This is a genomic window from Streptomyces sp. NPDC025806, from assembly GCF_055558275.1.
The window spans coordinates 1-52,517 of the sequence record NZ_JBVHMU010000031.1 but is presented as its reverse complement, the minus strand read 5'-3'; the positions used below and the strand labels follow the sequence as shown (position 1 = coordinate 52,517).

The following is a 52,517-nucleotide window of genomic DNA, read 5'->3' as shown; positions in this document are numbered from 1 at the left end:
ACGCTCCGGCGCCTTGCGATCGCACGCACCGGACACCGCGGGGCCCGCCCTTCGGGCGGACGACGGGACTTTCGACACACGCCCTAGCCCCGGCCCTTGAGCAGCGCGCAGACGAAGTTCTCCTGCACGGCCCGCAGCCGCTTCAGCAACTGCGGCTTCGAGCGCTGGTTGATCTGCGTGTTCACGGAGAAGGTCAGCGACCTGCGCCCGTCCGGCGTGGCCGCGATCAGCTGGGTGTAGCCCGCGGTGTTGCCGGTGTGCCCGAGCACGACCCCGCACCGGGTCGTGTACCGGAAGAGAGCGAGCCCGGCGTCGTTGCGCCCAGGCCCCGCGGGCTCGGACGCTCCACCGGGCACCCAGCGCCGCTGCTCCCGCACGACGTCACGTTCGGGGCCGTACAGCCGGCCCCCGGCGTACGCGCCGATGAACCGGCTCATGTCGGCGGGCGTGGAGACGATGCCGCCGGACGCCCACACCCCGGACATCCCGATCAGCTCGCTCACGTCCTCCGTCGGCTCGGGCGGGCTGACGTCGTACCCGTGCAGATACGGCTCCGGCATCCGGAACCCCTGCGGCAGGCTCGTCCGGTGCAGGCCGAGCGGCCCGTACACGATCTCGGCGAGCAGCCGCTCGTACGGGACGTGAGTGACCGCCTCCGCCATCAGCGCGACGGCGATGTTGTCCGAGTTGGAGTACTGGTAGCGGGAGCCGGGGCGGAAGCGCAGCGGCAGGTCGGCGGCGTAGTCCAGCAGCCGGCGGGAGTCGAAGCGGTGATGGGGGTCGGCCCGCAGGGTGTCCGCGAACGCCTGGGTCTGCGAGTAGTCGGGCAGGCCGCTGGTGTGGTTCAGCAACTGCCGCAACGTCACCTTCCCCCAGGCCCGGGGCAGCGCGGGCAGCCGCTCGCGCAGGGTGTCGTCGAGCTTCAGCAGGCGGTGCTCGACGAGATACAGGGCGACGGCCCCGCTGAACGCCTTCGCGGTGCTGGCGATCCGCATGGCGTCGTGGGCCCGTGGCGCGCGCCCGGTGTCCAGGTCCGCGACCCCGGCCCGTACGACCCGGCGCCGAGGCCCGTCGCCGAGCACGGCGATGATCCCGGGCGGCCCGCCCGGCGCCCGCACCAGCTCCTCCAGCTGCCGCCGCAGCGGATCGTGCGGATGCCCCTCACCCCGCCCGACGGCCTCGGCGGCCCCCGGAGCGAGCAGGGCGAGACAGGCGGCGACGACGGTGACGGCTCTGAGGGACCTGCGGGGGCGAGGGTGAGGGGGCATCGGCTCTCCTGGAAACGGCGTGCACGAGATGTGCCTCCCAGCGTCCCGGCCACCACCCCGAGAGGCAGCCCGCACTACTGCACCCGGCGCATCGGCATCCGCCCCGTCAGGGGCGCGGGGCCGTACCGTTCAGCGGCTTCGCCGCGGGGCGAGACCAGCTGCGGGCAGGATCAGCCCGATCAGGGGCGCGGGGAACTGCGCGACCAGCCACGAGCCGGCCCGCAGGTCCCCACCGCGATCAACCCCTACGGCGCCTAGGCCAGCCCAGCCTTCCGCAGGGCGTCGGCCATCGCCGAGTTCGACGGCGCCGGGGCGCCACCCTGACGGCCCTTGCCGCCGCCACCGGACCCACCGGACCCACGGCCACCCTGCCCCTGTCGGGACGACTGCCGAGGCGGTCGACGGTCCCCGCCGCGCTCACCGCGCCCCGAGCCACCGTTCCCACCCCCGCCGGAGGGATTCTCGTCGTCGAGCCGCAGGGTCAACGAGATCCGCTTGCGCGGCACGTCGATCTCGAGCACCTTGACCTTCACGATGTCCCCGGGCTTCACGACATCGCGCGGGTCCTTCACGAACGTCCGCGAGAGCGCCGACACGTGCGCGAGCCCGTCCTGGTGCACACCGATGTCGATGAACGCGCCGAACGCCGCGACGTTCGTCACGACACCCTCCAGGATCATCCCCGGCTCCAAGTCGGAGATCTTCTCGACGCCCTCCTTGAAGGTGGCCGTCTTGAAGGCGGGCCGCGGGTCGCGCCCGGGCTTCTCCAGCTCCTTCAGGATGTCCGTCACGGTCGGCAGACCGAACGTGTCGTCCACGAAGTCCGCCGCCCGCAGCGAGCGCAGCGTCCCCGTGTCGCCGATCAGCGAACCGACCGCGCCTCCGGTCGACTTGGCCATCCGCCGCACCACCGGGTACGCCTCGGGGTGCACGGACGACGCGTCCAGCGGGTCGTCCCCGCCCCGGATCCGCAGGAAGCCCGCACACTGCTCGTACGCCTTCGGGCCGAGGCGGGCGACGTCCTTGAGGCCCTTGCGGCTCGTGAACGGCCCGTTCGCGTCGCGGTGCGACACGATGTTCTCCGAGAGGCCGGCGCTGATGCCGGACACGCGCGCGAGGAGCGGGGCCGACGCCGTGTTCACGTCCACGCCCACACCGTTCACACAGTCCTCGACCACGGCGTCCAGCGAGCGCGAGAGCTTCACCTCGCTGAGGTCGTGCTGGTACTGGCCGACGCCGATCGACTTCGGGTCGATCTTCACGAGTTCGGCCAGCGGGTCCTGGAGCCGGCGCGCGATCGAGACCGCGCCGCGCAGCGACACGTCCATGTCCGGCAGCTCCTGCGAGGCGAACGCAGAAGCGGAGTACACCGAGGCGCCCGCCTCGCTCACCATCACCTTGGTGAGCTTCAACTCGGGGTGCTTGGTGATGAGTTCACCGGCGAGCTTGTCGGTCTCGCGGGACGCCGTCCCGTTGCCGATCGCGATCAGGTCGACCGCGTGCTCCTTCGACAGCTTCGCCAGCTTGGCGATCGCCTCGTCCCACCGGTTCGCCGGGACGTGCGGGTGGATGACGTCCGTCGCGACGACCTTGCCGGTCGCGTCGACGACGGCCACCTTGACGCCCGTACGGAAACCGGGGTCGAGGCCCAGCGTCGCGCGCGTGCCCGCCGGGGCGGCGAGCAGCAGGTCCCGCAGGTTCGCCGCGAAGACCTTGACGGCCTCGTCCTCGGCGGCCGTGCGCAGGCGCAGCCGCAGGTCGATCCCGAGGTGCACCAGGATGCGCGTGCGCCAGGCCCAACGGACCGTGTCCGCCAGCCACTTGTCGCCGGGCCGCCCCTGATTCCGGATCCCGAACCGGTCGGCGACGATCGGCTCGTACGAGGAGGGCGCCCCGTCGGCGGCCGGCTCCTCCGGCTCCAGGACGAGCTCGAGCACGTCCTCCTTCTCGCCGCGCAGCATCGCCAGGACGCGGTGCGAGGGAAGCTCCTTGAAGGGCTCCGCGAAGTCGAAGTAGTCGGCGAACTTGGCGCCCGCCTCCTCCTTGCCCGCCTTCACCTTGGCCGCGAGCCGGCCCCGCGTCCACATGCGCTCGCGCAGCTCGCCGATCAGGTCGGCGTCCTCGGAGAAGCGCTCGGTGAGGATCGCGCGGGCGCCGTCCAGCGCGGCCTGCGGATCGGCGACGCCCTTGTCCGCGTCGACGAACGCGGCCGCGGCGGCGAGCGGATCCACCGACGGGTCGCCCAGCAGGCCCTCCGCCAGCGGCTCCAGGCCGGCCTCGCGGGCGATCTGCGCCTTCGTGCGGCGCTTCGGCTTGAACGGGAGGTAGATGTCCTCCAGGCGCGCCTTGGTGTCGGCGGCACAGATCCGCGCCTCCAACTCCTCGGTCAGCTTGCCCTGCTCGCGCACGGAGTCGAGCACGGCGGTGCGGCGCTCCTCCAGCTCGCGCAGATACCGCAGCCGCTCCTCCAGGGTGCGCAGCTGGGCGTCGTCGAGGGACTCCGTCGCCTCCTTGCGGTAGCGGGCGATGAAGGGCACCGTCGAACCGCCGTCAAGGAGGTCGACGGCAGCCTTCACCTGCCGCTCCCGTACGCCGAGTTCCTCGGCAATCCTGCCTTCGATGGACCCAACAGTGGGTGTCGCCACGATCCCGTACCGCCTATGTCGACTGACGTTGCGCCGCAATTGTGGCAGGTGGCACCGTCAACGGAGGATCAGGGCGCGGCCCGGCCGGGTCGCACCGGGTGTCAGGCGGCCTTGCCGATGAGGTCGGCGGGGAACGCGCCGTTGCCCAGCGCCGTCCCGGTGAAGCCGGACGCCAGCGCGGTGAGGCGGGCGACGCCCTCGGCGCCGAGGTGCTCGTAGGGCGCGCGGTCGAGCTGGTCGGTGCGGGCCTCCAGGTCGGCGCGCAGGGCGGTGCCGGCCTCGGTGAGCGTGAGCTCCGGGTCGTCGGTCAGCAGGCCCCGCGCGCGCAGTCGGCCGGCCGCCGCGTCGAAGTCGTCGCGGCTCCACCCGCGCGTGAGGAGCAGCCACTTGGGGGCCATGCCCTTGCCGGTGGCGACGTGGCTCACGAGCGCCTCCAGCGGGTCGAGGCCGGCGCCGAGCAGAGCCGCCAGATGTCCGTCGCCGCGGTGCTCGCGCAGCAGCGTCGTCGCGTGCCAGTACGCCAGGTGCGGCGTGTCCGGCACCGGCAGGTCGGCGTGGGCCGCGTACAGGGGTCGGGCGTGCCGCGTGCAGGCCTCGGTGGCGCGCAGGGCCAGCTCGGCGGCCTCGGCCATCTCCGGGGAGGCGAGCGCGTCCGCGCCGAGCAGCCGGCGCAGGGTCGAGTCGACGGCCCGCTCGCGCGCGGCGAGGACGGTCTCGGGGGAGGCGACGCTCCAGACGGCGGGCAGGTGCCGGGCCACGAGCTCGTGGTTGAAGTTGTAGAAGGCGGCGGTCACGGCGCCGGGGCCGACGGCTCCCATGGCGGCGGAGCGTGCCGCGAAGTAGGTGGCCCCGCGGTCGGTGACGCCCACCGCGGCGAGCTCCTCGGCGAGGTCGGGCGAGAAGTAGTGCGTCGAGTGGAAGGGGTTCAGCACGTTGTGACAGCGGCGGGCGGCCCGCAGAGTCTCTTCGGAAGTCATGCCCGTACGTTACTGACCGGTCGGTACGTGAGGCCAGTGCGGGGCACGGAACGATGGCTGGAAAGGTGGGCTGCTCGTCATTGCGGCCGTGCCGGCCGCCCCCGAAGAATGACACGCATGCCGCCACGCCCACCGGCCTCGCCGACGCGCACCGTCCTGGTCACGCTCTACGACCAGGTCCAGAGCCTCGACGTCACCGGCCCCGTCGAAGTCTTCGCCGGGGCGGGGGCCGCGTACCGCGTGCGCACCGCGTCCCTCGACGGGGCGCCCGTGCGCACCTCCAGCGGTCTGACCCTCGTGCCCGACCGCGCGCTCGACGGCGCGCCCGTCCCGCACACCCTGCTCGTCCCCGGCGGCCACGGCACCCGGCACCCCGACCCGCGGCTCGTCGGCTGGCTGCGCGAGCACGCCCCGCGCGCCGAGCGGATCGTCTCGGTCTGCACCGGCGCCCTCCTGCTCGCCGAGGCGGGCCTGCTCGACGGCCGCCGCGCCACCACGCACTGGGCGTACTGCGCCCGGCTCGCCCGCGAGCACCCCCAGGTCGAGGTCGACCCGGACCCCATCTACGTACGCGACGGCAAGGTGGCGACCTCCGCCGGAGTCACCGCCGGCATCGACCTCGCGCTCGCCCTCGTCGAGGAGGACCACGGCCGGGACACGGCGCTCGCGATCGCCCGGGCGCTCGTCGTCTTCCTGCGCCGCCCCGGCAACCAGGCCCAGTTCAGCGCCCAGCTCGCCGCCCAGACGGCCCGCCGCGAACCGCTGCGCGAGGTGCAGCAGTGGGTGACCGAGCACCCGGAAGAGGACCTGTCCGTGGACGCCCTGGCCGCCCGCGCCCGCCTCTCCCCGCGCCACTTCGCGCGCGCCTTCCGCGCCGAGACCGGCCTGACCCCGGGCCGCTACGTGGACCGCGTCCGCGTCGAGCACGCCCGGCGCCTGCTGGAGGACACCGCGGCCGGTGTCGAGGAGGTCTCCCGGGCCAGCGGCTACGGCACGCCCGAGGCCATGCGCCGCGCCTTCCTCAAAGCCCTCGGCACCCCGCCCGCGGAGTACCGCCTGCGGTTCCGCGCGCACCCCTGAACCGAACTGTCCCACCGTCGAAAGGAAACCGATGCAGATCGCCATCGCCCTCTACGAGCGCTTCACCGCCCTGGACGCCGTCGGCCCGTACCAGACCCTCGGCGGCCTGCCCGGCGCCGACGTCGTGTTCGTCGCCGAGCGGACCGGGCCGGTCCGCGACGACTCGGGACGGCTCGCGCTCGTCGCCGACCAGACCTTCGGCGAGGTGCCGACCCCGGACATCGTCGTCGTGCCCGGCGGCCCGGTCGCGAGCGACCAGACGGAGAACGAGGCCCTGCTCGGCTGGCTGCGCGCCGCCGACGCGCACACCACCTGGACCACGTCCGTGTGCACCGGCTCCCTCGCGCTCGCCGCCGCCGGACTGATCGAGGGCCGCGAGGCCACCTCGCACTGGCTCGCCCTGGAGGAACTCGACAAGCTCGGCGCCCGCTCCACCGGCCGCCGGGTCGTCTTCGACGGCAAGTACGTCACCGCCGCGGGCGTCTCCTCCGGCATCGACATGGGCCTCGCCCTCGTGGGCCGGATCGCCGGCGACGAGGCCGCGCAGGCCGTCCAGCTCATGACCGAGTACGACCCGCAGCCGCCCTACGACGCGGGATCCCCGGAGAAGGCCCCGGCCCACCTCGTCGAGCGGTTCCGCAGCACGCGGGGCTGACCTCGCTTCTAGGGCGTGTGTCGAAAGTCCCGCCTGCCCCGCGGCGCCCGGCACGCACGCCCTAGGAGTTCACGGTCCACTCGAAGCGGGCCGGACGCCGCTCCAGGAACGCGGCGACGCCCTCGGCGGCGTCGCCGCTGCCCCGCGCCTGCTCCGCCCAGTACGGCTCCCGGTCGGCGCGGCCCGCCGCGAACTCCTTCGCCGCGGCCTGCGTCAGCTGGGAGCGCGAGGCCAGCACGCGCGTGAACTCGGCGACCCGCTTGTCGAGTTCCTCCTGCGGCCACACCTCGTCGACGAGCCCGGTCCGCAGCGCCCGCTCGGTGCCGATCAACTCGCCGGAGAACAGCAGGTACTTGGCGCCCGCCGGGCCCACCAGATCCGCGAGCCGCCGCGTGGAGGACGCCGGATAGACGATCCCCAGCTTGGCCGGCGTCACCCCGAACAGCGCGCCCTCGGCCGCGAACCGCAGATCGCAGGCCGCCGCCAACTGGCAGCCCCCGCCCACGCAGTACCCCCGCACCACGGCGAGCGTCGGCTTGGGGAACGCCGCGAGCGCGTCCTCCGCCGCCACCGCGAGCCCGGGCGCCGCGCCCTGACCCAGCGTGGAGATGTCGGCGCCCGCGCAGAACGTGTCACCGGCGCCGGTGAGCACCAGCGCGCGCACCGCCGGGTCGGCGGCCAGTTCCGCGAGCAGCGGGGGCAGCGCCGCCCACATCGCGTCGGTCATGGCGTTGCGCTTGGCCGGGTGATCGATGACGACGGTCGCGACACCGTCCGTGACCTCGTGCGTGAGCCGCTGTGCGGTCGGGGGAACCATGGCCGGATGCTATCCGCAGGCCGCGAACGTACGATCGAGGAGGGGTGCCGGGAGGAGGCGCCGATGGCCCGCAGCGACCATCACGACCGCGACCGTCACGACCGTCCGCACGCCGCGGACCCACCCGCCCGGGAGGCGGCGGGCGAACGCAAGAAGCTGCGCCGCGGCCTCGGCGCCATCGCCGTCCTGGGCGGCCTGCTCGTCCTCGCGGGCGTCGTCGGCCTCGCCTACACGGCCTTCGCCACGCTCACCTCGATGCTGCTCTTCGGCTGGCTGCTGCTCATCGGCGGCCTCGTCGGCCTGCTGCACGCGGTCCAGGCCCGTGGCACGAACTACTTCTGGCTCGGCTGTGTCGTCGCCGCTCTCGACCTGGCGGCCGGCGTCGTCGTGATCCGGCATCCGGAGGGCACGGCCGAGGCGCTCACCATGTTCGCCGCGCTGCTGTTCCTCACCGGTGGCGTCTTCCGCCTCGTCGGTGGTCTCGTCGTGCGCGGGCCGCAGTTCGGCTGGACCCTCGTGCAGGGCGCCTTCGGCATCCTGCTCGGCGTGCTGGTCCTCGGTAACTGGCCGGAGTCCAGCCGCTACGTCCTGGGCTGCTTCTTCTCGCTCGCCCTGCTCTTCGACGGGCTCGGCCTGCTGGCGACGGGTCTGGGCGGCCGGCGCATCGTCAGCCTCGTACAACAAGCTGAAGAGCCTCCGAAGGGCGAACAACCGGTGCAGGACCGGTCGCAGACCTGACCGGGGCACTCGCCGATGGTCAAATTCCGTCGATAGTCGCCGACTTGTGGTCAGTCGAGGGGTACGGACCAGGGGATTCCCACACTCGAAGGGTGGTGACAATCGAGCGCAAGGGCGGCGACCGGACGATGAGCGACCAGGGGCGGGACTCCCGTCCAGGGCCTCAGGGCGGCGGGGCGGCGCCGCCCGGCCCGGCCCTGGAGGCCCCGCTGCCCTACGAGGGGATCTGGAGGTTCACCGCGCAGGCGGTCGACGCCTCGGTGCCGCAGGCCCGCCGCGCGGTCCGTGAACTCCTCGCCCGGCAGGGCGTGCCCGCCTCCGACGACCTGGTCCACGGACTCCTCGTGATCGTCTCGGAGCTCGTCACGAACGCGGTGCGGCACGCCGCTCTGCTCTCGCCGATGCTCGCCGTGGAGGTCGCGGTCGGCGCCGAGTGGGTGCGGGTCTCCGTCGAGGACGACCACCCGTACCGGCCCACCGCCCTGGAGGCCACCAGCGGCCAGACCGGCGGCAGGGGGCTGCTCCTCGTGCGCGAGATCACCGCCGAGGCGGGCGGCGTCTGCGACGTCGAGCACACCGCGAGCGGGGGCAAGGTCATCTGGGCCGCCCTGCCCCTCCAGCCGCCCGCGGCGTACTGAGCCGGGCTACCAGCCCGCCGACGGGCCCGTCAGCTCGCGCACCGCGGGCCGGGCCGCGTCGAGCACGGTCATGAACCACGCCGAGAACGGGTCGCGGGCGTGCCGCTCGGCCAGCTCGGCGGCGGTCACGAACGCGGTCGCCCCGACCTCCTCCGGATCCGGAGCGAGCGGCGCCTGCACGAGGCCGACGAACAGGTGGTTGAACTCCTGCTCCACCAGGCCCGACTCCGGGTCCGGGTGGTTGTAGCGCACCGTGCCGGCCTCCGCCATCAGCGACGGCGAGACGCCCAGCTCCTCGAAGGTGCGCCGGGCCGCCGCCGCGAACGGCGCCTCGCCCGGGTACGGGTGCCCGCAGCACGTGTTCGACCACACGCCGGGGGAGTGGTACTTGCCCAGCGCGCGCTGCTGCAGCAGCAGCCGGCCCTGCTCGTCGAAGAGGAACACGGAGAACGCGCGGTGCAGCTGACCCGGCGGCTGATGGGCCGCGAGCTTCTCCGCGGTGCCGATCGTCCTGCCGTCCTCGTCCACGAGTTCCAGCAAGATCGCTTCTCCGGTGCCGTTCGACGAACTGTGCGCCGCGGTGGCAGGTGTGATCGGCATACCCATCCTTCGCTTCGGTCCTCGAACCCCAAGTCTGCCGTACGGGACGAATAGTGCCCGCACACACAGACCCCCGCATGTCCCGCCCGGCCGTGACGGCCGGGCAGGACACCGCGTTCGGCGCGGATCAGACGCCGAACGCGGCCGGGTAGGTGATCGTGCCCCGCGGAATCGGAGCGGAATCGTCGCCACCGCCGGGGACGAGCGCCATCAGGGCCTCGTCCGGCACCTCGAAGGACACCCGGACACCGAACCCCGAAGCGGGGGTGAACCCGAAGCGCGGGTAGTAGTCCGGATGCCCGAGCACCACCACGAGCCGCTCACCGCGCGCCCGGGCCGCGTCGAGCACCGCCCGGACCACGGCCGCGCCGGCCCCGGAGCGCTGGTGCTCCGGCCGGACGGCCACCGGCGCCAGCGCGGCGGCCGGCGCCCCGCCCACCGTGCAGCGGGTGATCAGCGCGTACGCGGCGACAGACCCGTCCGGCGCCTCGGCGACGTACGAGAGCCCGTCCAGCCAGGCCGACGCGTCGGCGCGCAGCGCGTCCACGAGATCGGCCTCGGCCGGGGTGGGGAAGGCCGCCGCGTTGACGCCGTGCACGGCCTCCCGGTCCTCCGGAGTCTCCGGCCGGGTCGGCCACGCGTCGACGGGACGCAGCGTGTAGCCCGTGTACCCGTACTCGGCGCCGTGCTCGCGCCGCATCGCCAGTTCCGCCTGCGTGCCCGCGAGCGCCTCGGCCATCCCGGGGCGGGACGGATCGGCGGCGCCGGCCCGCGCGGCGAGCGGCTCGTAGTACGCGTCCCAGTCGGACTCGGGCTGGTGGCGCACGCCGAGCACCGCGTACCCGGCGGCCGTGCACGCCCGCAGGTTCTCCTCGGTCGTCCGCAGCTTGTAGTGCTCCTCCCAGAAGGCGCGTGCCTCGGGGGAGGGGGCGTCGGTGGTCCACTCGCACTCGGTGAGGGCGAGCGTGCCGCCCGGCGCGAGCAGGGGCCGCCACCGCGCGAGGGCGGTGTCGAAGCCGATGCTGTACGCCGAGCTCTCGGCCCAGATGAGATCGAACGAGCCCGCCGGGTACGGCAGGTCGCCCATGTCCGCGGCCACCGCGTGCACCCGGTCGGCGAGCCCGCGCGCGCGGGCGGCCACGCGCAGCTCGTCGAGGAACGGCTCGTGCAGGTCCACGGCGGTTACCTCGCCCCCAGTCGCCTCCGCGAGCAGGAGCGCGGAGCGGCCCGGACCGCAGCCCAGGTCGAGGATGCGCGGCCGTGCGGGCAGCGGGCCCGCGAAGGAGAGCAGCCGCAGGGTGGTGGCGTCGGAGCCGGGGCCCTGCCGGGGCAGCCCGTGGTGCAGGGCGAAGAAGGAGTCACGAACGGCGTTCGCGGTCTGTTCGTCGGTCGACATCGGTTCGGTCGACTTCTGGTCGTCGGTCAAGACGGAAACCTTTGTGAAGGGGCCCGGCCGACGGCGCGCGAGAGCGTAGAAATGGTCAGCCGGTGGCCCGGAGAGTGGGGATGTACCTGTCGCTGCGCACGGCAGCGGTCACCGCGACGACAGTCATCAACCCACCTCCTTCGAGAACGGCCGCCAAGCTACCACGCCCCCGAGGGGTCAGTGGCAGAGTTTCGCCTCGTGCTCGGCGTGCCCGGTGGGCTCCAGCTGGAACGTGCAGTGCTCCACGTCGAAGTGGTCGCCGAGGCAGCCCTGGAGCTCGTGCAGCATCTTCTCGTTCCCGATCGTGCTCAGCACGTCCTGGCTGACCACGACGTGCGCGGAGAGCACCGGCATGCCCGAGGTGATGGTCCAGGCGTGCAGGTCGTGCACGTCCTCGACGCCCGGCAGCGCGAGGACGTGGGCCCGCACCTCCGCCATGTCGACGCCCTTGGGCGCCGACTCCAGCAGCACGTTCAGCGTCTCGCGCAGCAGCTTCACCGTGCGCGGGACGATCATGAGGCCGATGACCAGCGAGGCGATCGGGTCCGCGGCCTGCCAGCCGGTCGTCAGGATGATCGCGGCCGAGATCAGCACCGCGAGCGAGCCCAGTGCGTCGGCGGCGACCTCCAGGAAGGCGCCCCGCACGTTCAGGCTCTCCTGCTGCCCCTTGACCAGCAGCGACAGCGAGATCATGTTCGCCACCAGACCGATGAGGCCGAACACGATGGTCAGGCCGCCCTCGGTGTCGGCCGGCTCGACGAACCGCTGGACCGCCTCGACCAGGACGTAGCCGCCGACGCCGAGCAGCAGCAGGCAGTTGGCGAGCGCGGCCAGGATCTCCGCGCGGGCGTACCCGAACGTGCGCTGCTCCGTCGCCGGGCGGTTCGCGAAGTGGATGGCCAGCAGGGCCATCGCGAGGCCCAGCGCGTCCGTGGCCATATGGGCCGCGTCCGCGACCAGGGCCAGCGAGTCGGCCACGATCCCGCCGACGATCTCGACCACCATCACGGTCAGCGTGATCCCGAGGGCGATCCGCAGCCGCCCCCGGTGCGCGGCCGCGGCCGTCCCCGTCGTCGGTCCGTGCCCGTGGTCGTGGCTGTGCCCGGCACCCATCGAAACCGCCCTCCGCTCGGCTCGCCGCGCCGCCCCGGAACGGGCCGGCGACCCCAGTCAACTACGGGGAGGGGGTATCCGCAAACATGGCGGTGAACACCGTTGTCATGTGCCCTGACCTGCGAAAATACTGAAGGGCATGTGTGCAGGTCAGGGCGTCGCGGCGATCACCGCAGGCAGGGCGCGACGGCCTCGGGGTGCCTGAGGCGCCAGCCGGCCCAGGCCGACTCGATCATGTCGCGGACCGAGCGCGAGGCCGTCCAGCCGAGCTCCTTCGCCGCCAGCTCGGTGGCGCCGACCGCGCGCGGCGCGTCCCCGGGGCGGCGCGGCTCGACGATCGCGGGCGCGGCGATACCGGTGACCTCCCCGATGATGTCGATCAGCTCACGCACCGAGGCGCCGTGCCCCGTACCGATGTTCACCGTGAGATCGCCGCTCACGTCCGGCCGGGCCAGCCGGCGCGCCGCCGCCAGGTGCGCCTCGGCGAGGTCCGCCACGTGCACGTAGTCCCGGATGCAGGTGCCGTCCGGCGTCGGGTAGTCGTCGCCGAAGATCCGCGGGGCCTCGCCCCGCGTGAGCCGGTCGAACACCATCGGGATCACGTTGAAGACCCCGGTGTCCGCGAGCGCAGGCTCGGCCGCGCCCGCCACGTTGAAATAGCGCAGGCACGTCGTCGCCATGCCGTGCGCGTGCCCGGACGCCCGCACCAGCCACTCGCCCGCGAGCTTCGTCTCGCCGTACGGGTTCACGGGCGCGCACGGCGTCGACTCGGGGATGACGCCCGTGTCCGGGTTGCCGTACACGGCGGCCGACGAGGAGAACACGAAGCGGCGCACGCCCGCGTCCGCGACCGTCTCCAGGAGCGTCGCGAGGCCGCCCAGGTTGTCCCGGTAGTACAGCTCGGGCCGCTCCACCGACTCACCGACCTGCTTGTGCGCGGCCAGGTGCACGACTCCGGTCACCGCGCGCTCGGCGCACACCCGGCGCACCAGCTCCGCGTCCAGGGCCGAGCCCCGGACCAGCGCGACGTCCGCCGGCAGTCGCTCGGGCACCCCCGACGTGACGTTGTCCACGACGACCACGCGCTCGCCGGCACCTGTCATCGCCCGCGCCACGTGTGCCCCGATGTATCCGGCTCCGCCGGTGATCAGCCATGTCATGACGCACCACCCTAAGCGGGACGCCGTAGGCCCAGGGTTTGTGGCCCGGGGCCTTGATCGACAATGATGACCGCGCGGCCCGGGGCCCGTCGTGCGACGGCGGCGCCCGCCCGGACCGCAGGGGACAGAGGCTTGTCGGGCCGTAAACGGGCGGTGAACGTCCGCTTCCCGTCATCCGATAGCCTCTGCCGACATGCCGCCCGGCCGACCCTGCTGTGCAGGGGTCCCAGGGCGCCCCCCTGATCGTGCGCGAGACCGGTGCGCCCGTGCGCCGGCACCGAGGAGTGAGTTCGTCTGTCGACCGCCATCGTCACCGGTCAGCCGGTGCCCGGCTCGTCCCTGGAGGGCGATCTGCGGGCCCTCGGCTTCGACGTACGGCTCGCCCCGGACCCCGCGGACGCCGCAGCGGCGCTCGCCGGCGTCCCGGGCGACCAGCGCGTCGCGGTCGTCGACGCGGGATTCGTGGGCCATGTCCACGCCCTGCGCCTCGGCCTCACCGACCCGCGCTTTCCCGCCTCCGCGATCCCCGGCGCCGTCACCGCGCAGGCCGCGGCCCGCCCGGCGCTCGAACGGGCCGCGAAGGAGACGGGCATCACGCCCGACGCCCTGGCGCACGGCATCGAGGCCGACGGCACCGACGTGCACCGGCCCGAGCTCGGCGAGCTCGTCGCCGCCGTGCCCGCCGATCCGCAGGCCCGCAACGAGGTCCGCCAGGCCGTCGCCGCCGTCGACGACGAGGCGATCCGGCTGCGCACCGCGGTCAAGGCCCGGGACGGCTTCTTCACCACGTACTGCATCAGCCCGTACTCCCGCTACATCGCGCGCTGGTGCGCCCGCCGCGGTCTGACCCCGAACCAGGTCACCACCGCGTCGCTGCTCACCGCCCTGATCGCGGCGGGCTGCGCGGCCACCGGCACCCGGCCCGGCTTCGTCGCCGCGGGCGTGCTCCTCCTCTTCTCCTTCGTCCTGGACTGCACCGACGGGCAGCTCGCCCGCTACTCCCTGCAGTACTCGACGATGGGAGCCTGGCTCGACGCCACGTTCGACCGGGCCAAGGAGTACGCCTACTACGCGGGCCTCGCCCTCGGCGCGGCCAACGCGTCCGGCGACGACGTGTGGGCCCTCGCGCTCGGTGCCATGGTCCTGCAGACCTGCCGGCACGTCGTCGACTTCTCCTTCAACGAGGCGAACCACGACGCCACCGCCAACACCAGCCCCACCGCCGCTCTCTCCGACAAGCTCGACAGCGTCGGCTGGACGGTCTGGGTGCGCCGGATGATCGTGCTGCCGATCGGCGAGCGCTGGGCGCTCATCGCCCTGTTCACCGCGCTCACCACCCCGCGCATCACCTTCTACATGCTGCTGATCGGCTGCGCGCTCGCCGCCTGCTACACCACCGCCGGCCGCGTCCTGCGCTCGCTGACCCGCCGGGCCCACCGCACCGACCGGGCCGCCGAGGCCCTCGCCGACCTCGCCGACTCCGGCCCGCTCGCCGAGTCCGTCGCCCGGATCGGGCGGAGCGCCGCCGCGCCCGTCGTCGCCGCGATCGGCGGCGTGGCGGTCGTCACGGTGAGCGCGCTCACGGACTTCGGCAGCGTCTGGCCCGTGGTCGCCGCGGCCGTGTACTGCGTCACGTCGGGCCTCGCCGTCGCCCGCCCCCTCAAGGGCGCCCTCGACTGGCTCGTCCCCCCGATTTTCCGGGCCTCCGAGTACCTCACGATCCTGGTCCTCGCGGCCCGCGCGGACGTGAACGGTGCCTTGCCCGCTGCTTTCGGACTGGTGGCGGCGGTCGCCTACCATCACTACGACACGGTGTACCGCATCCGCGGCGGCACCGGCGCGCCGCCCCGGTGGCTGGTCCGAACGATCGGCGGGCACGAAGGCCGGACCCTGGTGGTCGCCGTGCTGGCCGCGCTGCTCACCGCCACAGATTTCACCGTCGCGCTCACGGCCTGCGCCGTGCTCGTGGCACTCGTGGTGCTCGCCGAGAGCATCCGCTTCTGGGTCGCCTCCGCCCGCCGCGGGGCACCCGCCGTTCACGATGAAGGAGAACCCGCATGATCGGCCTCGTCCTGGCCGCCGGCGCCGGCAGCCGGCTCCGCCCCTACACCGAGACGCTCCCCAAGGCGCTGGTGCCCGTCGTGGGCGAGGGGACCGAGAACGAGCTCTCCGTCCTCGACCTCACGCTCAAGAACTTCGCCGAGATCGGCCTCACGGAGGTCGGCATCATCGTCGGCTACCGCAAGGAGGTCGTCTACGAGCGCCAGGCGGCGCTGGAGGCGAAGTACGGCCTGAAGCTGACGCTCATCGAGAACGACGTCGCCGAGAAGTGGAACAACGCCTACTCCCTGTGGTGCGGCCGTGACGCCATCAAGCACTCGGTGATCCTCGCCAACGGCGACACCGTGCACCCGGTCTCCGTCGAGAAGACCCTGCTCGCCGCCCGCGGCGACGGCAAGAAGATCATCCTCGCGCTCGACACGGTCAAGAACCTGGGCGACGAGGAGATGAAGGTCGTCGTGGACCCCGCCAAGGGCGTCCAGAAGATCACGAAGCTCATGGAGCCGGCCGAGGCCACGGGCGAGTACATCGGTGTGACCCTCATCGAGGGCGAGGCGGCCGACGAGCTCGCCGACGCCCTCAAGGCCACGTACGAGCGTGACCCGCAGCTGTACTACGAGGACGGCTACCAGGAGCTCGTGAACCGCGGCTTCAAGGTCGACGTCGCTCCGATCGGCGACGTCCCGTGGGTCGAGATCGACAACCACGAGGACCTCGCCAAGGCCCGGGAGATCGCGTGCCAGTACTGACGAGGCTCATTCCCTCGCCGGTCGTCGTCGACATCCGGCCGGGGGCGCTCAACGACCTCGCCGGTGTCCTCGCCGACCAGAGGATCTCGTCGTCCACGGGGCGCCTGGCCATCGCGATCAGCGGTGGCTCGGGCGCGGCCCTGCGCACCCGGCTGGCCCCGTCGCTGCCCAACGCCGACTGGTTCGAGGTCGACGGCGGCACGCTCGACGACGCCATCCAGCTCGCCGACGACGTGAAGAGGGCCGGCCGCTACGACGCGATCGTCGGGCTCGGCGGCGGCAAGATCATCGACTGCGGCAAGTTCGCCGCGGCCCGGGTCGGTCTGCCGCTGGTCGCCGTCGCGACGAACCTGTCGCACGACGGCCTGTGCTCGCCCGTGGCGACCCTCGACAACGACGCGGGCCGCGGCAGCTACGGCGTGCCCAACCCGATCGCCGTCGTGATCGACCTCGACATCATCCGCGAGGCCCCGGTCCGCTTCGTGCGCTCCGGCATCGGCGACGCCCTGTCCAACATCTCCGCGGTCGCGGACTGGGAGCTGGCCGCCCGCGAGCGCGGCGAGGACATAGACGGCCTCGCGGCCGCCATGGCCCGCCAGGCAGGCGAAGCCGTCCTGCGCCACCCCGGTGGCGTCGGCGACGACGGCTTCCTGCAGGTGCTCGCCGAGGGTCTGGTCCTGACCGGTATCGCCATGTCGATCTCCGGCGACTCGCGGCCGGCGTCCGGCGCCTGCCACGAGATCAACCACGCCTTCGACCTCCTCTTCCCCAAGCGCGCCGCCAGCCACGGCGAGCAGTGCGGCCTCGGCGCGGCCTTCGCGATGCACCTGCGCGGTGCCCGCGAGGAGTCCGCGTACATGGCCGAGGTGCTGCGCCGCCACGGCCTGCCCGTGCTGCCGGAGGAGATCGGGTTCACCGTGGACGAGTTCGTCAAGGTCGTGGAGTTCGCTCCGCAGACCCGGCCGGGCCGCTACACGATCCTCGAACACCTCGACCTGTCCACCGACCAGATCAGGGACGCCTACGCCGACTATGCAAAAACCATCGGTAGCTGAACTGCGCCCGGTCGTCCACCCGGCCGGGGTGAAGGACCGACGCAGCGGTGAGCACTGGATGGGCCGGCTCTACATGCGCGAGGTCTCGCTGCGTGTGGACCGCCACCTGGTGAACACCAAGGTCACGCCCAACCAGCTGACCTACCTGATGACGGTGTGCGGTGTCCTCGCCGCCCCGGCGCTGCTCGTCCCGGGCGTCTGGGGCGCCGTGCTCGGCGTCGTCGCGGTCCAGCTGTACCTGCTCCTTGACTGCGTCGACGGCGAGATCGCCCGCTGGCGCAAGCAGTATTCGCTCGCGGGCGTCTGGATGGACCGCGTCGGCGCGTACCTGACCGACGCGGCCGTCCTGGTCGGCTTCGGCCTGCGCGCCGCGGACCTGTGGGGGAGCGGCCGGATCGACTGGCTGTGGGCCTTCCTCGGCACGCTCGCCGCGCTCGGCGCCATCATGATCAAGGCCGAGACGGACCTCGTCGGCCTCGCCCGTGCGGCGAGCGGCAAGGAGCAGGTCAAGGAGTCCGCCTCCGAGATGCGCTCCTCCGGCATGGCGCTGGCCCGCAAGGCCGCCGCCGCGCTGAAGTTCCACCGCCTGATCCTGGGCATCGAGGCCACGCTGCTCATCCTGGTCCTCGCGATCGTGGACCAGATCCGGGGCGACCTGTTCTTCACCCGCCTCGGCGTGGCCGTCCTCGCGGGCATCGCCGTGCTGCAGACGCTGCTGCACCTCGTGTCCATCCTCGCTTCGAGCAGGCTCAAGTGAGCGCCGTACCGGCGCCGCTCAAGGTCGGCGCGGTCGTCATCACCATGGGCAACCGCCCGGCCGAGCTGCGCGCGCTGCTCGACTCGGTCGCCAAGCAGGAGGGCGACCCGGTCCAGGTCGTCGTCGTCGGCAACGGCTCCCCGGTCCCGGACGTCCCCGAGGGCGTACGGACCGTCGAGCTGCCCGAGAACCTGGGCATCCCCGGCGGCCGCAACGTCGGCATCGAGGCCTTCGGCCCGTCCGGCTCCGACGTCGACGTGCTGCTGTTCCTCGACGACGACGGCCTGCTGCCGCTGACCGACACCGCCCAGCTGTGCCGGGAGGCGTTCGCGGCCGACCCGGAGCTCGGCATCATCAGCTTCCGCATCGCGGACCCGGAGACCGGCGAGACCCAGCGCCGGCACGTGCCGCGGCTGCGGGCCGCCGACCCGATGCGCTCCTCGCGCGTGACGACCTTCCTCGGCGGGGCCAACGCCCTGCGGACCCGGGTCGTCGCCGAGGTCGGCGGACTGCCGGACGAGTTCTTCTACGCCCACGAGGAGACCGACCTCGCCTGGCGTGCCCTCGACGCGGGGTGGCTGATCGACTACCGCGCCGACATGGTGCTGCACCACCCGACCACGGCCCCGTCCCGGCACGCTGTCTACCACCGCATGGTGGCCCGCAACCGGGTCTGGCTCGCCCGCCGCAACCTGCCCGCGCCCCTGGTCCCCGTGTACCTCGGCGTGTGGCTGCTGCTCACGCTGGCCCGGCGTCCCTCCGGGCCCGCGCTGAAGGCCTGGCTCGGCGGCTTCAAGGAGGGCTGGACGACGCCCTGCGGCGCCCGGCGCCCCATGAAGTGGCGTACGGTGTGGCGCCTGACCCGACTGGGACGACCTCCTGTCATCTGACAAGCTCGAGTCTGAGAGCATCGGGCCGAACCCGGTCCCTGGCTCCCGCCCATGCCCCACCAGGCTGCGCTTTTGAAGACGAAAGTTTCCCCTTGTGAGTGAGACAACGCATGACGGCGGTGTCGCGGTGAGCGCGGCCCCGTCGCCCGACGACGGGCTCTCCCCTGCCGAGCTCGCCGCCAAGTACGGCTTGTCCGTGAGCGGGGCCCGCCCCGGTCTGAACGAGTACGTACGGCAGCTGTGGGGCCGGCGGCACTTCATCCTCGCCTTCTCGCAGGCGAAGCTGACCGCCCAGTACAGCCAGGCCAAGCTCGGCCAGGTCTGGCAGGTGGCGACCCCGCTGCTGAACGCCGCGGTCTACTTCTTCATCTTCGGACTGCTGCTCGGTGCCCGTAAGGGCATCCCGCACGACATCTACGTGCCCTTCCTGGTCACCGGTGTCTTCGTCTTCACCTTCACGCAGAGCTCGGTGATGGCGGGCGTGCGGGCGATCTCCGGCAACCTGGGCCTGGTGCGGGCGCTGCACTTCCCGCGGGCCTCGCTGCCGATCTCGTTCGCGCTGCAGCAGCTCCAGCAGCTGCTGTTCTCCATGATCGTGCTCGTGCTGATCATGCTGGGCTTCGGGATCCTCCCCGGCTGGTCCTGGCTCCTGGTGGTACCGGCGCTGGTCCTCCAGTTCGGCTTCAACACCGGCCTCGCGCTGATCTTCGCGCGGGCGGGCTCCAAGACGCCGGACCTGGCGCAGCTGATGCCGTTCGTGATGCGTACGTGGATGTACGCGTCGGGCGTCATGTTCAGCATCCCGGCGATGCTCGAGGGCAAGAAGGGCGTTCCGTCCTGGGTCGGCGACGTCCTCCAGTGGAACCCGGCCTCCATCTACATGGACCTGATCCGCTACGCGTTCATGCGGTCGGACGGCTACGGGTCCGCGTACCTGCCCCCGCACGTGTGGGCGTTCGCGGCGGGCTGGGCGGTCCTCTTCGGCGTCGTCGGCTTCGTCTACTTCTGGAAGGCAGAGGAGCGGTACGGCCGTGGCTGATCTCGAGAAGGAACAGGGCGCCCGCGTCCCCACGGTGATCGCGGACGAGCTGCACATCGTCTACCGCGTCAACGGCGCGAAGACCGGCAAGGGCAGCGCCACCGCGGCGCTGAGCCGCATCGTGAAGCGGGGCGAGGAGCGGGGCGTGCGCAAGGTGCACGCCGTGCGCGGTGTCTCCTTCACCGCCTACCGCGGCGAGGCGATCGGTCTGATCGGCTCCAACGGCTCGGGCAAGTCGACCCTGCTGCGCGCCATCGCGGGCCTCCTGCCGGCCGAGAAGGGCAAGGTCTACACCGACGGCCAGCCCTCGCTGCTCGGCGTGAACGCGGCGCTGATGAACGACCTCACCGGCGAGCGGAACGTGATCCTCGGCGGTCTCGCGATGGGCATGTCCCGCGAGCAGATCAAGGCCCGCTACCAGGAGATCGTCGACTTCTCGGGCATCAACGAGAAGGGCGACTTCATCACCCTGCCGATGCGGACCTACTCGTCCGGCATGGCGGCGCGCCTGCGCTTCTCCATCGCGGCGGCCAAGGACCACGACGTCCTCATGATCGACGAGGCCCTGGCCACGGGTGACCGCAAGTTCCAGAAGCGCTCCGAGGCCCGCATCCGCGAGCTGCGCAAGGAGGCCGGAACGGTCTTCCTGGTGAGCCACAACAACAAGTCCATCCGCGACACCTGCGACCGCGTCCTGTGGCTGGAGCGCGGCGAGCTGCGGATGGACGGACCGACGGACGAGGTCCTCAAGGAGTACGAGAAGTTCACCGGTAAGTGAAGCTTCTCAACCCTGTCGCCGTCGCACGCGTCATCACAGGCCCCACCGGTGTTCACCCGGTGGGGCCTGCGATATGTCTGTAGTCGCCAACTATGTGACGATCAAGGTCAAGGTCGGGTCAACTTCCCTGCCCCGGAGGAATCTTGACTCCGATCGGTGTGTTGTTGTGATGCGCGGAATGCCCCGTCGTGGCACGTCGCGTTGTACAACGTAAGCTGTACCGGTGCCGATTCGCGGCAAGTGGGGCGATAATACGCGGCACCCCGGACCGGAGGGGGAGAGCTCGCCGTGCGGGAGGCCGGGCGGCGTGTCCGAAATAGGATGTATTGGGTCCGCAGTGTAGAACGGGAGATGTGACGGCAATGGCTATGGAAACTGTCCAGCTCCACGAGGCTCTCGCCGTCCTCGCGGAAGCGGGCCGCGCCCGGTGACCGCATCCCCTCGCGTGCGCCCGGAAGCCGTGCAGGCCCCGCAGGACGCCACGCTCGCCAAGGCCGCCGACGAGAACTTTCCGGTGGCCCCCTTCTTCCTGCCCCGCGCCTGGCGCGACGACCTGATGGCCGTCTACGGCTTCGCGCGCCTGGTCGACGACATCGGCGACGGCGACCTCGACCCCGGTGGCGCCGACGCCCGGTACCTCGGCGTACCACCCGAAAAGGCGCACGACCCGCTGCCGCTGCTCGACGCCTTCGAGGCCGACCTCGCGCGCGTCTTCGACGGGACTCCGCGCCACCCCCTGCTGCGCGCCCTGCAGCCCACGGTCCGGCGCCGCTCCCTCACCCCCGAGCCCTTCCTCGGCCTCGTGCGGGCCAACCGCCAGGACCAGCTCGTCACCCGCTACGAGACCTGGGACGACCTGCTCGCCTACTGCGAGCTGTCCGCGAACCCGGTGGGCCGGCTCGTGCTCGCCATCACCGGCACCGCGACCCCCGAGCGCATCCGCAGGTCCGACGCCGTCTGCACCGGGCTGCAGATCGTCGAGCACCTCCAGGACATCGCCGAGGACCTCGGCCGCGACCGGATCTACCTGCCGGCCGAGGACATGCGACGGTTCCACGTCCAGGAAGCGGATCTCGCGGCGCCGAGCGCCGGCGCATCGGTGCGCGCCCTGGTCGCGTACGAGGCGGAACGCGCCCGCGAGCTGCTGAATGAAGGCACCCCCCTGGTGGGTAGCGTCCCCGGCAGGCTGAAGCTGCTGCTGGCCGGGTTCGTGGCCGGGGGGAAGGCGGCGGTGCACGCGATCACCGACGCCTCGTACGACGTCCTGCCCGGACCGCCCAGGCCCAATCGACTCCGCCTGCTGCGCGAGGCGGGAGCGACTCTGCGAGGAGAGGGGTGAGCAAGGCCGTGGAGTCTGACCAGCAGATGTCGGCACCGGTGCTCGCCGCATACAGCTACTGCGAGACCGTCACGGGCCGGCAGGCCCGCAACTTCGCCTACGGCATCCGACTGCTGCCGTCCGCGAAGCGCCGTGCCATGTCCGCCGTGTACGCGTTCTCGCGCCGCGTCGACGACATCGGCGACGGCACGCTGGCGCCCGACGTGAAGGCCCAGCGGCTCGACGAGACCCGGGCCCTGCTCGCCCGGGTCCGCGACGGCGAGGTCGCCGAGGACGACACCGACCCGGTGGCCGTCGCGCTCGCGCACGCCGCGCACCGCTTCCCGATCCCGCTCGGCGGGCTCGACGAGCTCATCGACGGCGTCGTCATGGACCTGAACGGACAGACGTACGAGACCTGGGACGACCTCAAGGTCTACTGCCGGTGCGTCGCCGGGGCCATCGGCCGGGTCTCGCTCGGCGTGTTCGGCACCGAACCCGGGGCGCGCGGAGCCGAGCGGGCGCCGGAGTACGCCGACACGCTCGGTCTCGCGCTCCAGCTCACCAACATCCTCCGGGACGTGCGCGAGGACGCCGCCGACGGGCGCACCTACCTGCCCGCCGACGACCTCGCCAAGTTCGGCTGCTCCGCCGGGTTCGACGGGCCCACCCCGCCGCCCGGCTCGGACTTCGCGGGCCTCGTCCACTTCGAGGTGCGGCGCGCCCGCGCCCTGTTCGCCGAGGGCTACCGGCTGCTGCCCATGCTCGACCGGCGTTCCGGCGCCTGCGTCGCCGCGATGGCGGGCATCTACCGCCGCCTGCTCGACCGCATCGAGCGCGATCCCGAGGGCGTGCTGCGCGGTCGCGTCTCCCTGCCCGGCCGGGAGAAGGCGTACGTCGCCGTGCGCGGTCTGTCCGGACTCGACGCGAGAACCGTCTCGCGCGCCGCACTGCGGGGGCGCGCCTGATGACCCAGCGACCCGGCACCCGTCCGGCCCCCGGCGCCGCCCGCAAGCGGCGCGCAACCCTCCACCGCGGCCCGGCGTCCCAGCAGACGACGGCCCGCCGCGAGGGCACCGCACCCGCCGCGACCGCCGAGGGGGAGGGCGCATGAGCGAGACGCAGAGGCGGAGCGCGGTCGTCGTCGGAGGCGGCCTCGCCGGAGTCACCGCCGCGCTGGCCCTCGCCGACGGCGGCATGGACGTCACGCTCCTCGAAGGGCGCCCCCGGCTCGGCGGGCTCGCCTTCTCCTTCAAGCGCGGCGACCTCACCGTCGACAACGGACAGCACGTGTACCTGCGCTGCTGCACCGCCTACCGCTGGTTCCTGGACCGCATCGACGCCACGGCGCTCGCACCGCTCCAGGACCGGCTCGACGTCCCCGTGCTCGACGCCGACCGGGGCCGGCTCGGCCGGCTGCGCCGCTCCGGGCTGCCCGTGCCGCTGCACCTGGCGAAGAGCCTGGCCACGTACCCGCACCTGTCCCTGGCCGAGCGGGCCAAGGTCGGCCGCGCCGCGCTCGCCCTCAAGGCCCTCGACCCGCTGGACCCGGCGCTCGACACCCAGGACTTCGGCTCCTGGCTCGCCGCGCACGGCCAGTCGCCGCGGGCCGTCGAGGCGCTCTGGGACCTCGTCGGCGTCGCGACCCTGAACGCGGTGGCGGGCCAGTCCTCGCTGGGGCTCGCCGCGATGGTCTTCAAGACCGGACTGCTGTCCGAGAACGGCGCCGCCGACATCGGCTGGGCGCGCGTCCCCCTCGGCGAACTCCACGACACCCTGGCCCGCAAGGCGCTCGACGCCGCCGGCGTGCGCATCGCCCTGCGCACCCGCGTCAGCTCCGTCTCCCGCACGCACGACGGACGTTGGGCGGTCGAGGTCCCCGAAGGTCCGGACGCCTCGGGCGAGGTCCTCACCGCCGACACCGTCGTGCTCGCCGTACCCCAGCGCGAGGCCCACGACCTGCTGCCGGGCGGCGCGCTCGACGCCCCGGAGCGACTGCTCGACATCGGCACCTCGCCGATCCTCAACCTGCACGTCGTCTACGGCCGCAAGGTGCTCAAGCAGCCCTTCTTCACCGCGCTCGGCTCGCCCGTGCAGTGGGTCTTCGACCGCACCGAGGCCTCCGGGCTGACCGAGGGCCAGTACCTGGCGATCTCGCAGTCCGCCGCCCAGGACGAGATCGACGAACCCGTCGCCGTGCTGCGCGAGCGCTACCTGCCCGAGCTGGAGCGGCTGCTGCCCGCCGCGCGCGGCGCCAAGATCCACGACTTCTTCGTGACCCGGGAGCGGACCGCCACGTTCGCGCCGACCCCCGGCGTCGGCGCGCTGCGGCCGTCGGCCCGCACCAAGGCCCCCGGCCTGTATCTGGCCGGCGCGTGGACCGCCACCGGGTGGCCCGCGACCATGGAAGGCGCGGTGCGCAGCGGTGTCAGTGCCGCCGACGCGGCCCTCGCCGCCCTCGACCGCCCCCGCGGCCATCTGTTCCGGGAGGCGGCGTGAGCATCGAACTTCCCACGGCGCAAGCGCCGACACCCGTACAACAAGGAGAGACTGTGCCACCTGTGCCCTCGGCCGAAGCGGCTGCCGACGCGGTGGACGTGACCGCGCTTCTGGAGCGCGGCCGAACGCTGGCCACGCCGGTGCTCAAGGCGGCCGTCGAGCGCCTCGCCCCGCCCATGGACACCGTCGCCGCCTACCACTTCGGGTGGATCGACGCCGCGGGCAACCCGTCCGACGGGGACGGCGGCAAGGCCGTGCGCCCCGCGCTCGCCGTGCTCTCCGCACAGGCCGCCGGAGCCGCCCCCGAGATCGGTGTCCCCGGCGCCGTCGCCGTGGAACTGGTCCACAACTTCTCGCTGCTGCACGACGACCTGATGGACGGCGACGAGCAGCGCCGCCACCGCGACACCGTGTGGAAGGTGCACGGCCCGGCCCAGGCGATCCTCGTCGGCGACGCCCTGTTCGCGCTGGCCAACGAGGTGCTCCTCGAGCTGGAGACCGTCGACGCGGGCCGCGCCACGCGCCGCCTCACCACCGCGAGCCGCGCCCTGATCGACGGCCAGGCGCAGGACATCAGCTACGAGCACCGCGAGCGCGTCACCGTCGAGGAGTGCCTGGAGATGGAGGGCAACAAGACGGGCGCCCTGCTCGCCTGCGCCTCCTCCATCGGCGCCGTCCTCGGCGGCGCCGACGACGCCACCGCCGACGCCCTGGAGAAGTACGGCTACCACCTGGGCCTCGCCTTCCAGGCCGTCGACGACCTGCTCGGCATCTGGGGCGACCCCGAGTCGACCGGCAAGCAGACCTGGAGCGACCTGCGTCAGCGCAAGAAGTCGCTGCCCGTCGTCGCCGCGCTCGGCGCCGGCGGTCCCGCCTCCGAGCGGCTCGGCGAGATCCTCGCCGCCGACGCCAAGAACGTCGACTTCGACACCTTCACCGAGGAGGACTTCGCCGCCCGCGCCGCCCTCATCGAGGAGGCCGGCGGACGCGAGTGGACCGCCGAGGAGGCCCGGCGCCAGCACGCCGTCGCCCTCGAAGCCCTGGACACGGTCCAGATGCCCGCCTCGGTGCGCGCGCAGTTCGCCGCGCTCGCCGACTTCGTCGTCGTACGGAAGAGATGATCGCCATCGGCTCCATATAGCTCGCAGTCGCCGGCCGGTGTTCCACCGGGGCATCGGCCGACGGTTACCCAGCATTCAGCTCCACTGCGTGAAGGGATAGCCATGACAGCGACGACCGACGGAAGCACCGGAGCACCCGCTCCCGAGGCGACCGCGGCCACCACCGCCCCCACGGGGGCGACGCCCGACGCGGCCGGGGCACGAGCCGCCGCCGGACGAGCCATACAGCGTGCCACCGAGTTCCTGCTCGCCCGGCAGGACGCGCGGGGCTGGTGGAAGGGCGACCTCGACACCAACGTGACGATGGACGCCGAGGACCTGCTGCTGCGCCAGTTCCTGGGCATTCGCGACCGGGCGACCACCGACGCGGCTGCCCTCTTCATCCGCGGCGAGCAGCGCGAGGACGGCGCCTGGGCCACCTTCTACGGCGGCCCCGGCGACCTGTCGGCCACCGTCGAGGCGTACGTGGCCCTGCGCCTCGCGGGCGACGAGCCGGACGCCCCGCACATGGCCCGAGCGTCCGCGTGGGTCCGCGAGCGCGGCGGCATCGCGGCCAGCCGCGTCTTCACCCGCATCTGGCTGGCCCTGTTCGGCTGGTGGAAGTGGGACGACCTGCCCGAACTCCCGCCCGAGCTCATCTACTTCCCGAAGTGGATGCCGCTCAACATCTACGACTTCGGCTGCTGGGCCCGGCAGACCATCGTGCCGCTCACCGTCGTGTCCGCCAAGCGTCCCGTGCGGCCCGCGCCCTTCCCGCTCGACGAACTGCACACCGACCCCCGGGATCCGAACCCGCGCAGACCCCTGGCGCCCGTGGCCAGTTGGGACGGCGCGTTCCAGCGGCTCGACCAGCTCATGCACGGCTACCGGAAGGTGGCCCTCAAGCCGCTGCGCAAGGCCGCGATGAACACGGCGGCCCGCTGGATCATCGAGCGCCAGGAGAACGACGGCTGCTGGGGCGGCATCCAGCCCCCGGCCGTCTACTCGGTCATCGCCCTGCACCTGCTCGGCTACGACCTCGACCACCCGGTGCTCAAGGCCGGCCTGGAGTCCCTGGACCGGTTCGCGGTGTGGCGCGAGGACGGGGCCCGGATGATCGAGGCCTGCCAGTCGCCGGTGTGGGACACGTGCCTGGCGACCATCGCGCTCGCCGACGCCGGACTGCCCGCCGACCATCCGGCGCTCGTCAAGGCCGCCGACTGGATGCTCGACGAGCAGATCGACCGGCCCGGCGACTGGTCCGTCCGCAGACCTCAACTGGAGCCCGGCGGCTGGGCGTTCGAGTTCCACAACGACAACTACCCCGACATCGACGACACCGCCGAGGTCGTCCTCGCCCTGCGCCGGGTGAACCATCCCGACCGGCCGCGCATGGAGCGGGCGATCGAGCGCGGCGTGCGCTGGAACCTGGGCATGCAGTCGAAGAACGGCGCGTGGGGCGCCTTCGACGTCGACAACACCAGCCCGTTCCCCAACCGGCTGCCGTTCTGCGACTTCGGCGAGGTCATCGACCCGCCGTCCGCCGACGTCACCGCGCACGTCGTCGAGATGCTCGCCGTCGAGGGCCGCGCCCAGGACCCGCGCACCCGCCGCGGCATCCAGTGGCTCCTGGCCGAACAGGAGGCGAACGGCGCCTGGTTCGGCCGCTGGGGCGTCAACTACGTCTACGGCACCGGGTCCGTGGTGCCCGCCCTCGTCGCCGCGGGACTGCCCACGGCGCATCCCGCGATCCGCCGCGCGGTCGCCTGGCTGGAATCCGTGCAGAACGACGACGGCGGCTGGGGCGAGGACCTGCGCTCGTACCGCTACGAGGACTGGAAGGGGCGCGGCGTCTCCACCGCCTCGCAGACCGGCTGGGCGCTCCTCGCGCTGCTCGCGGCCGGGGAGCGGGACTCCAGGGCCGTCGAGCGCGGTGTCGCCTTCCTCGCCGGCACCCAGACCGAGGACGGCACCTGGGACGAGCCGTACTTCACCGGCACCGGCTTCCCCTGGGACTTCTCCATCAACTACCACCTGTACCGGCACGTCTTCCCGCTGACCGCGCTGGGCCGGTACGTCCACGGCGAACCGTTCACCGACCGCACCGCGGCCCCGGCCGAGGGGAGCTGATGACCGAGCACCCGGCGGCCGGACGCCCGCCGGACACCGCGCCGCTGCTCATCGCCTGCGCGCTGGGCATCGAGCACCTCGCCCTGCGCACCGGCGGCGCCCGGATCCCGGCCACGGTCCTGCGCACCGGCATGGGCCCCCGGGCCGCCGAGCGCGCCACGAGCCGGGCCCTCGCGGACCCGGCCCTGCACGAGGCCGCCGTGCTCGCCACCGGCTTCTGCGCGGGCCTCGCCCCCGGGATGCACCCCGGTGACCTCGTCGTCGCCGAGCAGACCCGGGACCCGTACGGCAGTACGCCCTGTGTGGGCACCGAGCTGCTGGTGAAAGAGCTGGTCAGGGCCGTGCCCGGGCGGACCGTGCACACGGGGCCGCTGATCGGGTCCGACCATGTGGTGCGCGGCCCCGAGCGCGGAGATCTGCTGGCCACCGGCGCGATCGCCGTCGACATGGAGTCCGCGGCCACGCTGCGCACGGCCGCCGCGACCGGGCCCGCGGAGGGCCGCCCGGTTGCGGCCGTCCGGGTGGTCGTGGACTCTCCAGAACATGAACTCGTCCGGATCGGCACGCTTCGCGGTGGACTATCGGCTTTCCGTGTCCTTCGTGCCGTCCTTCCCGCTTTTTTCGAATGGCACCGTTCTTTGCTGCTCCCCCGGAGGTGAGCCAGATGGCCATGCCGCTTCGTCAGTCCATCAAGGTTGCGACGTATCTCGCTGAACAGAAGATCCGCAAGCGGGACAAGTTCCCGCTCATCGTCGAGCTGGAACCCCTCTTCGCGTGCAACCTCAAGTGCGAGGGCTGCGGCAAGATCCAGCACCCGGCCGGTGTGCTCAAGCAGCGCATGCCGGTCGCGCAGGCAGTCGGCGCGGTCCTGGAGTCGGGTGCGCCGATGGTCTCCATCGCCGGCGGCGAACCTCTGATGCACCCTCAGATCGACGAGATCGTGCGCCAGTTGGTGGCCAAGAAGAAGTACGTCTTCCTGTGCACCAATGCGATGCTGCTGCGCAAGAAGATGGACAAGTTCACGCCGTCGCCCTACTTCGCGTTCGCCGTGCACATCGACGGGCTCCGGGAGCGCCACGACGAGTCCGTGGCCAAGGAGGGGGTCTTCGACGAGGCCGTCGAGGCGATCAAGGAGGCCAAGCGGCGCGGCTTCCGGGTCACCACGAACTCGACCTTCTTCAACACGGACACCCCGCAGACCATCATCGAGGTGCTCAACTTCCTCAACGACGACCTCAAGGTCGACGAGATGATGATCTCGCCCGCCTACGCCTACGAGAAGGCTCCCGACCAGGAGCACTTCCTCGGCGTCGCACAGACCCGCGAACTGTTCAAGAAGGCCTTCGCGGGCGGCAACCGGCGCCGCTGGCGGCTCAACCACTCGCCCCTGTTCCTCGACTTCCTCGAGGGCAAGGTCGACTTCCCGTGCACCGCGTGGGCGATCCCGAACTACTCCCTGTTCGGCTGGCAGAAGCCCTGCTACCTGATGAGCGACGGCTACGTGCCCACGTACCGCGAGCTCATCGAGAAGACCGACTGGGACGCGTACGGGCGCGGCAAGGACCCGCGCTGCGCCAACTGCATGGCGCACTGCGGCTACGAGCCGACCGCGGTCCTCGCGACCATGGGCTCCCTGAAGGAGTCCCTGCGCGCGATGACCGAGACCGTCGCCGGGAACCGTGGGTGACGGCGCCGTGAGCACCGGAGAGCCCGTCTCACTGGGCCTCCCCGAGGTACCGGCCCGACCGGTCGCCGAGCGGCGCGCGAGCCGCCGGATCCAGGTCGGGGCGGTGGCCGTGGGAGGCGGCGCACCCGTGTCCGTGCAGTCGATGACGACGACCCGGACCTCGGACGTCGGGGCCACGCTGCAGCAGATCGCCGAACTGACCGCCGCCGGCTGTCAGATCGTGCGCGTGGCGTGCCCCACCCAGGACGACGCCGACGCGCTCGCGACCATCGCGCGCAAGTCGCAGATCCCCGTGATCGCGGACATCCACTTCCAGCCGAAGTACGTGTTCGCGGCGATCGACGCGGGATGTGCGGCGGTCCGCGTCAACCCCGGCAACATCAAGAAGTTCGACGACCAGGTCAAGCAGATCGCCCGCGCCGCCTCGGAGGCCGGCACGCCGATCCGTATCGGGGTGAACGCGGGGTCCCTGGACCGGCGGCTGCTCCAGAAGTACGGGAAGGCGACCCCGGAGGCGCTCGTCGAGTCGGCGCTGTGGGAGGCGTCCCTCTTCGAGGAGCACGGCTTCCGCGACATCAAGATCTCGGTGAAGCACAACGACCCGGTCGTCATGGTCAACGCCTACCGGCAGCTGGCAGCCGCCTGCGACTACCCGCTCCACCTCGGCGTCACCGAGGCGGGACCGGCGTTCCAGGGCACGATCAAGTCCGCCGTCGCCTTCGGCGCGCTGCTGAGCGAGGGCATCGGCGACACCATCCGGGTCTCGCTGAGCGCGCCGCCGGTCGAGGAGATCAAGGTCGGCAGCCAGATCCTGGAGTCGCTCGGGCTGCGCCCGCGCCGCCTGGAGATCGTCTCCTGCCCCTCCTGCGGACGCGCGCAGGTCGACGTGTACAAGCTCGCCGACGAGGTGACCGCCGGCCTCGACGGCATGGAGGTCCCCCTGCGGGTGGCCGTCATGGGCTGCGTCGTGAACGGACCGGGCGAGGCGCGCGAGGCGGACCTGGGTGTCGCGTCCGGCAACGGCAAGGGGCAGATCTTCGTCAAGGGCGAGGTCGTCCGGACGGTCCCCGAGTCGAAGATCGTCGAGACGCTCATCGACGAGGCGATGAAGATCGCCGAACAGATGGAGAAGGACGGCGTCGCGTCGGGCCCGCCCGACGTCACCGTGAGCTGAGGTCTTGAGTACGGACGGGAAGGGGGCTCGAGCGTGACGATTCTGGAGAACATCAGGGGACCGCGCGACCTGAAGGCGCTGAGCGAGGAGGAACTCGGCGAACTGGCCGCGGAGATCAGGGAGTTCCTGATCCACGCGGTCGCGAGAACCGGCGGCCATCTGGGACCCAATCTGGGCGTGGTGGAGCTGACCGTCGCCCTGCACCGGGTCTTCGAGTCGCCCGTCGACAAGCTCGTGTGGGACACCGGGCACCAGAGCTACGTCCACAAGATCCTGACGGGTCGCCAGGACTTCTCGAAGCTGCGCGGCAAGGGCGGCCTGTCCGGCTACCCGTCCCGCGAGGAGTCCGAGCACGACATCGTCGAGAACTCGCACGCCTCGACCGCGCTCGGCTGGGCCGACGGCCTCGCCAAGGCGCGGCAGGTGCAGGGCGAGCACGGGCATGTCGTCGCCGTGATCGGCGACGGCGCGCTGACCGGCGGCATGGCCTGGGAGGCGCTGAACAACATCGCCGCCGCCAAGGACCGCCCGCTGATCATCGTCGTCAACGACAACGAGCGCTCCTACGCGCCCACCATCGGCGGCCTCGCCAACCACCTCGCGACCCTGCGCACCACCGACTCGTACGAGAAGGTCCTCGCCTGGGGCAAGGACGTGCTGCTGCGCACGCCCGTCGTCGGGCACACCGTGTACGAGTCGCTGCACGGCGCGAAGAAGGGCTTCAAGGACGCGTTCGCGCCGCAGGGCATGTTCGAGGACCTGGGTCTGAAGTACGTGGGGCCGATCGACGGGCACGACGTGGGCGCCGTCGAGTCCGCGCTGCGCCGCGCGAAGCGCTTCCACGGCCCCGTCCTCGTGCACTGCCTCACCGAGAAGGGCCGCGGCTACGAGCCGGCGCTCGCCGACGAGGCCGACCGCTTCCACACCGTCGGCGTCATGGACCCGCTGACCTGCGAGCCGCTCACCCCGTCGGGCGGCCCGTCCTGGACCTCGGTGTTCGGCGACGAGATCGCCCGGATCGGCAAGGAGCGCGAGGACGTCGTCGCGATCACCGCGGCGATGCTGCACCCCGTCGGCCTGACCAAGTTCGCCGAGCAGTTCCCCGACCGGGTGTGGGACGTGGGCATCGCCGAGCAGCATGCCGCCGTGTCGGCCGCCGGGCTCGCCACGGGCGGGCTGCACCCCGTCGTCGCCGTCTACGCGACCTTCCTGAACCGGGCCTTCGACCAGGTCCTCATGGACGTGGCCCTGCACAAGTGCGGGGTGACGTTCGTGCTCGACCGGGCCGGCGTCACCGGCGTGGACGGTCCCTCGCACAACGGCATGTGGGACATGTCGATGCTCCAGGTCGTGCCCGGCCTGAGGATCGCCGCGCCGCGCGACGCCGACCAGTTGCGCGCCCAGCTGCGCGAGGCCGTAGCCGTGGACGACGCGCCGACCGTGCTGCGCTTCCCGAAGGAGTCCGTGGGCCCGTCGGTGCCCGCAGTCGACCGGATCGGCGGAATCGACGTCCTGAGCCGGGACACGCACGCGCGCGTGCTGCTCGTCTCCGTCGGCGTCATGGCGCCCGTCTGCCTCCAGACGGCGGACCTGCTCCGGGCCCGCGGCGTCGGCTGCACCGTCGTGGACCCGCGCTGGGTCAAGCCCGTCGACCCCGACCTCGCCCCGCTGGCCGCGGAGCACGACCTGGTCGCCGTCGTCGAGGACAACAGCCGCAGCGCGGGCGTCGGCGCGGCCGTCACGCTCGCGCTCGCCGACGCGGAGGTCGACGTGCCGGTGCGGCGCTTCGGCATCCCCGAGCAGTTCCTCGCCCACGCCAAACGTGCCGAGGTACTGGCCGACATCGGTCTGACCCCCGTCGAGATCGCGGGCCGGATCGGTACGAGTCTCGGCCTCACGGCCGGCAAGGAGAACGACGCATGAACAAGGAGTTCGACCTCGGCACGCTGCTCGCCGAGCGCGGCGCCGAACGGTACGAGCTGCACGCCAGGTACCTCAACCACCAGCTGCCGAAGATGCTCCACACCATCGGCTTCGACAAGGTCTACGAGCGGGCCGAGGGCGCGCACTTCTGGGACGCCGAGGGCCACGACTACCTGGACATGCTCGCCGGGTTCGGCGTCATGGGCCTCGGCCGGCACCACCCCGTGGTGCGCAAGGCGCTGCACGACGTGCTCGACGCCTCGCTCGCCGACCTCACCCGGTTCGACTGCCAGCCGCTGCCGGGTCTGCTCGCCGAGAAGCTGATCGCGCACAGCCCGCACCTGGACCGGGTGTTCTTCGGCAACAGCGGCACCGAGGCCGTGGAGACCGCCCTCAAGTTCGCCCGGTACGCGACCGGCAAGCCGCGCGTCCTGTACTGCGCGCACGCCTTCCACGGTCTGACGACGGGTTCCCTCTCGGTCAACGGGGAGGACGGCTTCCGCGACGGCTTCGCCCCGCTGCTGCCCGACACCGCCGTGCCGCTGGGCGATCTCGACGCCCTGGCCCGGGAGTTGAAGCGCGGGGACGTCGCCGCCCTCATCGTCGAGCCGATCCAGGGCAAGGGCGTGCACGAGGCGCCGCCCGGCTATCTGCGCGCCGCCCAGGAACTGCTGCACCAGCACAAGGCGCTGCTCATCGCCGACGAGGTGCAGACCGGCCTCGGCCGCACCGGCGACTTCTACGCGTACCAGCACGAGGACGGGGTCGAGCCGGACCTCGTGTGTGTCGCGAAGGCGCTGTCGGGCGGCTATGTGCCGGTCGGCGCGACGCTCGGCAAGGACTGGATCTTCAAGAAGGTCTACTCGTCCATGGACCGGGTGCTCGTCCACTCGGCGAGCTTCGGCTCCAACGCGCAGGCCATGGCCGCCGGGCTCGCCGTCCTGTCGGTCATGGAAAACGACCAGATCGTCGCGAACGCCCGCGCCATGGGCGACCTGCTCGCCTCCCGGCTCGGCGCGCTGACCGACCGCTACGAGCTGCTGAGCGACGTGCGCGGGCGCGGCCTGATGATCGGCATCGAGTTCGGCCGGCCCAAGTCCCTGAAGCTGCGCAGCCGCTGGACCATGCTGCAGGCCGCCCGCAAGGGCCTGTTCGCGCAGATGGTGGTGGTGCCGCTGCTCCAGAAGCACCGCATCCTCACCCAGGTCTCCGGCGACCATCTGGAGGTCATCAAGCTGATCCCGCCGCTGGTGATCGACGAGGCGGACGTCGAGCGCTTCGTCGAGGCGTTCACCGCCGTCATGGACGACGCGCACAGCGGGGGCGGGCTGATGTGGGACTTCAGCAAGACGCTCATCAAGCAGGCGGTCGCGAACCGGTGACCGCCGCAAGCGGCTGACCGGAAACCGCGGAGATTCTTGCCTCTGAGGCAAGTAATTTGCCGGGGAGGCAGGCTTCTGGCTGAATCGTCAGCATGAGCCCTGCCTCCCCGGAGGGTACTCCGGAACCGCCGGAGCTGCCCGCCGTCGCACCCCAGTTGCGCGCCCTGCGCCGCCGCGCCTCCCTCACCCTGGAGGCCGCCGCCCGCTCCGCCGGTCTGTCCCCGGCCCATCTGTCCCGTCTGGAGACCGGGCAGCGCCAGCCCTCGCTGCCGATGCTGCTCGGGCTCGCCCGGATCTACGGCACCACGGTCTCCGAACTGCTCGGCGAGACCCCGGCCGACCGCGACGCCGTCGTCCGGTCCGCCGCCATGGAGCCCACCGAGGCCGGCGGCTGGACCTACTTCCAGGCCGGTTCGCCCGGCCGCGCCATGCAGTCGCTGCGCGTCCACGTCCCGTACGGCACCCAGGGCGACATCGTGCGGGTGCACCCGGGGGAGGAGTGGCTGTACGTCCTGGAGGGGCGGCTCACCCTGCGCCTGGGCGACACCTCGTACCGGCTGGAGCCGGGCGACAGCGCCCACTTCGACTCGCTCACCCCGCACCGGATCGCCGCGGCGGACCGGTCCGGGGCCGAGCTGCTCTTCGTCCACACCCTGCTGCAGAGTCCGACCGCCGCCCTGTGCCTCGGCCCGGCGTCGGCTCCGATCCGAGAGGTCTGAGAGGCCCGACATGAGTGACGCGACCGAGCCCACCGACGCCCCGAAGCCCGCCGCCCGCAACATCGAGGACAAGATGCCGCGCGGCATCCTGGTGCGCGTTCTCCTCTACGTCTTCGCGGGACACGCCTTCGCCGCGTTCATCTACCTGCTCTTCACCCTGGGCGCGAACCGGTAGGCGCACCCGCGGCCGTCAGTCGAGCAGGCGCTCCCGCAGCCGGTCGCGGTCGGCCGCGGTGAGGCCGAGACCCTCCGCGAAGTAGCGCTCCGTGCCGCCCCAGTGCTGCTCGATGGTCTCGAAGGCCGCGCGCAGGTACTCGGCGCGGGCGTCGAACAGCGGGCTGAGCAGCTCCATGACCTCGGGGGAGTAGGCGTCCGGGGAGGTGGAGCTGCGGTGCACCTTGTAGCGGCGGTGCTTCGCGTTCGACTCCAGGTAGTCCGCCTCGATGGCCTCGCGCTCGACGCCGACCGCGAGCAGCGTCACGGCGATCGACAGTCCGGCGCGGTCCTTGCCCGCCGCGCAGTGCATCAGCGCGGGCACGCTGTCCTCGGCTACGGCGCGCAGCACGCGGCCGTGCTCGGCGGTGCGGTCGGTGATGATCGACCGGTACGAATTGATCATGCGGTCCGCGGCGCGGCCCCCGGAGAGCAGCGCGCGCAGCTGGTCCATGTCGCCGTCGCGGACCATCTTCCAGAACTCGGAGCCGTCCGCCGGGTCCGACAGTGGCAGGTTCACATTGCGCACGCCGGGCAGCGCGACGTCGGCGCCCTCCAGCTTCTGGTCCGCCGCGTTGCGGAAGTCGAAGATCGTGTGCAGGCCGAGCCCGGAGAGGAACGCCGCGTCCTCGGCCGTGGCGTGGGCGAGGTGACCGGAGCGGAAGAGCACGCCGGGGCGCACGCGCCGGCCGTCCACGGTGGGGAGGCCGCCCACGTCGCGGAAGTTGCGCACTCCGGTCAGCTCGGGCTCGGTGGACGGGGCGTGCTGCGTCACGGGTGCTCCTCCCGGTCGGGTCACCGGCGCTGCTCGCCGGCGGGCGCGCTCCCGACGATACGACATGGATTCAGAGGGCAACCATGTGTCCGTTTTGGCCTATTCATCATTAACTGTCCATAGATTTACGGACGTTGTCACCCGTCGCGTGAGCAGCGTCATATCCGTGACGGTCCGTGGTGGATCTTCCGGACGGCTTTCCCGGGAATTCCTTACGGTAAGGCGCCGGTAAAGCGGGCGAGGTAGACGCAGGGTGACACAGTAAAGGCGTGAACGATCAAGAAAAGGCAGGCCAGGGGGAATTCGGAACTTGTCGCTTCGTTTCTTGCTGCCCTACGGTCACGCTCATTCCGGTCGGAACGCCTAGTCCTGCCGCCGGCCGGATTCCTCACTACGACCCGTGACGGCAGGAGCGGGGGACCCACAGGCAAGAACGCCGCCCGGGAATTCCCCACAGCGGCTCGGGGTGAAGTCGTGTCCCTGTCAGGAATGGCGAGGGCGCGGCCGGACATCTCCCGTCCGAACCCGACAGCTCACCTCGCAGGCGACGGAGAGGAAATCCGCCATGCCCGCACAGGGTAAGCACCGCCGCCAGAAGTCCCACCGCCTCGGCCGCGCCGCCGCCGTCGTCACCGTCGGTGGCGCCGCGCTCGCGCTGCCGCTGATCGGCGCCACCGGTGCGCAGGCCGCCACCGCCCAGACCTACACGGTCAAGGCCGGCGACACGCTCTCCAAGATCGCCAAGGCGGAGAACGTCGAGGGCGGCTGGAAGAAGCTCTACGCGGACAACAAGTCCGTGATCGGCTCCGACGCCGGCCTGATCAAGCCCGGCGAGAAGCTCACCCTCGGCGGCGCCGCGAAGACCACGGCCACCCAGGCGAGCACCTCCACCGCCGCCTACGTGAAGCCGGTCGACGCGCCCGAGGGCACGCCGTACCACCAGAACGGCAGCATGTGGTCCAGCGGCTACCACACCGGCACCGACTTCGTCGTGCCCACCGGTACCCCGATCAAGGCCATCGCTGCGGGCACCGTCGTCTCCGCCGGCAACGGCGGCGCGTACGGCAACCAGGTCGTCATCCAGCACGCCGACGGCCACTACTCGCAGTACGCCCACCTGTCCCAGCTCGGCGTCTCGGCCGGCCAGGCCGTCTCCGCCGGCACGCAGATCGGCCTCTCCGGCGCGACCGGCAACGTGACCGGCCCGCACCTGCACTTCGAGATCCGCACCACCCCGGACTACGGCTCGGACGTCGACCCGGTCGCGTACCTGCGCGCGCACGGCGTCTCCATCTGACCCCACGCGTGATCCACACTCGGCGCCCGGATATTCCCCGGGCGCCGAGTGCTGTATCTCACCACTCGTCAACCCCTGGCTACGGTCGCGTAGGTCACAGGTCAGGGTGAAGGATGTGTGGTCGTGGCAAACGAATCGAGATCACTCAGCGGCGGCACGATTCGGTCCTATGTGGCGGTGGGGGACAGCTTCACCGAAGGCGTCGGGGACCCCGGACCCGACGGCAGCTTCGTGGGCTGGGCCGACCGGCTCGCCGTCCTCCTCGACGACCGGGTCCCCGAGGACACGTTCCAGTACGCGAACCTGGCCGTACGCGGCAAGCTCATCGACCAGATCGTCGAGCACCAGGTGCCGAAGGCCCTGGAGCTCGCCCCCGACCTGGTGAGCCTGGTCGCCGGCGGCAACGACATCATCCGCCCCGGCACCGACCCGGACGACGTGGCCGAGCGCTTCGAGAAGGCCGTGGCCCGGCTCTCCGAGGCCGCCGGGACCGTCCTCGTCGCCACGGGCTTCGACACCCGCGACGTCACGGTCCTCAAGCATCTGCGCGGCAAGATCGCCACGTACAACATGCACGTGCGCGCCATCGCCGACCGGTACGGCTGCCCGGTGCTCGACCTGTGGTCCCTGCGCTCCGTCCAGGACCGCCGGGCCTGGGACGACGACCGGCTGCACCTCTCGCCCGAGGGGCACACCCGGGTCGCCCTGCGCGCCGGACAGGTCCTCGGCGTGGACGTGCCCGCCGACCCGGAGCAGGCGTGGCCCCCACTGCCGCCGCGCGGCACCTTCGAGGTGCGGCGCGACGACATCCACTGGGCCCGCGAGTTCCTCGTGCCCTGGATCGGCCGCCGCCTGCGCGGCGAGTCCTCCGGCGACCGCGTGGAGGCCAAGGGCATCCTCGACCCGCACACCATCAAGGCCCACCTGGAGTCCGCCTCCTGAGTGACGATCCCGGCACCCGCGCCCGCGGGTGCCGGGATCCGCCTCTCAGGCTCAGGCGCGGGTCAACTCGGCCCGGTCGAGCCCCAGTTCACGGGCCAGCGCCTCGTCCGCCCACTCCTGCGTCCGGGCCCGGGACACCGCCGTGTCGTACGCCGTCATCTGCACGGCCAGACCGTCGAGCAGCGCCGTCACGCGCAGAGCCGACGCCATCGGGTCGGCGCACGTGAACTCGCCCGCCGCGACCCCCTCCGAGATCACCTCGGCCAGCGCGGCCTTCCAGCGGCGGTCCAGATCCCGGGTGACCTCCCGCAGCGCGTCCTCGCGCAGAGCCGCCGCCCAGCCCTCGATCCACAGCCGCCAGCCCTTGGCCTGCCCCGTCGGCCCGTACCAGCGCACCGCCGCCCGCAGCCGCTTGAGGGCGCTCGTGCGGCGGCCCAGCAGCTTGCGCAGATGCGCGAGGTCGCCCTCGGCGGCGTAGGTGAACGCCGCCGCGACGAGCTTCTCCTTCGTCGAGAAGTGGTACAGCACCAGCGCGTTGCTCACGCCGAGCGCCGAGGCCACGTCGGCGATGCGCACGGCGGCGACCCCGCGCGCCTCGATCTGCTCGATGGCGGCCCGCAGCAGCTCTTCGCGCCGCTCGGCCACGCTCAACCGGACTCTGGTCACCCGGTCACCCTAGTTGCCGTCGCGGCGAAGCGGCATCCGGGATCGCGTCGGGCCGGTGCGCGGGGCGGGGTCCGGCGCCACGTGCGCGGTCGCGTTCCCAACCGCTTCGTGCACGGCTCTTGACACCTTCTCGTGGCGCGCGCCACAGTCCACCTACCCGCTCTCTACTGACTGGCCATTCAGTCAATAGCCGGTCCCCGAGAAGCACCCGCGGTCTCCCCGGCCGCCCGCACCGCCGTCCCCGACCGAGCAGTCCTGTCGTCGCCAGGAGCCCTCAGTGACCCAAGCGCCGCCCGTTCCCACGCCCCCGCCCGCCCCGGACACCCCCGACCTCTCCGAGGGCTGGGGCGAGCAGCGTTCCCGGCTGCGCAAGGATCTGCGCCGCCTGGACGTGCTGTTCTTCCTCATCTGCACCCTCGTCGGACTCGACACGATCGGCTCCGTCGCCGCCCAGGGCCCGCAGGGCATCACCTGGATGGCGATCCTCGCCCTCGTGTTCTTCCTGCCCTACGGCCTGCTCGTCGCCGAACTCGGCTCGGCGTTCCCCGTGCAGGGCGGCCCCTACGTCTGGACCCGGCTGGCCTTCGGCCGGCTCGTCGCCGGCGTCAACCAGCTCCTGTACTGGATCTCCAACCCGGTCTGGGTGGGCGGCAGCCTGTGCATCATCGCCCTCACCACCTGGGAGGAGTTCTTCACCCCGCTGCCCGGCTTCTGGAAGTACGCGGCGGGCCTGATCTTCATCTGGGGCGGCGCCCTCGCCGTCGTGCAGTCCGTCCGCATCGGCAAGTGGGTGCCCATCGCGGGCGCCGTCGCCCGCATCGTGCTCCTCGGCTTCTTCCTCGTCTCCGTGGTGATCTTCGCCCTGGAGCACGGGGTGCACGCGCTGCCCGCGGGCGAGTTCGTCCCCACGTACGCCGGGTTCGTCGCGCTGGTCCCCGTCCTCATCTTCAACTACGTCGGCTTCGAACTGCCCAGCTCCGCCGCCGAGGAGATGAAGAACCCCCGCCGCGACATCCCGCTGTCGATCCTGCGCTCCGGCCTCGCCGCCGTGCTCCTCTACGGCGGCCCGATCCTCGGCATCCTGTTCGTCCTGCCCGGCAAGGAGATCGGCAGCCTCGGCGGCTTCATCGACGCCTGCAAGGCCGTCTTCACCGTCTACGGCGGCTCCATCGCGGCCGACGGCACCGTCACCCTCACCGGTCTCGGCTCCCTGTTCGGCGCGGTCGCCGCGGCCGGCCTCATCATCGGCCTGCTCACCTCCGGTGTCACCTGGGCCATGGGCGCCCACCGCGCCCAGGCCGTGGCCTGCGCGGACGGCGCCGGCCCCGCCTGGATCGGCCACATCTCCGAGAAGCACGGCACACCGGTACGGGTCAACATCCTGTCCGCCGTGCTCGCCTCGATCCTGTTCGTCGTCGCCCTGAACCTGACCGACGGGAACGGGGAGAAGTACTTCGCGGCCGGCCTGGGCCTGACGATCTGCACGACCTTCATCTCGTACGTCGTCATCTTCCCCAGCCTCGTCGTGCTGCGCCGCAAGTACCCGAACCAGCCCCGGCCCTACGCCGTACCGGGTGGCCGCCTGGGCACCTGGATCGTCGCCGCACTGGCCACCGGCCTGGTCGCCTTCACCGTGGTCGTGCTGATCTGGCCCGGCTTCGGCGTCGGCTGGTTCGGCACGGACGGCAACGCGGCCGACTCGCTGCCCGCGTCCTTCGCGGGCCAGCGCGCGGAGTACACCCTGAGCCAGGTCCTCCCGCTGCTCCTGTTCGTCGGCATCGGCCTCCTCTTCTACGCGTCGGGCCGCAAGGCGCGGGCGGCGCAGCGGGCCCGTGGGGTGTCGGACCGCGAGGACGTCCTGACCGGCGAGTGACGAGACGCGCCGCCCGCGTACAGAGGATCCCGCCCGGCTCCGGCCGTGCGGGATCCCTCGTGCGTCACGGGGCGTCTCGCCGGGTGGGGGCTGTGTCGGTGTGCGGCTTTGCCGCGGGGGGATGCTGCCGGTCGGGCGGTCGGCCGCCGCTCTCGTCGTGGCCGGCCGCGCTCCGCGGCTGAGCCGCTCACGACACAGCCCTACGCCCCTGGAATGCGGACCCTTCGGGTCGCATTCCCCGCGATGAAGGCCGAGCAGCGTCTGCTGCTCGGCCTGTTCGCCTCGTGTGGTGCGCCATCCGCCGCCGGGCGTGGCAGGCCGGGCTAGGGAGTGCCCCCATAAGGGGCGCGGGGCTGTGTCGATGTGAGGCTCCGGCGCGCGGGCGCGACCAGCTCCCACGGCGGACCACCCGGGGAGGACGCTCGGCGTCCACGGCGTCTACGGCGTCTACGGCGGTTCGCCGGCCGGGCCGGGGCACAGGGGAAAGGCCCCGCCGGGCCATGGCCGGGCGGGACCTTCATGCGCTGCGGTTCATCTCATCGCACCGGAGTGCTCCCCACGTCCAGGACGGCGTGCGCGTCCAGGGCCAGGGCGCCGCCCGGGTGCACCAGGAGCGGGTTGACCTCCAGTTCGGCCAGCTCCGGGTGGTCGGCCGCCGCCTGGGCAACGGCGCACACCGCCGCCGCTGCCGCCTCCAGGTGGACGCCGGGCGCGCCCCGCCACCCGGTCAGCAGCGGGGCCCGCCGCAGCCCGAGCAGCAGCTCACGCGCGCGTGCGGGCGTGAGCGGGGCCAGGGCCGAGGCCGTGTCGGCGTCGAGTTCGGCGGTGACACCGCCGGCGCCGACCACGACGACCGGGCCGAACGCCGCGTCCCGCCGCACCCCGACGATCAGCTCGTGCGCGTACGGCGGAGTGGCCATCGCCTCGACCGCGTACCGCGCCGCCCCCGTCGCCTCCCGCATCCGCGCGAACGCGCCCCGCAGCGCGGCCTCGTCGGCGAGGCCCAGGGCCACACCGCCCGCCTCCGTCTTGTGCGCGAGCCCCATCGCCTTGAGCACCAAGGGGTACCCCGTGCGCTCCGCGGCGCGCACGGCCGCGTCGGCGTCCTCCACGAAGGAGGCGACCGGGAACGACACCCCGTAGGAGGCGAGTAGTTCCCGCACGTGCTCGTAGCCGCCGTCGTCGAGCGGGTACGCGGCGGAGGCCGTGGGTGTGTCCTTCGGCGCGTCGGGGCCGCGCGCGGCCAGCAGGGCCGCGCCGGAAAGGGCGGTCACGGCCTGTTCGACGCGCTCGTAGACGGGCACGCCGCGCTCGCGCAGCACGGCGAGGGCCGCCGTGTCCCGGGCCATCGTGTGGACGATCAGGTCCCGGCCCGCCGAGGCCGCCGCGTCGGCCAGGGCGTGGGCGACCTCGCACTCGCGGGCGGCCTGCGCCGGGTTGGCCGACGCGTAGTCGCCGAAGTAGCCGGTCAGGACGACCGCATCGGCGTCACCACCACGCAGCAGGGCGTCCGCCACGCGCGCGTAGTTGCCCAGGTCGGCCTCGCCGGCACCGGCCAGGTCGACGGGATTGTCGCGGCCCGCGCCCGGCGGGAGCGCGTCGTCCAGGGCCGCGATCGTCTCCGCGGACAGGCCCGGCACTTCCAGGCCGGCGGCGGCGAACGCGTCGGCGGCCAGCGCGCCTTGGCCACCGCTGTCGCCGACGACCGCGACCCGGCGCGGCGGAACCGGACGCCCCGTAGCCGCCCCGCCCGTGCGGAGGGCACGCGCCATCAGATACACGGCTGTGTCGACGAGTTCGCCCGCCGACGACAGCAACAGGGCGCCCGCGTCCCGGCATATGGAGGCGACGGTCGCGTACGGGCTGACGAGGGCGCCGGTGTGCGAGGCCGCCGCACGTCCGGAGGCCGCACTGCGCCCCACGGTCAGGAGTAGCACCGGCTTTCCGGCCTCGTGCGCGGCGGAGAGCACGCGCGCGAGCCGCCGGCCGTCCCGGAAGTCCTCCACGTACGCGGCGATCGCGCGCGTGGGCGCGTGCCCGATCAGGGATTCCAGGGCGTCGGCCGCGTCGATGTCCCGCTGGTTGCCCAGCGACACGAAGCGGGAGAACCCCTGCCCCGCGCGCGCGAGCTGCCGGCCGATCTCCAGGGCGAGGTTCCCGCTCTGCGACACCAGGCCGAGCCCGCCCGAAGGGAAGTCGCCCCAGCTCAGCCGCAGCCGACTGGTCGTGTCGACGACGCCCATGCAGTTGGGGCCGAGCAGCCGGGCGCCGTGCGAGGTGATCAGCTCCGCGAGCGCCCGCTCCTCGGCGGCGCCCGCACCGCCCGACGTGATGACGGTGAAGCACCGGGCCCCGGCCGCGAGCCCCTCGGAGACGACGGACCGCACGTGCGGCGGCGGCACCGCCACGACCACGTGCTCCGGCGGCGCCGGCAGCGCCGCCAGATCGGGCAGGAACCGAGCGCCGTCCAACTGGCCGCCCCTGCGGTTGACCAGATGGACGGCGCGCCGGTCACGGCCGCTCAGCGCCCCGGAGGCCAGCCAGTAGCCCCACTTCTCCGGGTTGTCGGACGCGCCGACGACCGCGACCGAGGCCGGGTCGTACAGCGCGTCCAGATTCGCCGGCGCCGGGCCGGTCACCTGTACCACCCGAACCGCTCCGCGATGACGGGCAGCCGGTCGGCCACGATGGCGTGCGCGGCGGCGCGCGGCGTCGTGCCGTCGGCCTCCGCGCGGGCCAGCATCTGGTCGATGAGCGCCCGCATGGAGCGGCGGATGTACGCGAAGGCCTCGTCGGCGTCCGCGCCGATGTCACCGAACAGCGTCCACCACCACCAGGCGTTCGTCCCCGAGTTGACCACCACGTCCGGCAGCACGGTGATGCCGCGCCGCGCGAGCAGCTCCTCCGCGTCGGCCAGCACCGGCATGTTGGCCGCCTCGACGATCCAACGCGCGGTCACCCGCTCCTGGTTCCCGGCGTCGACCGCGTACGACACGGCGGCCGGCACCAGCACGTCCGCGTCGGCCGACAGCCAGGCGTCGCCGGGCAGTTCACGGTCCTCGGGGCGCAGCGCCGCGCGGTCCACGGTGCCGTACGCGTCCCGCGCGGCGAGCAGCGCCTCGACGTCGAGCCCCGCCTCGTTGACGATCGTGCCCTTGAGGTCCGCGACAGCCACGATCAGCAGCCCCGCGCGGGCCAGGAAGCGGGCCGTGGCGCCGCCCATCGTGCCGAAGCCCTGGAGCGAGACCCGGGTGCCCGCGTACGGCACCCCGGCCCGGTCGAGAGCCACCAGCACGGACTCGGCGACACCGCAGCCGCCCACCAGCTCGTCCAGGCCGATCCCGTCGACCTCGACGGCGAACGCGTCCGCGAGGCGCGCGCGGGCGCTCGCCTCGTCGTCGAGCAGCGGATACACGGCCTGGATCGACGAGACGAGCCCCGCCTCCTCCGCCGCCCGGTCCACCAGGTCCTGCGTCAGGCCGAGGTCCTCGCCGGTCGTCCAGAACGACTCGACGTACGGGCGCATCGCCCGCAGGTAGCGCACCAGAACGCCGTACGCCTCGGGGTCGCGCGGGTCGCAGTCGATACCGCCCTTGGCGCCGCCGAGCGGGATGTAGCGGCCCTGCGGGTTGTAGTGCAGCGCCTCCTTCATCGTCATGCCGCGCGCGAGGCCCGCGACCTCCTCCAGGGTGCAGCCCGCGCGCATGCGCAGGCCGCCGCTGGAGACACCGCGGACGAGACGGTCCACGACCAGGTGGCCGGTGCGGCCCGTGACGTGGTCGGTCCAGGTCAACTGGATCAGCGGGGGCGTGGGCGTGGTCATGCGGTCTCCTCGGGAACGGTGATGAGGGTGGGGCCCGGCACGGTCAGGGCGTGGTCCAGGAGGCGGGCCAGCTCTTCGGGGGAGCGGGCCGTGGCGCCGTGGCCTCCGTAGGCGCGGGCGAGCGCGGGCAGGTCCACGCGCGCGTGGTCGACGGCGAGCGCAGTGTCGCCGCGGGCGTTCATCTCGTCGCGGATCTCGCCGTAGCCCGCGTTGTCGAACACGACGACGGGCAGCGGCTGCCCCGACTGGGCCGCCGTGGCCAGCTCCTGGACGCTGAACTGCAGGCCGCCGTCGCCGCTGAGGGCCACGACCTGGCGCTCAGGGCGCGCGGTCTTGGCGCCGATCGCGGCGGGCAGGGCGTAGCCGAGGGTGCCGAACCCGGTCGGGTGGAGATAGCGGGCCCGCGCGCCGAGGCGCAGATGCGGCAGCGCCCCGTAGTAGCAGCACTGGGCGCTGTCGGAGGTCACGATCGCGTCCGGGGCGAGGACGGTGCCGATCGCGTCCAGGTAGGGGCGCCACAGGGCGTCACGCGCGCGGGTCTCGTCGTCGCGGGCCGTGCGCAGGGCGGCCGGGGTGTCGGCCGACTGCGCTTCGGCGGGGGTGCGCCGTGCGGGGCCTTCGAGCGCGTCCAACAGGCCGCTCAGGGCCACTTCCGCGTCGCCCACCAGGGGGACGTCCGCCGGATGGTCGCCGTACATCTGCGCCGGATCGACGTCGACCCGGATCAACGCGCCCTGCAGCGGCGGCAGTTCTGTCCACAGGTCGGCCTCGGCCAGCTCCGTGCCGACGGCCAGGACCACGTCGCGCGACGCCAGCCACTTCTGCACGGCGGGGCTGTGCAGCGAGACGCCGAGCGACAGCGGATGCCGTTCGTCGACGATCGCCTTGCCGTTCGCCGTCGTCGCCACCGGCGCGCCGAGCCGCTCCGCGAGGGCCAGGCACAGGTCGGCGGCTCCGCGCGCGCCGCCGCCCAGCACCAGCGCCGGACGCTCGGCCGACGCCAGGAGCGAGGCGGCCGACGCGAGCGCGGACGCGTCCGGGGCGGGCGGCGCCGCCGGGGGCGCCAGGAGCCGCGGCCCGGCGGGCTCCAGCGCGCCCAGCAGGTCCAGGGGCACCTCGATGTGCACGGGGCGCGGCCGGCCCGTGCGGAAGAGTGTGAACGCCCGCGCCACGGCCGCCCCGATCTCGGCCACCGACGTCACCCGGTGGCTGAACGCGGCGACCCCGCGCAGCGCGTCGGTCTGACTGCGCATCTCGTGCAGCAGGCCGGTGGCGCGGCTCGGATGGCGCAGCGGCATCCCCGGCGACACGACGAGCAGCGGCACGCTGTCCGAGTAGGCCTGGCCCACGGCCGCCGCGATGTTGAGCAGCGCGGGTCCCGTCGTGGTGATCGCGACGCCCGGGGTGCCCGTCACGCGCGCGTAGGCGTCCGCCGCGTAGCCCGCGCCCTGTTCGTGACGCGGGGCGACATGGGCGATCCCGTGGGCGGTCAGATGCCGGTAGATCTCCAGGTTGTGGGTGCCCGGGATGCCGAAGGCGTGCGTGACCCCGTGCGCGGCGAGGGCGCGGACGACCGCCTCGCCGCCGGTGAGGTGCTCTGGCCCGGCCGTCACAGCGACCTCGAGATGACCAGGCGCATGATGTCCGAGGTGCCTTCCTCGATCTCCTCCAGCTTGGCGTCGCGCATCCACTGCTCGACGGGGTACTCGCGCGAGTAGCCCCAGCCGCCCAGCGTCTGCACGGCCGCCCACGTGCAGTACGCGGCCGTCTCCGACGCGGTGAGCTTCGCCATGGCGGCCTCCGCCGTGGCGTCCAGACCGGCGTCGATCCGGCGGGCCGCGCGCCAGGTCATCAGACGCGACTGCTCGATGCGGGTGCGCATGTCGGCGAGGCGGAACGCGACCGCCTGGTGCTCGACGATCGGCTTGCCGAACTGCACGCGCGTGCGCGCATAGTCGCGCGCGTACTCATAGGCGGCCCGGGCCACACCGGTGGCCGCCGCGCCCAGCACGGTGCGCGAGATGTCGAAGGTACGCATCAGGCCGACGAAGCCCTCGCCCTCCGCGCCGAGCCGCTGCTCCTCGGGGACGAAGACGTCGGTCAGGAAGACCTCGCGGCACACGATCGCGCGCTGGCCCATCTTGCGCATCGGCTCGCCGAAGCCGATCCCGGGGGTGTCCTTGCGCAGCAGGAAGGCGCTCACCCCGCGCGAGCGCAGCGTGGGGTCGGTCTTCGCGAACACCACGTAGAAGTCGGCCTCGCCGGCGTTCGAGATCCACGCCTTCTGGCCGTTCAGCACATAGCCGCCCTCGGTGCGGGCGGCCGTCGTCGTGATGGACGCGGCGTCGGAGCCCGAGCCCGGCTCGGTCGTCGCCAGGGAGGTCATGGGGGTGTCCGGACCTGCCAGCGGCGTCAGCCAGGCCCGCTTCTGCTCCTCGGTGCCCAGCTCCAGGACCGGGTCGGCGAAGAAGCCGTTGGAGCAGAGCAGATTGCCGATGCCGAGGTCGCCGACGCACAGCTCCTCCTGGACGAGGCACTGCGTGAAGACGTCGGTGAAGCCGCCGCCCCCGTACTCCTCGGGAAGCATGAACCCGGTGATGCCGACCTTGGCGGCCTTGTGCCACAGGTCCCAGGGCGTCTCCACGTCCGCCTCGTCCACGGCCCGCGCGCGCGGGCGGATCTCCTCGGTCGCGAAGGTCCGGGCGAGATCGACCACGGCGAGTTGTTCGGGGCTGAGCGGGACCAGTTCGGTGGGGAGCTCCGACACGATGCCTCCAAGGGGACTGCCAAGCGGCTCTACTGAATCGTGAGTCAGTATCTGGAGCCTCGGAGAGCGCTGTCAATGGACCGGATACTGAATGATGGATCAGTTCGTGAGGGCGGGGCCGGAGCGGGTGCGGGGGTGGGGTCGGCAGGAACGCACGGGTGGGGCCGGAGCGGGCGCCGGGCCTACGGACGCAAGGGCCCCGGCGCGTTGTCGGCGGGGCCGCACATAATGGGAGCCTGATCGATCGTCGGGAGGCGCCGTGTCACGTTCGCTGAGTTCCGGACTGCGCTCGCTGCAGCCCGCATCCTTCGGTGCCGAGCCCGCCGGGGCCCGCCTGGACCGCATCCGCAGGTCGCCGAACTTCTCGGACGGCTCGTTCCGCAATCCGGAGGGCGCCCGGACCCGCCCCGAAGGCTCCATGGTCGAGTTCGCGAAGGTCTACTTCCGCAAGGAGGAGCGCCTGCGCCGCGCCCCCTCCGGCACCGTCCCGGTGCACGCCACGACCCTCGCCGACCTGTCCAAGCCGCCCACCACCGGGCTGCGGATCACCTGGATGGGGCACTCCAGCGCGCTCGCCGAGATCGACGGCGCGCGCGTGCTGTTCGACCCCGTCTGGGGCGAGCGCTGCTCCCCGTTCCCCTTCGCCGGGCCCAAGCGGCTGCACCCCGTGCCGCTGCCGCTTGCCGCGCTCGGCCCGGTCGACGTGGTAGTGATCTCGCACGACCACTACGACCACCTGGACATGCCGACCATCAAGGCGCTGGCCGACACCGACACCGTGTTCGCCGTGCCGCTCGGCGTCGGCGCGCACCTGGAGCACTGGGGTGTGCCCGCCGACCGGCTGCGCGAGCTGGACTGGCACGAGTCGACCGAGGTCGCGGGGGTGACCCTCACCGCGACGCCCGCCCGCCACTTCTGCGGTCGCGGCCTGCGCAACGCGCAGCACACCCTGTGGGCCTCCTGGGTCGCCGCGGGCCCCGACCACCGCGTCTACCACAGCGGGGACACCGGGTACTTCCGAGGCTTCCAGGACATCGGCGCCGAGCACGGCCCGTTCGACGTGACGATGATCCAGATCGGCGCATATTCCACGTGGTGGCCGGACATCCACATGACCCCCGAGGAGGGCCTGCGAGCCCACCTCGACCTCCAGGGCGGGCCGGTCTCCGGGCCCATGCTGCCGATCCACTGGGCGACGTTCAACCTGGCCCCGCACGCCTGGACCGAGCCCGGCGAGGGCACGGTCACGGCGGCCCGCCGCGCCGCGGCCCGCATCGCGCTCCCGCGCCCCGGCGAGCCCTTCGAGCCCGCGGCGCGGGCCCTGCCGACGGAGCAGTGGTGGCGCCCGGTGGCGACGATCCCGCAGGGCGGCTGGCCGGTCCCGCCGGCGGGACCGAAGACGGGCACGGACGATACGGAGGTGGCGGTGGCGGGGTACTGAGGCGAGGCCCGTCGCGAGCGGAATGCCCGCCGGGGGAGCAGGACGCGAGCGGATCGCGTCGCGGACGAGGGGCGCGCATGACGGACGACCACGTGACGATCAAGCTCACGGCTGACGAGGCACTGGTGCTGTCGCACTGGCTGGAGAAGCTCCAGATGACCGATCTCAGCCGGGTGGTCGACGACCCGGCGGTCTGGGCACCCATCCACCGGATCGCCGGCACGCTGGACAAGACCCTCCCCGCACTGTTCGCACCCGACTACGCCCAGCGACTCGAAGCCGCCCGCGCCCGACTCCGCCCGGAGGACTGACCGGACGGCTCCGTCTCCGGGCCGTTCCGTCGTCGCCCCGAGCGATCGGCCGAGTCGGCGCCACCTACGCCTCTCGGCGCTTTGCTGCAGCCCCTGAAGGGGGGCGTCGCGGATCTCCGCAGGGCGAGGTCCCATCGAGCGGGTCACTCGCCCGCACTCGACCCCTCCGCCCGCACCCCCCGTGGCGACGCGTTCCACCAGCGGCGTGCCGCGCGGGACAGGGCCGACTGTTCGGCGAAGCCCAGGAGGGCGGCGATCTGGCCGATCGGGAGGGTCGTGGTCAGGAGGAGGCGGCGGGCCGTGTGGCGGCGGACGTCGTCCAGCAGTGCGCCGAAGGTCGTGCCCTCCGCCTCCAGGTGCCGTTGGAGCGTGCGCGGGTGCAGGGCGAGGAGCGAGGCCACCGTGCGCGTCGACGCCGAGCCCGTGGCCAGGGACTCCTGGATGGCCGCTCGCACCCGCGCCGTCACCGTGTCCGTCACGCCCCGCGCCTGCTCGTCGAGGTAGGCGAGCGCGAGCCGGCGCAGGTTCTCGTTGACCCGGCCGATCGGGCGGTGAAGCAGCGTGCGCGGCAAGCGCAGCGCGGCGTACCCCTGGACCCGACCGATGTGCACCGGCGCCCCGAAGAACGCCTCGTGCGCGGAGAGCGGCGCGGCCGGGCGGTACGGCAGCTCCACCCCGCGCAGCCCGTACGGCCCGCCGCACAGGAAACCGATCGTGCGGTGCACGAAGCCGAGCCCGCAGTCCGTGCCCTGCACCGGCCCCGCCGAGGTCGCGGGCCCGTACAACAGCGCGCCCGTGCCGGGCTCGCCGGCCGGGTCGTCCCCGAGCGTGAGCGTCAGGGACCGGCTGTGCACGAAGAGGTAGCGGGACGTGCACTCCAGGGCGTCGCCGAGCGTCGGCGAGTGCTGCAGCGCCACCGCGAGCGAACCCAGCATCGAGAGGTCCTGCCGCGTCGCCATCCGCAGCCCCAGATCCGGGCAGCGCAGCTCGTACGCGGCGACCTCCAGTGCCGTCGCCACCGCCTGCTCCGGGATCAGCTCGTCGTCGCTGTCCAGGGCCGACACGTCGAGTCCGGCGGCCCGTGCGAACCGGGCCCCGTCACCGCCCAGCTCACCCACCGTCGACCGGAATCCACGCAGCGCCGCCGACCTGATGTACATCGGAGCCCCCTGTTCCCCGCCGGGCCGTGTCGCCCTCGGGTAAATCTATGTCGCCCTCGGGCAAGAAAAGGAGGCGCCCGCATCGGACACTGAGTGCCATGTCCCTCACACCGCTCTCCCCGGCCCAGGGCGCGGACGCCGCGCCGCAGGACACGTCCGCCGCCGCCCCGACCGAGCACGTGAACATCGTGATCGTGGGCGCGGGCCTGTCCGGCGTGGGCGCGGCCCACCGGATCCAGACGGCCCGCCCCGGTGCCACGTACACCGTGCTCGAAGCGCGTGAGGACCTCGGCGGCACCTGGGACCTGTTCCGCTATCCCGGCGTCCGCTCCGACTCCGACATGTACACCCTCGGCTACCCCTTCCGGCCCTGGCGCGACGGGAAGTCGCTCGCGGACGGCGCCTCGATCCTGCGCTACATCCGGGAGACCGCCGAAGCCTTCGGCATCGACCGGCGCATCCGCTACTCCAGCAGGGTCGTCGGCGCCGACTTCAGCACCGCGACCAGCCGCTGGACACTCACCGTCGAGAACCCCCGCGACGGCACCCGCACGACCCTGAGCTGCGACTTCCTCTACTCCTGCGGTGGCTACTACGACTACGAGCACCCGCACGCGCCCGTGTTCGAGGGCGCCGAGGACTTCCGCGGACAGGTCGTGCATCCGCAGTTCTGGCCCGAGGACCTCGACCACGGCGGCAAGCGGGTCGTCGTCGTGGGCTCCGGGGCCACGGCCGTCACCCTCGTGCCCTCCCTGCTCGAAGACACCACGGGGCGGCAGGACGGGCGCAGCGGCAAGGCCGCCGCCCACGTCACCATGCTCCAGCGCAGCCCCACCTGGATCGGATCCGTGCCGCAGCGCGACAAGCTCGCCGACCGCGCCCGCTCGGTGCTGCCCGAAGGCCTGGCCCACCGCGCCGTGCGCGCCAAGAACATCGCCTTCACCACGGCCTTCTACCAGTACTGCCGGCGCCGCCCCGAGTCCGCCCGCAAGATCCTCGGACGGCTCGCCACCAAGGGCGTCGGCGACGCCGGACTCGTCGCTGAGCACTTCACCCCGGCGTACGACCCCTGGGACCAGCGGCTGTGCGCCGTCCCGGACGGCGACCTCTTCAAGGCCGTACGCGCCGGCACCGCGCGCGTGGTCACCGACCACATCGACCGCTTCGTGCCCGAGGGCGTCCGGCTGCGCTCCGGCGAGGTGCTCCCCGCCGACATCGTGGTCACCGCCACGGGCCTGCGACTGCTGCCCTTCGGCGGTATCCGGCCACGCGTCGACGGGGAGGAGGCCGACCTCTCCGAACGCTTCATCTGGCAGGGCGCCATGATCAGCGGCATCCCCAACTTCGCCGTCTGCGTCGGCTACACGAACGCCTCCTGGACCCTGCGCGCCGACCTCACCCACCGCCTCGTCTGCAAGGTGCTGACCTGGATGGACCGCGAGGGCCACCCCGCCGTCGCACCCCGCCCCGACCGCGCGCTCACCCCGCGCCCCCTCCTCGATCTGGCCTCCGGCTACATCCAGCGCGCCGCCGGATCCTTCCCGCACCAGGGCGACCGCAGCCCGTGGCGGATGCGGCAGAACTACGTGCTCGACGCCCTCACCACGCTGCGCACCGACCTCGGCCGCAGCCTCAAGCCCGTCACGGCACCGGACACGGCCGACAGCGGCGCCGCCGACTGGCAGCCCGACCTGCTCGGCGAGGGCTACGCGCAGCGCGTCATCGACCTGGGCCCCGACCCCGACGGCGAGGGCGAGGCCCGCGCCGTCCTCGTCCGCCGTATCGTCCGCCCCGACGAGCCGGTCACCGGCGCCGTCCTCTACGTGCACGGCTTCTCCGACTACTTCTTCCAGACCGAGCTGGCCGACTTCTTCGCCGCGCGCGGACTCGCCTTCTACGGCCTGGACCTGCGCAAGTGCGGACGCGCCCGGCGCCCGGGCCAGACCGCCCACTACGTGTCCGACCTCGCCCTGTACGACGCCGAGCTGGACCAGGCCCTCGAACTGATCGCCGAAGAGCACCCGGACCTGCCCGTCGTGCTCGCCGCCCACTCCACCGGCGGCCTCGTGGCGCCGCTCTACCTGGACCGGCGCCGCCGCGCCGGGCGCCCGAGCGCGGTGAGCGGCCTGGTGCTCAACAGCCCCTGGTTCGACCTCCAGGGCAAGCCGTTCATGCGCGGGCCCCTCACCTGGGCCCTGCGCGCCCTCGCGCGCGTGCGCCCCTTCCAGGCGCTGAACCTCCCGGGCGGGGTCTACGGCCGCACCCTGCACACCAGCGGCACCGGCGAATGGGAGTACGACGTCGACCTCAAGCCGCTCGACGGATTCCCCGTCACCATCGGCTGGCTCAACGCCGTGCGCCGCGGACACGCCGCCCTGCACCAGGGGGTCGACGTCGGTGTCCCGTCCCTCGTCCTGCGCTCCGACAAGACGCACTACTCGCTGCGCTACAGCGAGCGCAGCGACCGGGCGGACACCGTCCTCGACGTCCGGCAGATCGCCCGCTGGACGGCGGCCGGCCTCGGCGGCGACACCTCCGACGTCCCCGTCACCGACGCCCGGCACGACGTCTTCCTCTCCCTGCCCGGCGTGCGCCGGAGCGCGTACGAACACCTCGACACCTGGCTGCGCCTGCACCATCACACCCCCACCACCGACTGACCCCTGACCCACCCCGCCCGCGCCCCGCCGTGCACCCTTGGGTTCTACTGAACGTCGCAACACCCGATCTTCGGGAACGCGATGAACTTGAGGAAGACGGCACCGGGCCGCCCCCTGGTCGAGGAGCGACGGAAGTTCCTTGAACTCGTTAGCCAGGGGGTGAGCATCAGAGAAGCTAGTCGGATCATCGGCATCAATCGCCGAACCGGCC

45 protein-coding genes and 1 riboswitch are annotated in these 52,517 nt (G+C 72.6%); of the genes, 30 read left to right on the top strand and 15 right to left on the bottom strand.

Annotated features, from left to right (window positions below):
• Positions 1 to 83: 83 nt before the first annotated feature.
• The 3 genes from ACZ4E1_RS37975 to ACZ4E1_RS37965 all read right to left on the bottom strand — a co-directional run bounded on the left by ACZ4E1_RS37975 (position 84) and on the right by ACZ4E1_RS37965 (position 4,890).
• Positions 84 to 1,268, bottom strand: coding sequence for a serine hydrolase domain-containing protein (locus tag ACZ4E1_RS37975; RefSeq protein WP_467548243.1), 1,185 nt, complete (start codon positions 1,266 to 1,268; stop codon positions 84 to 86).
• 254 nt (positions 1,269 to 1,522) lie between these two features.
• Positions 1,523 to 3,913, bottom strand: coding sequence for a Tex family protein (locus ACZ4E1_RS37970; protein ID WP_467548241.1), 2,391 nt, complete (start codon positions 3,911 to 3,913; stop codon positions 1,523 to 1,525).
• A 101-nt stretch (positions 3,914 to 4,014) separates the two neighbouring features.
• On the bottom strand, positions 4,015 to 4,890 hold the full coding sequence (locus ACZ4E1_RS37965) for an SCO6745 family protein (RefSeq protein ID WP_467548239.1): 876 nt from the start codon (positions 4,888 to 4,890) through the stop codon (positions 4,015 to 4,017).
• A 117-nt stretch (positions 4,891 to 5,007) separates the two neighbouring features.
• Between ACZ4E1_RS37965 and ACZ4E1_RS37960 the strand changes: the two genes are divergently transcribed.
• Together ACZ4E1_RS37960 and ACZ4E1_RS37955 are read left to right on the top strand one after the other, a co-directional pair.
• On the top strand, positions 5,008 to 5,970 hold the full coding sequence (locus ACZ4E1_RS37960; protein ID WP_467548237.1) for a GlxA family transcriptional regulator: 963 nt from the start codon (positions 5,008 to 5,010) through the stop codon (positions 5,968 to 5,970).
• 31 nt (positions 5,971 to 6,001) lie between these two features.
• The gene (locus ACZ4E1_RS37955; RefSeq protein ID WP_467548235.1) at positions 6,002 to 6,625 is read left to right on the top strand and encodes a DJ-1/PfpI family protein; all 624 of its coding nucleotides are present in this window, start codon (positions 6,002 to 6,004) and stop codon (positions 6,623 to 6,625) included.
• A 61-nt stretch (positions 6,626 to 6,686) separates the two neighbouring features.
• On the opposite strand, the gene ACZ4E1_RS37950 is transcribed toward ACZ4E1_RS37955, so the two are convergent.
• Positions 6,687 to 7,442: an enoyl-CoA hydratase/isomerase family protein gene (locus ACZ4E1_RS37950; RefSeq protein WP_467548234.1), complete on the bottom strand. Its 756-nt coding sequence runs from the start codon at positions 7,440 to 7,442 to the stop codon at positions 6,687 to 6,689.
• A 63-nt stretch (positions 7,443 to 7,505) separates the two neighbouring features.
• Between ACZ4E1_RS37950 and ACZ4E1_RS37945 the strand changes: the two genes are divergently transcribed.
• Positions 7,506 to 8,180, top strand: a complete 675-nt coding sequence (locus tag ACZ4E1_RS37945; protein ID WP_467548232.1) for an HdeD family acid-resistance protein — start codon at positions 7,506 to 7,508, stop codon at positions 8,178 to 8,180.
• 128 nt (positions 8,181 to 8,308) lie between these two features.
• On the top strand, positions 8,309 to 8,818 hold the full coding sequence (locus ACZ4E1_RS37940) for an ATP-binding protein (RefSeq protein WP_399127389.1): 510 nt from the start codon (positions 8,309 to 8,311) through the stop codon (positions 8,816 to 8,818).
• 6 nt (positions 8,819 to 8,824) lie between these two features.
• On the opposite strand, the gene idi is transcribed toward ACZ4E1_RS37940, so the two are convergent.
• The 4 genes from idi to galE all read right to left on the bottom strand — a co-directional run bounded on the left by idi (position 8,825) and on the right by galE (position 13,117).
• Positions 8,825 to 9,418, bottom strand: a complete 594-nt coding sequence (idi, locus tag ACZ4E1_RS37935) for an isopentenyl-diphosphate Delta-isomerase (protein ID WP_467548230.1) — start codon at positions 9,416 to 9,418, stop codon at positions 8,825 to 8,827.
• Between the two features lie 127 nt (positions 9,419 to 9,545).
• Complete coding sequence (locus ACZ4E1_RS37930) at positions 9,546 to 10,814, bottom strand: bifunctional class I SAM-dependent methyltransferase/N-acetyltransferase (RefSeq protein ID WP_467548247.1); 1,269 nt, start codon at positions 10,812 to 10,814, stop codon at positions 9,546 to 9,548.
• Between the two features lie 207 nt (positions 10,815 to 11,021).
• Entirely contained in the window at positions 11,022 to 11,957 is a 936-nt protein-coding gene (locus ACZ4E1_RS37925; protein ID WP_467548228.1) for a cation diffusion facilitator family transporter, read from the bottom strand.
• A 167-nt stretch (positions 11,958 to 12,124) separates the two neighbouring features.
• Positions 12,125 to 13,117, bottom strand: a complete 993-nt coding sequence (galE, locus tag ACZ4E1_RS37920; RefSeq protein ID WP_467548226.1) for a UDP-glucose 4-epimerase GalE — start codon at positions 13,115 to 13,117, stop codon at positions 12,125 to 12,127.
• Between the two features lie 294 nt (positions 13,118 to 13,411).
• Between galE and ACZ4E1_RS37915 the strand changes: the two genes are divergently transcribed.
• From ACZ4E1_RS37915 to ACZ4E1_RS37820, 20 genes are all read left to right on the top strand, one after another.
• Entirely contained in the window at positions 13,412 to 15,178 is a 1,767-nt protein-coding gene (locus tag ACZ4E1_RS37915; protein WP_467548245.1) for a DUF5941 domain-containing protein, read from the top strand.
• The gene (locus tag ACZ4E1_RS37910) at positions 15,175 to 15,927 is read left to right on the top strand and encodes a phosphocholine cytidylyltransferase family protein (protein ID WP_384621241.1); all 753 of its coding nucleotides are present in this window, start codon (positions 15,175 to 15,177) and stop codon (positions 15,925 to 15,927) included. The genes ACZ4E1_RS37915 and ACZ4E1_RS37910 overlap by 4 nt, the downstream gene beginning before the upstream one ends.
• Positions 15,915 to 16,982: an iron-containing alcohol dehydrogenase family protein gene (locus ACZ4E1_RS37905; protein WP_467548224.1), complete on the top strand. Its 1,068-nt coding sequence runs from the start codon at positions 15,915 to 15,917 to the stop codon at positions 16,980 to 16,982. The genes ACZ4E1_RS37910 and ACZ4E1_RS37905 overlap by 13 nt, the downstream gene beginning before the upstream one ends.
• Entirely contained in the window at positions 16,960 to 17,739 is a 780-nt protein-coding gene (locus ACZ4E1_RS37900) for a CDP-alcohol phosphatidyltransferase family protein (RefSeq protein ID WP_467548222.1), read from the top strand. Before ACZ4E1_RS37905 ends, ACZ4E1_RS37900 begins: the two co-directional genes overlap by 23 nt.
• Positions 17,740 to 17,783: 44 nt before the next feature.
• Positions 17,784 to 18,629, top strand: a complete 846-nt coding sequence (locus tag ACZ4E1_RS37895; RefSeq protein WP_399127387.1) for a glycosyltransferase family 2 protein — start codon at positions 17,784 to 17,786, stop codon at positions 18,627 to 18,629.
• A gap of 94 nt (positions 18,630 to 18,723) precedes the next feature.
• Positions 18,724 to 19,668, top strand: a complete 945-nt coding sequence (locus tag ACZ4E1_RS37890) for an ABC transporter permease (protein WP_467548220.1) — start codon at positions 18,724 to 18,726, stop codon at positions 19,666 to 19,668.
• Positions 19,661 to 20,446 (top strand): ABC transporter ATP-binding protein, encoded by a 786-nt coding sequence (locus ACZ4E1_RS37885; RefSeq protein ID WP_467548218.1) that lies wholly within the window; start codon positions 19,661 to 19,663, stop codon positions 20,444 to 20,446. The genes ACZ4E1_RS37890 and ACZ4E1_RS37885 overlap by 8 nt, the downstream gene beginning before the upstream one ends.
• 427 nt (positions 20,447 to 20,873) lie before the next feature.
• Positions 20,874 to 21,785 carry a squalene synthase HpnC gene (hpnC, locus tag ACZ4E1_RS37880; protein WP_467548216.1) on the top strand — a complete coding sequence of 304 codons (912 nt, stop codon included), beginning with the start codon at positions 20,874 to 20,876 and terminating at the stop codon, positions 21,783 to 21,785.
• On the top strand, positions 21,782 to 22,732 hold the full coding sequence (gene hpnD, locus ACZ4E1_RS37875; RefSeq protein ID WP_467548214.1) for a presqualene diphosphate synthase HpnD: 951 nt from the start codon (positions 21,782 to 21,784) through the stop codon (positions 22,730 to 22,732). The genes hpnC and hpnD overlap by 4 nt, the downstream gene beginning before the upstream one ends.
• The gene (locus ACZ4E1_RS37870; RefSeq protein ID WP_467548212.1) at positions 22,732 to 22,878 is read left to right on the top strand and encodes a hypothetical protein; all 147 of its coding nucleotides are present in this window, start codon (positions 22,732 to 22,734) and stop codon (positions 22,876 to 22,878) included. Before hpnD ends, ACZ4E1_RS37870 begins: the two co-directional genes overlap by 1 nt.
• Positions 22,875 to 24,263, top strand: a complete 1,389-nt coding sequence (gene hpnE, locus ACZ4E1_RS37865; RefSeq protein WP_467548210.1) for a hydroxysqualene dehydroxylase HpnE — start codon at positions 22,875 to 22,877, stop codon at positions 24,261 to 24,263. The genes ACZ4E1_RS37870 and hpnE overlap by 4 nt, the downstream gene beginning before the upstream one ends.
• A gap of 53 nt (positions 24,264 to 24,316) precedes the next feature.
• On the top strand, positions 24,317 to 25,384 hold the full coding sequence (locus tag ACZ4E1_RS37860) for a polyprenyl synthetase family protein (RefSeq protein ID WP_467548208.1): 1,068 nt from the start codon (positions 24,317 to 24,319) through the stop codon (positions 25,382 to 25,384).
• 102 nt (positions 25,385 to 25,486) lie between these two features.
• On the top strand, positions 25,487 to 27,493 hold the full coding sequence (gene shc / locus ACZ4E1_RS37855; RefSeq protein ID WP_467548206.1) for a squalene--hopene cyclase: 2,007 nt from the start codon (positions 25,487 to 25,489) through the stop codon (positions 27,491 to 27,493).
• Positions 27,493 to 28,152 carry a phosphorylase family protein gene (locus ACZ4E1_RS37850; protein WP_467548204.1) on the top strand — a complete coding sequence of 220 codons (660 nt, stop codon included), beginning with the start codon at positions 27,493 to 27,495 and terminating at the stop codon, positions 28,150 to 28,152. Before shc ends, ACZ4E1_RS37850 begins: the two co-directional genes overlap by 1 nt.
• Before the next feature lie 5 nt (positions 28,153 to 28,157).
• Positions 28,158 to 29,180, top strand: coding sequence for an adenosyl-hopene transferase HpnH (gene hpnH, locus ACZ4E1_RS37845; RefSeq protein WP_467548203.1), 1,023 nt, complete (start codon positions 28,158 to 28,160; stop codon positions 29,178 to 29,180).
• Between the two features lie 7 nt (positions 29,181 to 29,187).
• Complete coding sequence (gene ispG, locus ACZ4E1_RS37840; protein WP_467548201.1) at positions 29,188 to 30,354, top strand: flavodoxin-dependent (E)-4-hydroxy-3-methylbut-2-enyl-diphosphate synthase; 1,167 nt, start codon at positions 29,188 to 29,190, stop codon at positions 30,352 to 30,354.
• A gap of 33 nt (positions 30,355 to 30,387) precedes the next feature.
• Positions 30,388 to 32,277 carry a 1-deoxy-D-xylulose-5-phosphate synthase gene (gene dxs / locus ACZ4E1_RS37835; protein WP_467548199.1) on the top strand — a complete coding sequence of 630 codons (1,890 nt, stop codon included), beginning with the start codon at positions 30,388 to 30,390 and terminating at the stop codon, positions 32,275 to 32,277.
• On the top strand, positions 32,274 to 33,659 hold the full coding sequence (locus ACZ4E1_RS37830) for an aspartate aminotransferase family protein (protein WP_467548197.1): 1,386 nt from the start codon (positions 32,274 to 32,276) through the stop codon (positions 33,657 to 33,659). The genes dxs and ACZ4E1_RS37830 overlap by 4 nt, the downstream gene beginning before the upstream one ends.
• Positions 33,660 to 33,751: 92 nt before the next feature.
• Entirely contained in the window at positions 33,752 to 34,378 is a 627-nt protein-coding gene (locus tag ACZ4E1_RS37825) for a helix-turn-helix domain-containing protein (protein ID WP_467548195.1), read from the top strand.
• A 10-nt stretch (positions 34,379 to 34,388) separates the two neighbouring features.
• Complete coding sequence (locus ACZ4E1_RS37820) at positions 34,389 to 34,553, top strand: DUF6126 family protein (RefSeq protein ID WP_467548193.1); 165 nt, start codon at positions 34,389 to 34,391, stop codon at positions 34,551 to 34,553.
• A 15-nt stretch (positions 34,554 to 34,568) separates the two neighbouring features.
• Here the strand turns inward: ACZ4E1_RS37820 and ACZ4E1_RS37815 are convergent, their stop codons facing one another.
• Complete coding sequence (locus ACZ4E1_RS37815) at positions 34,569 to 35,366, bottom strand: tyrosine-protein phosphatase (protein ID WP_467548191.1); 798 nt, start codon at positions 35,364 to 35,366, stop codon at positions 34,569 to 34,571.
• Positions 35,367 to 35,733: 367 nt separating this feature from the next.
• A riboswitch (cyclic di-AMP (ydaO/yuaA leader) is annotated at positions 35,734 to 35,926 on the top strand.
• A gap of 5 nt (positions 35,927 to 35,931) precedes the next feature.
• On the opposite strand from ACZ4E1_RS37815, the gene ACZ4E1_RS37810 reads away from it, so the two are divergent.
• On the top strand, positions 35,932 to 36,663 hold the full coding sequence (locus ACZ4E1_RS37810; protein WP_467548189.1) for a M23 family metallopeptidase: 732 nt from the start codon (positions 35,932 to 35,934) through the stop codon (positions 36,661 to 36,663).
• Between the two features lie 123 nt (positions 36,664 to 36,786).
• Positions 36,787 to 37,605: an SGNH/GDSL hydrolase family protein gene (locus ACZ4E1_RS37805; protein ID WP_467548187.1), complete on the top strand. Its 819-nt coding sequence runs from the start codon at positions 36,787 to 36,789 to the stop codon at positions 37,603 to 37,605.
• 51 nt (positions 37,606 to 37,656) lie between these two features.
• On the opposite strand, the gene ACZ4E1_RS37800 is transcribed toward ACZ4E1_RS37805, so the two are convergent.
• A complete protein-coding gene (locus ACZ4E1_RS37800) occupies positions 37,657 to 38,271 on the bottom strand; it encodes a TetR/AcrR family transcriptional regulator (protein WP_467548185.1) in 615 nt (204 codons plus the stop codon).
• A gap of 277 nt (positions 38,272 to 38,548) precedes the next feature.
• On the opposite strand from ACZ4E1_RS37800, the gene ACZ4E1_RS37795 reads away from it, so the two are divergent.
• Positions 38,549 to 40,144: an APC family permease gene (locus tag ACZ4E1_RS37795; RefSeq protein WP_467548183.1), complete on the top strand. Its 1,596-nt coding sequence runs from the start codon at positions 38,549 to 38,551 to the stop codon at positions 40,142 to 40,144.
• 536 nt (positions 40,145 to 40,680) lie between these two features.
• Here the strand turns inward: ACZ4E1_RS37795 and ACZ4E1_RS37790 are convergent.
• The 4 genes from ACZ4E1_RS37790 to ACZ4E1_RS37775 are packed head-to-tail and all read right to left on the bottom strand — an operon-like array spanning position 40,681 to position 46,734.
• Positions 40,681 to 42,783, bottom strand: a complete 2,103-nt coding sequence (locus ACZ4E1_RS37790) for an acetate--CoA ligase family protein (RefSeq protein ID WP_467548181.1) — start codon at positions 42,781 to 42,783, stop codon at positions 40,681 to 40,683.
• On the bottom strand, positions 42,780 to 43,967 hold the full coding sequence (locus ACZ4E1_RS37785; protein ID WP_467548179.1) for a glutamate dehydrogenase: 1,188 nt from the start codon (positions 43,965 to 43,967) through the stop codon (positions 42,780 to 42,782). Before ACZ4E1_RS37785 ends, ACZ4E1_RS37790 begins: the two co-directional genes overlap by 4 nt.
• Entirely contained in the window at positions 43,964 to 45,580 is a 1,617-nt protein-coding gene (locus tag ACZ4E1_RS37780; protein WP_467548177.1) for a 5-guanidino-2-oxopentanoate decarboxylase, read from the bottom strand. Before ACZ4E1_RS37780 ends, ACZ4E1_RS37785 begins: the two co-directional genes overlap by 4 nt.
• Complete coding sequence (locus ACZ4E1_RS37775) at positions 45,577 to 46,734, bottom strand: acyl-CoA dehydrogenase family protein (RefSeq protein ID WP_467548175.1); 1,158 nt, start codon at positions 46,732 to 46,734, stop codon at positions 45,577 to 45,579. Before ACZ4E1_RS37775 ends, ACZ4E1_RS37780 begins: the two co-directional genes overlap by 4 nt.
• A gap of 259 nt (positions 46,735 to 46,993) precedes the next feature.
• Here ACZ4E1_RS37775 and ACZ4E1_RS37770 point away from each other — a divergent pair, with 259 nt between their 5' ends.
• Together ACZ4E1_RS37770 and ACZ4E1_RS37765 are read left to right on the top strand one after the other, a co-directional pair.
• Positions 46,994 to 48,175: an MBL fold metallo-hydrolase gene (locus ACZ4E1_RS37770; RefSeq protein WP_467548173.1), complete on the top strand. Its 1,182-nt coding sequence runs from the start codon at positions 46,994 to 46,996 to the stop codon at positions 48,173 to 48,175.
• A 77-nt stretch (positions 48,176 to 48,252) separates the two neighbouring features.
• Positions 48,253 to 48,486 (top strand): hypothetical protein, encoded by a 234-nt coding sequence (locus tag ACZ4E1_RS37765; protein ID WP_467548171.1) that lies wholly within the window; start codon positions 48,253 to 48,255, stop codon positions 48,484 to 48,486.
• Between the two features lie 143 nt (positions 48,487 to 48,629).
• Here ACZ4E1_RS37765 and ACZ4E1_RS37760 read toward each other — a convergent pair whose 3' ends face one another.
• Positions 48,630 to 49,646 (bottom strand): AraC family transcriptional regulator, encoded by a 1,017-nt coding sequence (locus tag ACZ4E1_RS37760; RefSeq protein WP_467548169.1) that lies wholly within the window; start codon positions 49,644 to 49,646, stop codon positions 48,630 to 48,632.
• Positions 49,647 to 49,744: 98 nt separating this feature from the next.
• On the opposite strand from ACZ4E1_RS37760, the gene ACZ4E1_RS37755 reads away from it, so the two are divergent.
• On the top strand, positions 49,745 to 52,306 hold the full coding sequence (locus ACZ4E1_RS37755) for an alpha/beta fold hydrolase (RefSeq protein WP_467548167.1): 2,562 nt from the start codon (positions 49,745 to 49,747) through the stop codon (positions 52,304 to 52,306).
• Positions 52,307 to 52,517 lie beyond the last annotated feature (211 nt).

Coding starts and splice junctions, on each gene's coding strand:
- ACZ4E1_RS37975 (WP_467548243.1), bottom strand. CDS start 1,268: ATGCCCCCTCACCCTCGCCCCCGCAGGTCCCTCAGAGCCGTCACCGTC.
- ACZ4E1_RS37965 (WP_467548239.1), bottom strand. CDS start 4,890: ATGACTTCCGAAGAGACTCTGCGGGCCGCCCGCCGCTGTCACAACGTG.
- ACZ4E1_RS37960 (WP_467548237.1), top strand. CDS start 5,008: ATGCCGCCACGCCCACCGGCCTCGCCGACGCGCACCGTCCTGGTCACG.
- ACZ4E1_RS37955 (WP_467548235.1), top strand. CDS start 6,002: ATGCAGATCGCCATCGCCCTCTACGAGCGCTTCACCGCCCTGGACGCC.
- ACZ4E1_RS37950 (WP_467548234.1), bottom strand. CDS start 7,442: ATGGTTCCCCCGACCGCACAGCGGCTCACGCACGAGGTCACGGACGGT.
- ACZ4E1_RS37945 (WP_467548232.1), top strand. CDS start 7,506: ATGGCCCGCAGCGACCATCACGACCGCGACCGTCACGACCGTCCGCAC.
- ACZ4E1_RS37940 (WP_399127389.1), top strand. CDS start 8,309: ATGAGCGACCAGGGGCGGGACTCCCGTCCAGGGCCTCAGGGCGGCGGG.
- idi (WP_467548230.1), bottom strand. CDS start 9,418: ATGCCGATCACACCTGCCACCGCGGCGCACAGTTCGTCGAACGGCACC.
- ACZ4E1_RS37930 (WP_467548247.1), bottom strand. CDS start 10,814: ATGTCGACCGACGAACAGACCGCGAACGCCGTTCGTGACTCCTTCTTC.
- ACZ4E1_RS37925 (WP_467548228.1), bottom strand. CDS start 11,957: ATGGGTGCCGGGCACAGCCACGACCACGGGCACGGACCGACGACGGGG.
- galE (WP_467548226.1), bottom strand. CDS start 13,117: ATGACATGGCTGATCACCGGCGGAGCCGGATACATCGGGGCACACGTG.
- ACZ4E1_RS37910 (WP_384621241.1), top strand. CDS start 15,175: ATGATCGGCCTCGTCCTGGCCGCCGGCGCCGGCAGCCGGCTCCGCCCC.
- ACZ4E1_RS37900 (WP_467548222.1), top strand. CDS start 16,960: ATGCAAAAACCATCGGTAGCTGAACTGCGCCCGGTCGTCCACCCGGCC.
- ACZ4E1_RS37895 (WP_399127387.1), top strand. CDS start 17,784: ATGGGCAACCGCCCGGCCGAGCTGCGCGCGCTGCTCGACTCGGTCGCC.
- ACZ4E1_RS37870 (WP_467548212.1), top strand. CDS start 22,732: ATGACCCAGCGACCCGGCACCCGTCCGGCCCCCGGCGCCGCCCGCAAG.
- hpnE (WP_467548210.1), top strand. CDS start 22,875: ATGAGCGAGACGCAGAGGCGGAGCGCGGTCGTCGTCGGAGGCGGCCTC.
- shc (WP_467548206.1), top strand. CDS start 25,487: ATGACAGCGACGACCGACGGAAGCACCGGAGCACCCGCTCCCGAGGCG.
- ACZ4E1_RS37850 (WP_467548204.1), top strand. CDS start 27,493: ATGACCGAGCACCCGGCGGCCGGACGCCCGCCGGACACCGCGCCGCTG.
- hpnH (WP_467548203.1), top strand. CDS start 28,158: ATGGCCATGCCGCTTCGTCAGTCCATCAAGGTTGCGACGTATCTCGCT.
- ACZ4E1_RS37830 (WP_467548197.1), top strand. CDS start 32,274: ATGAACAAGGAGTTCGACCTCGGCACGCTGCTCGCCGAGCGCGGCGCC.
- ACZ4E1_RS37825 (WP_467548195.1), top strand. CDS start 33,752: ATGAGCCCTGCCTCCCCGGAGGGTACTCCGGAACCGCCGGAGCTGCCC.
- ACZ4E1_RS37820 (WP_467548193.1), top strand. CDS start 34,389: ATGAGTGACGCGACCGAGCCCACCGACGCCCCGAAGCCCGCCGCCCGC.
- ACZ4E1_RS37810 (WP_467548189.1), top strand. CDS start 35,932: ATGCCCGCACAGGGTAAGCACCGCCGCCAGAAGTCCCACCGCCTCGGC.
- ACZ4E1_RS37785 (WP_467548179.1), bottom strand. CDS start 43,967: ATGACCACGCCCACGCCCCCGCTGATCCAGTTGACCTGGACCGACCAC.
- ACZ4E1_RS37765 (WP_467548171.1), top strand. CDS start 48,253: ATGACGGACGACCACGTGACGATCAAGCTCACGGCTGACGAGGCACTG.
- ACZ4E1_RS37760 (WP_467548169.1), bottom strand. CDS start 49,646: ATGTACATCAGGTCGGCGGCGCTGCGTGGATTCCGGTCGACGGTGGGT.
- ACZ4E1_RS37755 (WP_467548167.1), top strand. CDS start 49,745: ATGTCCCTCACACCGCTCTCCCCGGCCCAGGGCGCGGACGCCGCGCCG.